Raw genomic sequence first — 57,034 nt, forward strand, 5'->3', positions numbered from 1 at the left:
GCCCGACCTGCTGGATGACGTAACCGATCCGGCGGCGCAGCGCGACCGGGTCGACCCCGGAGATGTCCCGGCCCTCGACGAAGATCCGCCCCGAGGTCGGCTCGATCAGCCGGTTCACCATCATCATCGTGGTCGTCTTGCCGCACCCCGAGGGCCCCACCAGCGTCACCAGCTCGCCCTCGCGCACCTCGAAGGACAGGCCGTCCACGGCGGCCGTACCGTCCGGGTAGACCTTGCCGACCTGCTCGAACCGGATCATCTCCTCAACGTAGGACCGGCCGGTCCTACGCGCACACCGGGCCGCGACCGTCCGGGGCCGTCCGCTGGCCGTTCCCTGGCCTCCCCGGGCCGTCCCGGGCTGAACACGCCCCGTGTCCGCTCCGTATCCACCGGGGCGGGCCGGGACGCCCGCCGCTCGTGTGCTGAAATGTCCGGCGTGCCTGCCCCCGGCGGTGTGTGACCACCCGCACGGGGGCGATCGAGAACAGGAGCCCCCTTGACCAGCTACCGTCAGCCCGGCGTCGTCCTCACCGACCACCGCTTCACGGTCCCGCTGGACCACGGCGATCCCGGGGGCGAGCGGATCGAACTGTTCGCACGCGAGGCCGTGTCGAGCGCACGGGCCGGTGCGGACCTGCCCTGGCTGCTGTACCTGGAGGGCGGACCCGGCTTCGGCGCCCGCCGGTTCATCGGCAGACAGGCCTGGCTCGGCCGCGCCCTCCAGGAGTTCCGGGTGCTCCTGCTCGACCAGCGCGGCACCGGCCTCTCCACGCCCGTCAACCGGCAGACCCTCCCGCTGCACGGCGGCCCCCGGCAACAGGCCGACCACCTCGCCCACTTCCGCGCCGACTCCATCGTCCGCGACTGCGAGACCATCCGCCCCCTGCTCACCGGCGGCGCGCCCTGGACCGTACTCGGCCAGAGCTTCGGCGGCTTCTGCGCCACGCACTACCTCAGCGCCGCGCCCGAGGGCCTGGACACCGTACTGATCACCGGCGGACTGCCGTCCCTGGACGCCACCGCGGACGAGGTCTACCGCGCCGCGTATCCGCGGATCGCGCGCAAGGTGGAGGCGCACTACGCGCGTTACCCCCAGGACATCGAGCGGGCCCGCGCCGTCGCGCGGTACGTGGCCGAGCACCGGCCCGTCCTGCCCGGCGGCTACACCCTCACGCCCGAGGCGTTCCAGTCCCTCGGCATCGTGCTCGGCGCCGGCGACGGCAGCCATCAGCTCCACTACCTGCTGGAGAACGCCTTCGTCCGTACGCCCAAGGGCCCCGCCCTCTCCGACGCCTTCCAGGAGAACGTGGCCTCCTCCCTCTCCTTCGCGGGACACCCGCTGTACGCCCTGGTCCACGAGGTGATCTACGCGCAGGGCGGCCGGGCCACCGACTGGGCCGCCGAACGGGTACGGGGCGAGTTCGCCCGGTTCGACGCCGCCAAGACCCTCGCCGGGGAGGGCCCGCTCTACTTCACCGGCGAGTCCATCCACCCCTGGCACTTCGACAACGACCCGGCGCTGCGCCCCCTGCGGGAGACCGCGGAGCTGTTCGCCGCCCGCACCGGCTGGCCGGCCCTGTACGACACAGCCCGGCTCGCCGCCAACGAGGTGCCCGTCGCGGCGGCCGTCTACCACGACGACATGTACGTCGACACGGAGCACTCGCTGCGCACGGCGCGCGCGATCCGCGGCCTGCGCACCTGGGTCACCGACGAGTTCGAGCACGACGGGGTGCGCGCGGGCGGGCCCCGGGTCCTGGACCGGCTGCTGGCCCTGGCGCGCGGCGAGGACTGAGCGCGCGGGGCTCGTCGCGCGGGCGCGCCGCACCGGGGGGAGAATGGGCGACAGGGGATCGTGCGAGGCTGCCCGCGCAGCGCGGTCCCGCGGAAGCGGAGGTGGTGGCCATGCTGTTGCCGGACAGACATCTTGTCGCCGATCTGCTGGCCCGCTACCGGGCCTGGGAACGGCTGGTGCTCGCCGATCCGCTGGACGAGACCACCCGCAGACGGTTCGAGGACGTGGCGTACACGCTCTGCGTCCTGATGGGGCAGCGCACCGCCCGCGAGGCGATCTGGCAGGCGGAGGCCTATCTGCGCAGGATCCGGCCCGTCCCCCTCTTCCCGGAGCGGACGGAGAGCGCCGCGCCGGGCCTCCGTGACGGCGCGCCGGGCTTCCGCGAGGAGGCGAGCCGCCCCGGACGCGCGGTGCCGGATTGACAAACCGCTGTGCTGTTTCTGCAATGTACGGATGGACGAAGACTCCTCGCTCGACGACGTACTGGACCAGGTGGGACCCCGGCTGCGCCGGATCAGGCGCGAGCGCGGGGCCACCCTGGGCGCTCTCTCCGCCGCCACCGGCATCTCCGTGAGCACGCTGTCCCGGCTGGAGTCGGGTCGGCGCAGGCCCAGTCTCGAACTGCTGCTGCCCATCGCCCGCGCCCATCGCGTACCGCTGGACGAACTGGTCGGCGCGCCGGAGGTGGGGGACCCCCGGATCCGCTCCAAGCCGATCGTGCGCGGCGGCCGTACGATGCTGCCGCTCACCCGCCGGCCCGGTGGCCTCCAGGCGTACAAGATGGTGGCGGAGAGTTCGCCCGACCACTGCGACGACGAGCAGCGGACCCACGAGGGGTACGAGTGGCTGTACGTCCTCTCCGGGCGGCTGCGGCTGCGGCTCGGCGAGCACGACATGGTGATGGGCCCGGGAGAGGCTGCCGAGTTCGACACGCGTGTCCCGCACTGGTTCGGCCCGGCCGGGGACGCGCCGGTGGAGTTCCTGAGCCTCTTCGGTCCGCAGGGTGAGCGTATGCATGTACGGGCACGGCCCAAGACGTCCTGAGCGGGTGTTCCCAGCGCCACAAGCGACCGCTTAGTATGCCCAGGGACGTGGTACTGACCCCGTGTGTGGAGGCCCGAATGCTGGCATGGCGCGTGCACAGGAACGGCGAGCCCGCGGAGGTGATGCGGCTGGAGGAGACGGAGCAGCCGGTCCCCGGCGCCGGGCAGGTCAGGCTGCGGGTCAGGGCGGCGAACATCAACTTCCCGGACGCCCTGCTCTGCCGGGGCCAGTACCAGGTACGGCCGCCGCTGCCCTTCACCCCCGGCGTGGAGATCTGCGGCGAGACCGAGGACGGCCGCCGCGTCATCGCCACGCCCGAGCTGCCCCACGGCGGTCTGGCCGAGTACGTCGTGGCCGCCGAGGACGCGCTGCTGCCCGCCCCGGAAACCCTCGACGACGCCGAGGCCGCCGCTCTGCACATCGGCTACCAGACGGGCTGGTTCGCCCTGCACCGGCGGGCCGCGATCCGGCCGGGGGAGACCCTGCTCGTGCACGCCGCGGCCGGCGGCGTCGGCAGCGCCGCCGTCCAGCTCGGCAAGGCCGCCGGGGCCACCGTCATCGGGGTCGCCGGGGGACGCAACAAGACCGCGGTGGCCCGGGAGATGGGGTGCGACGTGGTGATCGACCGCCGTACCGACGACATCGTCGCGGCGGTCAAGGAGGCCACCGGCGGCCGGGGCGCGGACGTCGTCTACGACCCGGTGGGCGGCGACGCGTACACCGCGTCCGCGAGGAGCGTCGCCTTCGAGGGCCGGATCGTCGTGGTGGGCTTCGCGAGTGGCACGATCCCGAGCCCCGCACTCAACCACGCGCTGGTGAAGAACTACACGATCATGGGGCTGCATTGGGGGCTCTACCACTCCAAGGACCCCGGGTCGGTGACACGCTGCCACGAGGAGCTGACGGCGCTCGCGGCCCGCGGCGCGATCAGGCCGCTCATCAGCGAGCGCGTCGCGATGAAGGGCGGCGCCGACGCCGTGCAGCGCGTGGCCGACGGCACCACCACCGGCCGGATCGTCGTCCTGCCCGAGGGCGTGTCCTGATGACCGAAGCCGCCGAACTCCGCGCCCGTACCCGGAAACTGCTCGCCGACCACCCGCCGGCCACCACCGGACGCACCGACTTCCTCACCGCGCGCTTCGACGCCGGACTCGCCTGGGTGCACTACCCGGCCGGGCTCGGCGGACTCGACGCGCCCCGTTCCCTCCAGGCCGTCGTGGACGCCGAACTCGCCGCCGCCGACGCGCCCGACAACGATCCGCGGCGCATCGGCATCGGCCTCGGCATGGCCGCGCCGACCATCCTGCGATACGGCACGCGGGAACAGCAGGAGCGCTTCCTGCGGCCCCTGTGGGTCGGCGAGGAGGTGTGGTGCCAGCTCTTCAGCGAACCCGGCGCGGGCTCCGACCTGGCGGCGCTCGGTACCCGGGCGGTGCGCGAGAACGGGGCTGCCACCGCCGCGGACACCACACCGGAATCCGGCGACTGGATCGTCAACGGCCAGAAGGTGTGGACGTCCAGCGCCCATCTCGCCCGCTGGGCCATCCTCCTCGCCCGCACCGACCCCGACCTGCCCAAACACCAGGGCATCAGCTACTTCCTGTGCGACATGACCGCCCCCGGTGTCGAGGTGCGGCCGCTGCGCCAGATCACCGGCGAGGCGGAGTTCAACGAGGTCTTCCTCACCGACGTCCGTATCCCCGACGCCCACCGGCTCGGCGCGATCGGCGAGGGCTGGAAGGTCGCGCAGACCACCCTGATGAACGAACGGGTCTCCATCGGCGGCGCCCGCCTCCCCCGCGAGGGCGGCATGATCGGCCCGGTCGCGGCCACCTGGCGCGAGCGGCCGGAGCTGCGCACCCACGATCTGCACCAGCGGCTGCTCACCCTCTGGGTCGAGGCCGAGGTCGCCCGGCTCACCGGGGAGCGGCTGCGCCAGCAGCTCGTCGCGGGCCAACCGGGGCCCGAGGGCAGCGGGATGAAGCTCGCCTTCGCCCGGCTCAACCAGGAGATCAGCGGCCTGGAGGTGGAACTCCTCGGTGAAGACGGCCTGTTGTACTCCGACTGGACCCTGCGCAGGCCCGAACTGGTCGACTTCACCGGGCGCGACGCCGGATACCGCTATCTGCGCTCGAAGGGCAACTCCATCGAGGGCGGCACGAGCGAGATCCTGCTGAACATCGTCGCCGAACGCGTCCTGGGCCTGCCCTCGGAGCCGCGCAACGACAAGGACGTCCCCTGGAAGGACCTGACCCGGTGACCCCGCGCCCCGTACCGCCCGAAACCTCCCCCGACCTGCTCTACTCGGACACCGAGGACGATCTGCGCGCCGCCGTACGGTCGTTGCTCACCGACCGGGCCGACCTTCCGGCCACCCTGGCCCGCGCCGAGTCCGGCGACCCCTACGACCCGGGCCTGTGGACCTCGCTCACCGCCGGAATCGGCGCGGCGGGCCTGCTCGTCCCGGAGAAGCTGGGCGGCCAGGGCGCGAGCCACCGCGAGGCCGCCGTCGTCCTGGAGGAACTGGGCCGCGCCGTCACGCCCGCGCCCTACCTCACCAGTGCGGTGGTGGCGACCGAGACCCTGCTCGGCTGCGACGGGGAGAGCACCGAGTCCACGGATGTCGCGGGACTCCTCACCGCGCTGGCGAGCGGTCACCGTACCGCCGTCCTCGCACTGCCCCTCACCACCGCCCCCGACGCCCCGCTCCCCTTCGCGGGGGACCCGGCCCTCGCCGGGCACCCGGCGGAGGCGGCGGCCACGGTGAGCGCCGTCGCCGACGCCGTACGCGCCGATGTGCTCCTCGTCCCGCGCGCGGAGGGCCTGTACGCCGTCGAGACCGCGTCGCCCGCCGTCACCGTCGAGCCGCTGACACCGCTCGACCTGACCCGCCCGCTCGCCACCGTCACGGTCGCGGCCGGCAGCGGCGTCCGCATCGCCGACGCGGCCACGGGGGAGAGCGCCGTACGGCGCGGACTGCTGGCCGGGGCCGGGCTGCTCGCCTCCGAACAGCTCGGCCTCGCCGCATGGTGCCTGGAGGAGACCGTCCGGCACACCCGCGAACGCCACCAGTTCAACCGCCCCGTCGGCTCCTTCCAGGCGCTCAAGCACCGTATGGCACAGCTCTGGCTGGAGGTCGTCTCGGCCCGCGCCGCCGCCCGTAACGCCGCCGACGCCCTGGCCACCGGCGACCCCGGGGCACCGCTCGCCGTGGCCGTCGCCCAGGCGTACTGCGGGCGCGTCGCCGTCCACGCGGCCGAGGAGTGCGTCCAGCTCCACGGCGGGATCGGGATGACCTGGGAGCACCCCGCGCACCTGTACCTCAAGCGCGCCAAGTCCGACGAGAGCGCGCTCGGTTCACCCGGCCGGCACCGCGAGCGCCTGGCCGCACTGGCCGAGCTGCCAGGGCCGAGGTGACTTCGGCGGAGGCCCCGGCAGTGGCTGAATCGCGGATGGCGGGTGGACGAACACTGCGCGGCACAGCCCTGATTCACCCCTGACGGGGCGATACTCGCCAGGACCGTGTCCGTCGCGTCCAGTCCCGGAGACATCATGGCCCTCACCACCCGCCGCAGAGCCGTCGCCACGCTCACCGCCGCGCTCGCGGGGGTCGTCGCGGCCCCCGCGTACGCGGGGGCCGCTTCCCGGACCGGGGGCGGCCACGCACCCCGTCCGCTGCGCCACGCCCACGCGCACAACGACTACCTGCACCCGCGCCCGCTGTTCGACGCGCTGGCGCACGGCTTCACCAGCGTCGAGGCCGACATCTTCCTGGTCGACGGCGAACTGCTGGTCGCCCACGAGGCCACGGAGCTGGACCCGGCCCGTACCCTCGCCTCGCTCTACCTCGACCCGCTGTTCGCCCGGGTGCGCGCCCACCACGGCTCCGTGTACCGCGGACACCACCACCCGGTGCAACTGCTCATCGACATCAAGACGGACGGCGCCGCCACCTACGCCGAACTCCACCGCCAACTCACCCGCTACCGCCCGATGCTGACGACCTGCGCCCACGGCTCGGTACGCACCGGCGCGATCACCCCGGTCATCTCCGGCGACCGCGCGGCCCGTGAACCGATGGAGGCGCAGCGCGTGCGGTACGCCTTCTACGACGGGCGGCTCGACGACCTCGGGACCGCCGCGCCCGCCTCCTTCGTACCGCTCATCAGCGCCAACTGGACCCAGAGCTTCACCTGGCAGGGCGTGGGCCCGTTCCCCGCGGCCGAACGCGCCGAGCTGCGCCGGATCGCGGACACCACGCACGCACACGGGCAGCGGCTGCGTTTCTGGGCCACCCCGGACACCCCGGGACCGGCGCGGGACGCCGTCTGGACCGAACTCCTCGCCGCCGGGGTGGACCACCTCAACACGGACGACCTCGCCGGACTCGAACGCTTTCTGCGCGCCGCCCGTCCGTAACCCCGCGTCAACCACCCGTACGGCGGACACGCCAGTCGGCCGAACCGGCCCCCTCCTCCGCCACACTGGCGGCCGAAAGCCGCGATTCCCGTGCGGCGGAGGAGGTTTGGCGATGGCCATTTCGATTTCAGTGGTGCTGCTTCTGACGATCCTCGCGGTGGTCTTCCTGCGCAGCGGCGGGCTGAAGTTCTCGCATGCGCTGGTCTGCGCCCTGCTCGGATTCTTCCTCGCGGGTACGAGCATGGCGCCGACCATCGCCAACGGGATCTCCACCACCGCCGGCGTGGTCAGCAGCCTCAACCCGTAACCGGGCGGCGCCGCGCGCTCACGCCCCGGCCAGCCGCGAGCGGATCAGGAAGCGCACCCCCTCGGGGGCCTCCAGCGAGAAACCGCTGCCGCGCCCCTCCACCACGTCGACGATGAGCCGGGTGTGGCGCCACGCCTCGTACTGGCTCACCGACATCCAGAACGGGACGGGTTCGGCGACGCCCTCGACCTCCAGCGACTGGAGCAGCACGTCGGAGCCGCCCGTACGGAACTCGCCGTCCAGGTAGCACATGGGCGCGCTGCCGTCACAACAGCCGCCCGACTGATGGAACATCAACGGCCCGTGGTCCACCCGCAGCCGCCGGATCAACTCGGCCGCCGCGGGGGTCACCTCGACCCGGGGCGTTTCGGTGGAACCCGCTTCGTCCGTCATCACGCGCCGCCGCTTCTGCAGAGGGTGGAACCGGTCGTAGGAAGAACCAGTCAACGCGCGCGGAGGTTGCGCCGGGGTTGCACCGCGGCGCGCGCCCCCTCGGTCATCCTCCGGTCACCCGTTCCCGCCGAGCCTGAGCATCACCTTGCTGCTGCCGCTCGCGGGATCCGCGGCGACGGCCAGCGCCTCCCCGGCCCGGTCGAGGCCGAAGCGGTGACTGATCACGGGGGAGACGTCCAGACCGTCCCGCATCGCCAGCAGCGCGTCGTCGATCTCCTCCACGAAGCGGTACGAACCGACCCAGTTGATCTCCCGGGTCACCAGGTCGCCGAGGGCCGCGGAGACGGCGGCGCCGGGCAGGTTCCCGACCTGGACGAGCGTGCCGCCGCGCGCCGTGGCCCGCAGGACGGGGCCGAGCGCCGCCGGGGCGCCGGACGCCTCGAAGGCGATCTCGACGTCGTCGGGGAGCGTGGCGCCGGAGCCGAGGTCGCGGGTCTCGTCGGCGCCCATGGCGCGGGCGACGGCGAGCGAGCTCGCGGCGAGGTCCGAGGCGATCACCGCGGCGGCGCCCCGGTGCTTCGCCGCGGCGACGACCAGCGCCCCGATCGGGCCGCAGCCGTTGACCAGCACGGTCCTGCCCCGGATGTCCCCGGCGCGGTGCACGGCGTGCAGCGCCACGGCGAGCGGTTCGGCAAGGGCGCCGTGCTCGGTGTCCACGCCGTCGGGCAGCGGCCTTGTCTGGGTGGCGCGCACCACCCGGTACTCGCTGAACCCGCCGTCGGTGTGCGGGTCGAAGGCCGCGGAGCCGAAGTACCGGATCCGCGGGTGGAGGTTGGTGCGCCCGGCGATCCGGTCGGGCAGCGGACCGTTGCCGACCGGCTCGGCCGGGTGCACGGTGACCGCCTGGCCCACCCGCGGCCCGTCCACCCCGGGGCCGGTCGCGGCGATCCGGCCGGCGACCTCGTGGCCGAGCACCAGAGGGTGTGCGAGCGCCGCGGTCCCGGACGCCCCGTGCTTCCAGTAGGCGACGTCGGAGCCGCAGATCCCGCCCCACTCCAGGGCGAGCAGGACCTCCCCTTCGCCCGGTACGGGATCGGGGCGCTCGTCGATCCGCAGATCACCCGCGCCGTGGACGACAACGGCCCTCATGCGGCGTCCTCCAGCCGGACCAGGTCGCGCCCACGGGTCTCGGGGGCGAGGTAGGCGGACACCAGGGTGATCAGCGAGTAGACGACGAGCATCGCGGCGATCGGCCACCAGCTCCCGGTGACGGCGGTGAGGGTCGCCGCGACGACCGGACCGATGGCGGTGGCGAGGATGCCGCCGATCTCCTTGGACAGGGCGAGCTGGGTGAAGCGGGTCCGGGAGCCGAACAGCTCGGCCATCGTGACGCTCTCCAGCGAGAACAGACCGAGGACACCGACGTTGAGCCCGACGACCATGCCGAGCATCAGCGCCGAGGTGGTGCCCGAGGTGATGAGCAGCATCATCGGGAACGCGAAGGCCATGGTCAGCAGGGTGAGCGCGAGGTACATCGGGCGGCGCCCGAAGCGGTCACCGAGCAGCCCGACCAGCGGCACGGTCAGGAAGCCCAGCAGCGAGCCGTACACGATCGCGTCGGTGGGTACCGAGCGTTCGGCGTGCAGCGTCGTGGCGATGTAGCCGACGAGGAAGGTCTGGATCAGCCCCGAGTTGCCGGCCTGGCCGAAGCGCAGACCGAGGGCGAGGAAGAACGCCTTGCCCTTGCGCTGGCGGATCCCGGCCTCCAGGACGCTTTCCTGCTTCTGGTCCAGGGAGGAGTCGACCAGGGCGGACTCGACCTCGGTACGGGTCATGGCGACGCCGTCCACCACGTCGGGCCGCTCCTCGAACACCGGGCTTTCCTTGAGGTTGCCGCGCAGCCACACCGCGAAGATCATCAGCAGGAAGCTCAGCAGGAAGGGGAGGCGCCAGCCCCACGAGAGAAGCTGCTCCTCGCTGAGCACGCCGAGCAGGATCGCCCACAGCCCGGAAGCGGCCAGGGTCCCGGAGTTGGTGCCGAGCGACACCAGGGAGGACACCAGGCCCCGGCGCTTGGCGGGGGCGTACTCGGCGAGCATGACGGTGGCCCCGGCGATCTCGGCGCCGGCCCCGAAGCCCTGGACGAGCCGCAGCACGACCAGCAGGATCGGAGCGAGGATGCCGATCTGCGCGTAGGTCGGCAGGGCGCCGATCAGCGTGGTCGAGGCGCCCATCAGCAGGATGGTCAGGAACAGGACCTTCTTGCGCCCGATCCGGTCGCCCATCCGCCCGAAGTAGACGGCCCCGGCGAGCCGGGCGACGTAGCCGACGCCGTAGGTCGCCATGGCGGCGATCAGGCCGATCGCCGGGCTGACGTCGGGGAAGAAGATCTTGTTGAAGACGATGGCCGCCGCCAGCGAGTAGAGCTGGAAGTCCATGAACTCCATCGCCGTACCCAGCCAGCCTGATACGGCGGCCTTGGTGAGATCGCGCGTCGTTCTCGTCGCGGGGCCCGTGGGCTCCGTCCGAGCGGTGTCCGTCATGGGAACTCCGTTGTTCGGGGAAGTGCTGTCGGGGGAGGGGCGGCGGGAGTCCGGGGACTCCCGCAGGCGGCTACAGGAGAGGGTGGGCGGAGGTGGGACCAGCGTCAGGCGCGCGAGCCCGGCAAGATCCGAACGAGAGGCCCTGGGCCTGTCGCCGCGACGCGCGGGGTGGCCGGGATCCGTCGTGGGGAGGCGTCGTACACCCCGGCGTATCGGGTCGTGCTCACAGTCCTGCTCCTTCGAAGGTCCGTACGCGGCCGGCCAACCGGTTCACACCCCGGACAACTGGCCGACACGGCTGGTATACAAGCACTGGTCGGCCAGCGATGCAATACTCGTGCCACATCGGATGACACCATCGTGGGGCGCAGAGCCATCGACCGGGCACAGGCCGTGTCAGCGCCCGATACGATGAGCGCATGGCCCGATCGAACCGGCAGCGGACCAGTCGCCGCGCTGTCTACGAGACGCTGCGACGCAAGGTTCTGACCCTTGAGCTTCCCCCGGGCGCAGCCCTGTCCGAGAACGAGCTCGCGGCATCCCTCGGGGTCAGCCGCACGCCCGTCAGGGAGAGTCTGATCCTGCTCTCCCACGAGGGTCTGGTCCAGGTCTTCCCGCAGGTGGGGTCCTTCGTCTCGCGTGTCGACCCGGCCAAGGTGGCCGACGCCCAGTTCCTCAGGGAGGCCGTCGAGCTGGCCTCCCTGGACGACCTCCCCGCGGAACTCGACCCGGAACTCGTCGACGTCCTGCGCGGCAACCTGGCCGAGCAGCAGCGCCCCGGCCTCGCCCTGGAGGAGTTCTTCGAACTGGACGAGGCGTTCCACCAGGCCATCCTGCGCCTGAGCGGGCACGGCAGCGCCTGGGCGACGGTGGTCGCGGCCAAGGGCCACCTCGACCGCGCGCGCCGCCTGGGCCTCTACGACACCGCCTCGCCGGCCGGTTTCGCCACCCAGCACGTCGAGATCTTCGAAGCGGTGCTCGCCGGGGACGTCTCCCTGGCCCGTACGGCCATGCGCACCCACCTGCGAGCCGTCTTCGACGACGTCGAACGCATCCGGGCCCGCTCGCCCGAACTCTTCGCCACGGACTCGGGCGCGATCCCGGTACGGCGCAACATCGCGGTCTGGGAATGACCTCCGGGCGCACCCCGGAGGTCTTCGCACCGGACCGGCTCCGGCGGCCGGCACGGCGTTCCGGCGAAGGGCCGGGTCAGGACCGGGTGTTCGCGGCGCGTTCCAGGCGGGTGCGCAAGGTGGCGGCGAACTCCTCGGCGCGGCCCAGTTGTCCGCGCAGGTCGGCGACGCGCTCGGCGGCGGCCTGCTCGAAGGCGCGGACCCGCTCGACCAGTTCCCGGTGTTCGGCCCCGGGCAGCTCGCCGTCGGCGTCCAGGCGGTCGGTGGCGTCCAGCAGATCGCGCATCTGCTCCAGGGTGAATCCGAGCGGCTTCATCCGGCGGATCACCATCAGACGGGCGACATCCGTCTCGGTGTAGAGCCGGAAGCCGCCCTGGGAGCGGGCGGAGGGGACGACCAGGCCGGTCTCCTCGTAGTGCCGGATCGTGCGCAGGGAGAGCTCGGTCCGCGCCGCGACCTCGCCGATCTGCATGTGCTTGCCTTCCACGCCTGTGATCCTCCGGCCCTTCGTCTTCCCGGTGGATCCGCGCTCGCGCGACACCCGCCGATCTCTACCCTAACGTTAGGGTAGAGTTGCTGACGGCGAAGGCCCTTCACGGATCTCCCGCCGCTGCCGTGTCGGGGCCACCACGCCCCTGGCGAAGATCCGATTCTTGCAGGAGAACCGCGTGCGCGAGCCCATGACGCCCGGCGCCGCCCCCTGCCCGCCGTGACGGCCCCGCCCTTGTACATGAACCCCGGGCGCGGCGCAGCGCCTCCTCCCTGAGACTTCCGGCCCGTTCCCCGGGCCGCCCGCGGGGCGCCGACCCGGCTGCTCCGCGTCCTCCCGTACGCCCCCGGCCCGCCGCGGGGGGTGCCCGAGACGACAGGTTCCCTTTCCCTTGTCCTCCGCTCCCGCTCTCTCCCCGGCCGCGCGCCCGCGCGGTCCGAAGCCCGACTGGCTGACCGATCCGAAGGTATGGCGTACGGAGGTGCTGGCCGGCCTGGTGGTCGCGCTGGCGCTGATCCCCGAGGCGATCTCGTTCTCGATCATCGCCGGGGTCGATCCGGTGCTCGGTCTGTCCGCCTCGTTCACGATGGCCGTGGTCATCTCGGTCGTCGGCGGCCGGCGAGCGATGATCTCCGCGGCGACCGGGGCCGTGGCCCTGGTGATCGCACCGCTCAACCGTGAGCACGGCCTCGGTCACCTGATCGCCGCCGTCATCCTCGCCGGTGTCTTCCAGGTGATCCTGGGCGCGCTGGGGGTGGCCAGGCTGATGCGGTTCGTCCCCCGCTCGGTCATGGTCGGCTTCGTCAACTCCCTCGCCGTCCTGATCTTCATGGCGCAGGTGCCCGAGATGCGGAACGTGCCGTGGGCCGTGTACCCGCTGATCATCGGCGGCCTCGCCCTCATGGTGTTCTTCCCGAAGGTCACCACCGTGGTCCCGGCGCCGCTCGTCTCCATCGTGGTCCTCACCGTGATCACCCTGGCGGCCGGGATCGCCGTACCCACCGTCGGCGACAAGGGGGCCCTGCCCTCCGCGCTGCCCGTGCCGGGCCTCCCCGATGTGCCGTTCACCCTCGACGCCCTGGCCACCATCGCCCCGTACGCCCTCGCCATGGCGCTCGTCGGCCTGATGGAATCGCTGATGACCGCGAAACTGGTCGACGACATCACCGACACCCGCTCCAACAAGACCCGCGAGTCCGTCGGCCAGGGCATCGCCAACATCGTCACGGGATTCTTCGGCGGCATGGGCGGCTGCGCCATGATCGGCCAGACGATGATCAACGTGAAGGTCTCCGGTGCCCGTACCCGGCTGTCGACCTTCCTGGCCGGAGCGTTCCTCATGGTGCTGTGCATCGTCTTCGGCCCGGTCGTCTCCGACATCCCCATGGCCGCCCTGGTCGCCGTCATGGTCATGGTGTCGTTCGCGACCTTCGACTGGCACTCGATCGCCCCCCGGACGCTGCGGCGGATGCCGGCCGGTGAGATCGCCGTCATGGCCGTCACCGTCGCCTGTGTGGTCAGCACCCACAACCTCGCCGTCGGTGTTGTCGTCGGATCCGTCACCGCCCTGGCCGTCTTCGCCCGGCGCGTCGCCCACCGGACCACGGTCACCGCCATCACCGGTCCCGACGGCGCAGCCGTCTACCGGGTGACCGGAGAGCTGTTCTTCGCCTCCTCCGACGACCTGGCCGGCCGGTTCGACTACGCCGGCGACCCCGACCGGATCGTCATCGACCTCTCCGCCGCCCGTATCTGGGACGCCTCCTCGGTCGCCGCTCTCGACGTCGTCGAGAGCAAGTACGCCCAGCGCGGCAAGAGCGTCGAGATCACCGGACTCGACCAGGCAGGCACTCATCTCCACCGCAGGCTCAGCGGCGAACTGACCGGGGGCCACTGACCGGCCAGGTGCCGTACGACGGCCGCCCCGGAAGCGTCTGCTCCGGGGCGGCCGTCATGATCGAGGGGCGTGGTCAGCCGGCGACCACCGGGCGGCCCCAACTCCGTACCGGCCCCCGCTCCGTACCGACGTACGGTCGTACGGCGAAACGGTCACGGCGGTGCGGCTACGGCGGTGCTGCGCTCACCCCGGCGTCCCGTTCACCGCGCCTCGCCGGTCGCCACCGGCCGCTCGGCCGGCGCCGTTTCGCCGGCCGGGGCCTCCGGGCGTGCGGGCCGGCGCATGAAGCCGACGCCCAGGGCCGCCAGTACGGACGCCACCGCGAGCGCGTACAGACCGCCGTGCGTACTGCCGGTGGTGTCCTTCAGGTAGCCGAAGAGCGTGGGGGAGACGAAACCGCCCAGGTTGCCCAGCGAGTTGACCACCGCGAGACCGGCCGCGGCGATCTTCAGATCGAGCCCGGACTGCGCCATCGGCCAGAACAGGGTGGCCGCGCACTTCCCGCCGACCGCGGCCAGGGTGATGGCGACCAGTCCGAACCACGGGGAGCCCAGGGTGGCGAGGAAGGCGCCGGCCGCCGAGAGGATCAGCGCGATCGCGAGATAGGGCCGGCGGTCCGGGGCGCGGTCGGTGAAGTGGCTCATCGTGTACATGGCGATCACCGCGCAGATCCACGGGATGGCGGAGAGCAGTCCGATCTGGAAGGGCGAGAGCCCGCCGATCTCCGCCACCAGGCTCGGCAGCCAGAAGGTGATCGCGTAGCCGGTGAGGGCCATCGCGAAGAAGACCGCGGTCAGCAGGGCGACCTGGGGGTGGATCAGCAGCCGGAGCCGCGAGACCTTGGGCGCCCGGCTGCGGGTCTCCTGGTCCCGCGCGACCGCCGCGCTCAGCGCGTCCTTCTCCTCCTGCGTGAGCCAGCGCGCCTCGGAGATACGGGAGACGAGGAAGAACCCGGCGACGATGCCCACCAGGATGGAGAAGGTCCCTTCGAGCGCGAACATCCAGCGCCAGCCGGCGAAACCGCCCACGCCGTGCATCTCCAGCAGCGCGCCGGTGATCGGACCGGTCACGATGTAGGCCGTGGCGGAGCCGCCCAGGAAGATCGCGCTGGCCCGGCCCCGGCTGGAGTCCGGCAGCCACTGGGTGAAGTACAGGAGCACCCCGGGAAAGAAGCCCGCCTCCGCGACACCCAGGACGAACCGCAGGATGTAGAAGGTCGTCACATTGTGGATGAGACACATCGCCAGGATCACCAGACCCCAGGTGATCATGATGCGGGTCAGCCAGACACGGGCGCCGAAGCGCTCCATCAACATGTTGCTCGGTACTTCGAAGAGGGCGTACCCGATGAAGAACAGGCCCGCGCCGAGGCCGTAGGCGGTGGCGCTCACCCCGACGTCGGCCCTCAGTTCGTCCTGGACGAAGCCGACGTTCGTCCGGTCCATCTGGTTGACCAGGAGCATCAGAACCAGAATGGGCAGCATGCGGCGCAGGAATTTGCCGACCGCACGGCTTTCGGCGTCGGGCTCGCTCGCGGAACTCTTCGCAAGGGGCTGCGGGACCATCATTGTCTCCCACTTCGATAGGCGTGACGGCACGACAGAGGTCTCCGGGATCAGGGCCGTTGCCCGCGCGGGCCGGGCTCCGCTCACGAATGTGGGGGGTCGCACCGCGCCCCGATCGGGGGTGGCATCCGGCTCAGCCGTATATGTATGTGAATCTCTGTCATGCGTGTGGACACGTTACGTACGCCCCCCCATCCGGTCAATGACTTCGCCGCGGAATCTCGCGAGTCCGCGTCGAGTGCCCTGTTGGTGGCGGTTGCCCAGGTCGGAAGCGGAAGGCGGCGGTGTGAGCGCTTGACGGCCACCGCGGGCCGTCCTAAGTTCACCTACGTAGACATGTACCGGGACCACGGTCATATATCTGAACGGAGTCTTATGCTTGACGGAGTGCTGTTCTTTCCGGTCACGCCCTTCGCACCCGACGGCGCTCTCGACCCGCAGGCCCTTGAGACCCATGTACGGGCCGGTGTGGCCGCCGGTGCGGGCGGGGTCTTCCCCGCCTGCGGCACCGGGGAGTTCCACGCCCTGTCGCCGCAGGAGCACACCGACGTCGTCCGCACCGCGGTCAAGGCGGTGGACGGCGCGGTCCCCGTCTACGCGGGCACCGGCGGCGCCCTCCCGACCGCGATCGCCCTTGCCGAGGCGGCCCGCGAGAACGGCGCCGACGGGCTGCTCCTGCTGCCCCCGTACCTGGTCAGCGGTGATCAGGACGGGCTGGTGCGGTACGTGAGAACGGTCGCGGAGGCCTCCGGGCTCCCCCTCATCGTCTACAACCGGGCCAACGCCCGGTTCAGCCCGCGCGCCGCCGTGGAGGTCGCCGCGCTCGACCAGGTCGTCGGCTTCAAGGACGGCGCGGGCGACATCGAGACCCTGGCACGCACCGTCGTCGCCATCCGTGAATCGCTGCGCGACAGCGGCAAGCCCTTCCAGTTCTTCAACGGCCTCCCCACCGCCGAGGCGACCGTCCCCGCCTACCGGGCCATCGGTGTTCCGCTGTACTCGTCCGCCGCCTTCTGCTTCGCCCCCGAGGTCTCCCTCGCCTTCCACCGCGCGGTGACCACCGGCGACCAGAAGCGGGCCGACGCCCTCCTCTCCGGTTTCTTCCACCCCCTGGTCGCCCTGCGTGACAAGGTGCCGGGGTACGCGGTCTCCTTGGTCAAGGCCGGCGTACGCCTGCGCGGCCTGGAGGTCGGATCGGTCCGCGCACCGCTGACCGACCCCACGCGGGAAGACCTCGACGCACTCTCCTCACTCCTGGAGCGGGGACTCGAACTGGTAAGGAACGCCGCCTGATGAGCGCAGAGAAGCTGCGGATCTCCGCCGTCACCATCACCCCCGTCGCCTTCCGCGACCCGCCGCTGCTCAACTCGGTCGGCGTCCACGAGCCGTACGCCCTGCGCGCGATCGTCGAGGTGCGCACCGACGGCGGGCTCACCGGACTCGGTGAGACCTACGCCGACGCCAGGCATCTGGAACGGCTCGAAGCCGTGGCGGAGCGGATCACCGGACTCGACGTCTACGCCACCGAGGAACTGCACCGGCGCGTGGCCGAGGTCATCGCCCGGACCGGCGGCGTCGGCGGCTCCGGGCTGACCGGGATGGTCACCACCAGCAGCACCGTCGACCGGGTGTACTCCCCGTTCGAGGTCGCGCTGCTCGACATCCAGGGACAGGCGTGCGGCCGGCCCGTCTCCGACCTCCTCGGCGGCGCCGTCCGCGCGGCCGTGCCCTTCAGTGCCTACCTGTTCTACAAGTGGGCGCGGCACCCGGGCGCCGAGCCGGACGAGTGGGGCGCGGCGCTGGACCCCGAGGGCGTGGTGGCCCAGGCCCGGCGCATGGTCGACGCGTACGGGTTCACCGCGATCAAGCTCAAGGGCGGGGTCCTGCCGCCGGAGGAGGAGATCGAGGCCGTACACGCGCTGCGCGCCGAGTTCCCCGACCACCCCCTGCGGCTCGACCCCAACGCCGCCTGGACGGTGCCCACGTCCGTCAAGGTCGGCCAGGCGCTCGACGGAGTGCTGGAGTACCTGGAGGACCCCACGCCGGGCATCGAGGGTATGGCCGCCGTCGCCCGCGAGGTGTCGATGCCGCTGGCGACCAACATGTGCGTCGTCGCCTTCGACGAACTCCACCCCTCGGTGGCGGTGGACGCCGTACAGGTCATCCTCTCCGACCACCACTACTGGGGCGGACTGCGCCGTTCCAAGCTCCTCTCCGGGATCTGCGACACCTTCGGCATGGGGCTGTCCATGCACTCGAACTCGCATCTGGGCATCAGTCTCGCCGCGATGACCCATCTCGCGGCGGCCACCCCGAACCTCACCTACGCCTGCGACACCCACTGGCCGTGGAAGACGGAGGACGTCATCGAGCCCGGTGTCCTGGCGTTCAAGGACGGCTCGGTGGAGGTGCCCACCACCCCCGGCCTCGGTGTCACGCTCGACCGCGACGCCCTGGGGGTCCTGCACGAGCAGTACCTGACCTGCGGTCTGCGCAACCGGGACGACACCGGCTACATGCGCACCATCCACCCGACCTACCGGTCCACCATCCCGCGCTGGTAGGGGAGAAGGGCAGGGGAGAGCGAGAAACGGCGAGGAGCGGCCCGTCGGCGGACCATCCGCCGCCCGGGCCGCTTCGGCGCCGGGCGGGGCGGGCCGGCGCGCTTTCAGGGCGTACGGTACGGCCGGCCGTGGCGGGATCGTTGACGCGTCGACGTCCCGAACCTATCTTCTGATCGGAACTCGGAACGATGTTCGGCATGTCGAACGAACGGTTGCCCCCCATCGGTCCGTGACCGGGCTTCCGGGAGCCGCTTCGTACCGGTGTCGAACGCTCATGGCCGCATCTCACCGTCGCAGAGACGAGGAAACCATGGCACCCCACCTCTCCAGACGAGGCCTTCTCCGGACCGCGGTGGCCACCGCCGCGGCCTCGGGACTCTCCTGCGCCTCCGTGTCCCCGTCCGCCGCCGCGGCCCTCCCGCCCACGTCCTCCTGGACCGTGCGCCCCTTCGACCTCAAGGACGTCACCCTCGGCCGGGGTGTCTTCGCCACGAAACGCCAGTTCATGCTCGACCACGGCCGGGGGTACGACGTGGACCGGCTGCTCCAGGTCTTCCGTGCCAACGCCGGGCTCCCGACACGCGGCGCGGTCGCCCCCGGCGGATGGGAGGGGCTCGACGGCGAGGCCAACGGCAACCTGCGCGGCCACTACACCGGCCACTTCCTCACCATGCTCGCCCAGTCCTACGGCAGCACCGGTGACCAGGTGTTCGCCGACAGGATCAGCTATCTGACCAGCGCCCTCACCGAGGTCAGGTCGGCGCTGCGCACCCCCCCGGCCGTCCTCGCCGTGCCCGGCAGATTCGGCACCGCCGCCGAGAACGGCCGCGGCTCGTACCAGTACGTCGATCTGCCCGCCGCCGTCCTCGGCGAGGCCCGGGCCGTCACCCTGTCGGCCTGGGTGAGGCCCACCCACCCCGCGGCCTGGGCCCGGGTCCTCGACTTCGGCGACGACACCACCCGCTACCTCTACCTCGCCGCCCGCAACGCGAACGGAGTACCGCGCTTCGCCCTCACGACCACGGGCGCCGGCGGCGAACAGGGCCTCGACGGCAGGGAACCGCTCCCCCTGAACCGGTGGACCCATCTGGCCGTCACGATCGGTGACGGCACCGGCGTGCTCTACGTGGACGGGACCGCCGTCGCACGCCACGAGGGGATGACCCTCGATCCGGCGGCGTTCGGCGCGTTGCGCCACCACTGGCTCGGACGCTCGAACTACCCGGCCGACCCGGTGTTCGCCGGGGCGTTCGACGAGTTCAACGTCTGGGGGCGCGCCCTCACCGCCGGCGAGATCGCGGCGCTGCGCGAGAACCGGGCCGCCGACACCCCGGCGGGCAGGGGCGATCTGGTCGCGTACGCCTTCGACGAGACCACCGGCGGCACCTTCGCCGACGGCTCGGGCCGGGGCCTGGACGCCACCCTGCGCCGCACCTGGGGCGCGCCCAGCCACCCCGGGTTCCTCGCGGCCTACCCGGAGACCCAGTTCATCACGCTGGAGTCCATGGCCAGCAGCGACTACAGCGTCGTCTGGGCGCCGTACTACACCGCGCACAAGATCCTCAGGGGCCTGCTCGACGCCCACCTGTACACCGACGACGCACGGGCGCTCGACCTCGCCTCGGGGCTCTGCGACTGGATGTACTCCCGGCTGTCCCGGCTGCCCGGCAGCACCCTGCAACGTATGTGGTCCCTGTTCTCCAGCGGCGAGTTCGGCGGCCTGGTCGAGGCCGTCTGCGACCTCCACGCCCTGACCGGGAAGCCCGAACACCTCGCCCTCGCGAAGCTGTTCGACCTCGACTCCCTCATCGACGCCTGCGCCGCCAACCGGGACGTCCTGGACGGCCTCCACGCCAACCAGCACATCCCCATCTTCACCGGACTCCTCCGGCTCCACGACGCGACGGGCGAGGCCCGCTACCTCGCCGCCGCGAAGAACTTCTGGGACATGGTCGTCCCCACCCGGATGTACGGCATCGGCGGCACCAGCACCGGAGAGTTCTGGCGGGCCCGCGGCTCCGTGGCCGGCACGATCAGCGCCACCACCGCCGAGAGCTGCTGCGCGTACAACATGCTCAAGCTGAGCCGCATGCTCTTCTTCCACGACCAGGACCCGAAGTACATGGACTACTACGAACGGGCCCTCTACAACCAGGTCCTCGGCTCCAAACAGGACACCGCGGACGCCGAGAAGCCACTGGTCACGTACTTCATCGGGCTGACACCCGGCCATGTACGCGACTACACGCCGAAGGCGGGCACCACCTGCTGCGAGGGCACCGGGATGGAGAGCGCCACCAAGTACCAGGACTCGGTCTACTTCAGAACGGCCGACGACAGCGCCCTGTACGTCAATCTGTACAGCGCCTCCACCCTGACCTGGGCCGAGCGCGGGATCACCCTCACCCAGACCACCGACTATCCCCGGGAACAGGGCTCCACCCTGACCGTCGGGGGCGGCAGCGCCACCTTCGAGCTGCGTCTGCGCGTGCCCTCCTGGGCAGACGCCGGTTTCCAGGTGACGGTCAACGGCAGCCCGGTCAAGGGCGCGGCGCGGCCCGGCAGTTACTTCGGCGTCTCCCGTACCTGGCGCGCCGGTGACACGGTACGGGTCCGGGTGCCCTTCCGGCTCAGGGCCGAGCCGACGCCCGACGAACCGGCCCTCCAGTCTCTTTTCCACGGCCCGGTCAACCTGGTCGCCCGCGACGCCTCGACGAGCCGTCTGCGGTTCGGTCTCCTGCGCAACGCCGCCCTCTCCGGGGACCTGCTGCCCACCCTCACCCCGGTGCCGGGCAAGCCGCTGCACCACACCCTCGACGGTGTCGAGTTCGCCCCCTTCTTCGAAGGGACCGAGGATCCGACCCACGCCTACTTCCTGCGGGAGGAACCCCGAATCGCGTTCGGGAACACCGAGTCGGGCGTCGCCAACCCGTCGAGGCCCGACGGCACGACATTCCTCGACGAGGTGTGGGCCGGGGCCCCGTTCCACGACAAGGGGGCGCTCGTCGCACGGGTACGGAGCACCGTGGACGCGTGGGTCTCCGCGGGCCTGCTCGGTCCGAACGACGGCCGGACGGTGGTGCGGACGGCGCAGAACGCCTCGTACGTGGTCTGACCCCGGAGCCGTCCCTCCGCGAGGGCGATGAGATGGTCCGCGTACCGGGCGGCGAGGCTGAGGGCGTGCGGAACGATCACGATGCTCGTGCCGCGAGCCTGGTTCAGGTCGGTCAGCAGATCGAGGACCTCGATCTGGTGCGGATGGCGCCCCCGGCCGACCCGACCCTGACCGTGCGGGCCCTCTCCCCGTGCCGACCGTACACGTACGGTGACGGAGCGACCCCACAGCGAGGGCGGCTCTTCTGCCGTCCGGGACCAGTGATGCGGGGTCGGCCCGGAGCTGCGAGGCTTGCGGTGAGGGCGATGACGATCACGACCGGCGTCTCGGACGAGTACGTCCGGCGGCCGACCCGGCCGCCGGCGGCCCCGCCGCCCGCCGGCCGTCCTGTCCAGGAGGTCTCCGATGACCGGAAAGCCGGCGACCATGACACACGGCGAGCCGTGGCGCTCCCCCCGGCAGCGTGCCGCTCTGGGCAAGGCGGCGCGGACCCGGGTGCCCCGGTCCGCCCATGGCGAGTTCGAACCGTCCCCGCACCGGACGGACCCCGTGAGCGTCATCGAGGCGCAGTCGGCCGCGCGCGTGCCGGAACTCGTACCGATCCGCTACGGCCGGATGACGGAGTCCCCGTTCCGCTTCTACCGCGGTGCCGCCTCGATCATGGCGGCCGACCTGTCCACGACGCCCGCGTCCGGTCTCAGGGCACAACTGTGCGGCGACGCGCACATGCTGAACTTCCGGCTGCTGGCGTCGCCGGAGCGCAATCTCCTTTTCGACATCAATGATTTCGACGAGACGCTGCCCGGCCCGTGGGAGTGGGACCTGAAGCGGCTGGCGACCAGCCTCGTGATCGCGGGACGCGAGAACGGCTACACGGACGCGGAGCGCGGCGCGATCGTCCGGGCCACCGTCCGCTCGTACCGTGAACAGATGCGCGGCCTCGCCGCGATGTCCCATCTGGCCGTCTGGTACGCGAAGGCCGACGCGGCGCGGCTGGAGGCCCTGGCGTCCGGCCGCTTGCGGCAGCGCGGCCGCAAGGAGGTGTCCAGGACGCTGGCCAAGGCGCGCACCCGGGACAGTCTCCAGGCGTTCGAGAAGCTCACGCGGGTGATCGACGGCCGTCGCCGGATCGTCCCCGCACCGCCCGTCGTCATGCCGATAGCCGACCTGCTGCCGGAGCTGGAGCGTGCCGAACTGGAGGAGATGATCCGGGACCTTGTCGCAGGGTACGGACGGAGCCTGCAGACGGACCGGCGGCGTCTGCTCCAGCAGTTCACCCTGGTCGACATGGCGCGCAAGGTGGTCGGGGTCGGGAGCGTCGGGACCCGCTGCTGGGTCATCCTGCTGGTGGGCAGGGACAGCGGGGATCCGTTGTTCCTCCAGGCGAAGGAGGCCGGCGAGTCGGTCCTCGCGGCGTACGCCGGTGCCAGTGAGTTCGCCACGCAGGGCGAGCGGGTCGTCGCCGGCCAGCGTCTGATGCAGGCGGCCAGTGACATCTTCCTCGGCTGGGAGCATGTACATGCCCCCGACGGTCTGGAACGGGACTTCTACATACGCCAGTTGCGTGACTGGAAGGGCATCGTGGAGCCCTCGATGATGGTGCCGCGGGGCATGGGCGTCTTCGGAGAACTGTGCGGCGCCACGCTCGCCCGCGCCCATGCGCGTTCCGGCGACCGGATCGCCATCGCCGCCTACCTGGGCCGCGGCGACGTCTTCGACCAGGCACTCGTCCGCTTCGCCGAGAGCTACGCCGACCAGAACGAGCGCGACCACCAGGCGCTCGTCGACGCCGTCAGGAGGGGGCGGGTCGAGGCCCGGGCCGCGTGACCCCGACGCGGGGAGCACCGGCCTCGAAGCGCGCCGGGCCGGTGGGGACCGGTTGCGGAAGGCGGTCGGGCGTGGGGATGATCCGTCTGAAGCCGGTCCGGTCCGCCGGTGTCCGATACCGGGCCGCCGCCCCTGAGAAAGGAACACCCGATGGACGAGCTGGACGAGCGCTTCGACGTCGTCGTACTCGGTGCGGGCCCCGGCGGCTACGTCGCCGCCGTCCGCGCTGCCCAGCTCGGCAAACGCGTCGCGGTGGTGGAGGAGAAGTACTGGGGCGGCGTCTGTCTGAACGTGGGCTGCATCCCGTCCAAGGCGCTCCTGCGCAACGCCGAACTGGCGCACATCTTCACCCGTGAGGCGAAGACCTTCGGTATCAAGGCCGCCGGCGAGGTCTCCTTCGACTACGGGGAGGCGTTCCGCCGGAGCCGGCGTGTCGCGGACGGCCGGGTCAAGGGCGTCCACTACCTGATGAAGAAGAACAAGATCACGGAGATCGACGGCCGCGGCACCTTCCTCGACCCGCACACGCTCCAGGTGGCCGGCTACGACGGCGAGACCCGCACCATCGGTTTCGAGCACTGCGTCATCGCCACGGGGGCCACCCCGAGGCTGCTGCCCGGCACCCGCCGCACCTCGCGCGTGGTCACGTACGAGGAGCAGATCCTCGCCGAGGACCTCCCGCGCTCCGTGGTCATCGCGGGGGCCGGCGCCATCGGCGTCGAGTTCGCCTATGTGCTGCACAACTACGGCGTGAAGGTCACGGTCGTCGAGTTCCTCGACCGCGTCGCGCCGCTGGAGGACGCCGAGGTCTCCGCGGAACTCGCGCGGCAGTACCGAAAGTTGGGCATCGACGTGCTCACCTCCACCAGGGTCGAGTCGCTCGACGAGTCCGGTGACCAGGTCCGCGTCACGGTCACCGGCAAGGACGGCGCCCAGCAGGTCCTTGAGGCCGACAAGGTCCTCCAAGCGATCGGGTTCGCCCCGAACGTCACCGGTTTCGGCCTGGAGAACACCGGTGTACGGGTGACCGAGCGCGGTGCCATCGACATCGACGGCCGCTGCCGCACCTCGGTCCCGCACCTCTACGCCATCGGCGACGTCACCGCGAAGCTGATGCTCGCGCACGCCGCCGAGGCGATGGGCGTGATCGCCGCCGAGACGATCGCGGACGCGGAGACGATGGAGCTGGACTATGTGATGATCCCGCGCGCCACGTTCTGCCAACCCCAGATCGCCAGCTTCGGCTACACCGAGGCCCAGGCGCGCGAACTGGGCCATGACGTCAAGGTGGCGAAGTTCCCGTTCACCGCCAACGGCAAGTCGCACGGGCTCGGGGACACCACCGGCTTCGTGAAGCTGATCAGCGACGCGAAGTACGGCGAACTGCTCGGCGGCCATCTCATCGGCCCCGAGGTCACCGAACTGCTGCCCGAGCTGACCCTGGCCCAGCAGTGGGACCTGACCGTGCACGAGGTCGCCCGCAATGTGCACGCCCACCCGACCCTGGGCGAGGCGGTGAAGGAAGCGGTGCACGGCTTGGCCGGACACATGATCAACATGTGACGGCCCCTGGCGCGCACCGGGGCCGGGCGGCACCACGACGGCCCGCCCCTCGCCGTCGGCCCGCGCGGCTACGGCAGCTCGACCGGGCCGTACGGGGCCGCCGTCCGCCCGGTCCGCAACGCCCAGTAGCGGTCGCCGAAACTCCAGTGCCACCACTTCCCTGATGATTGAATGTGTTCAAGTATCAGCGAAGGGGCGAGTGTGAGTGAGTGACATCTGGTGTGGGTGCCCGACCCGGGCCGGTGGGGGACGCTTCCTGAAGCGGGAGGGCTGGGGGTCGAGGACCTGCCGAGGGCGGTCGAGCGGATCGGCTTGATGCCGGGTGATCCTGTCTTCATCGCTCCAGATTTCACCATTGAATCCGACCTGCTGGAGTTCGTTCTCTCGAAGCACTTCCGCTTCCTTGCACGGGAGACGAAGCGGAACTACGCCACGGACATTCGGATCCTCCTGACCTTCCTGTCTTCGCGCGGGATCGACTGGCGCCGGGCCTCCGAACAGGACCTGCTGAACTACAGGGCCTGGCGCTGTGATGCTCCACAGAATCCCGAGCGAATCGGCGGGTCGAAATGGAACCGTGAGGCCGCCGCCTTCACCCGCCTGTTCAAGTGGGCGCGGGTGAGCCCGCGGCCGGTGGACGCGTCCCGGCGGGAGGACCGCGCGGCTGACTCGGTCAGTGCCCGGGTGTCGTGGCTGACACCGCGTACGTGGAGCTTGTGGTCGGACGTCGGGCTGCGCGGTCACGGCCGCGATGGGGTGCCGAGTTGGGGATGGGATGCGCGGACCGAGGCCCGCAACACCTCGTTTGTGCAGTTCATCTTGAGTTCGGGGCTTCGGCGGCAGGAGGGCGGGTCGCTGTTGACGTTCGAGCTGCCCGCTCAGCGGCTGCAGCACGGGCGCTACCAGCATGGCCAGCTCGCCGGGGCGGTGACCCGGTCGAAGAACGGCCGTACTTTCTACACCTCGCTGGACGCCCTGGGGCAGGTCGAGACCTACGTGCAGTCGGAGCGGGCTTGGGCGGTGAAGCGCGCTCAGCAGATGGGCCGCTACGAGCGGGTTGAGCAGATGCGCCTGGTCACGAAGGTGACCCGCGGCCGGGCACCGAGAGTCTTCTGGGTGGGCCGAGACGGTGTCGAAGGCCATCAGTACTTGACTCATCTGGGCTGGCGGGAAAGGCAGTGGCTGTTCATCGAGGGCCCGGAGGGCCCGGAGCCTGCGTGGCTGTGGCTGACCGAGCAGGGCTTGCCGATGCTTCCCGACCGTTGGAACACGGTGTTCACCACGGCGAACCTGCGCTGCGAGGAGGTTTTGTTGACCCCCGCCGAGCGGGAAGTGGGCCGGAACCTCCGAGCCGCAGAAGTCCGGGGCCGGACGCCGTACGCGACTCCTCATTCCACCCGTCACTCCTTCGCGCTCTACATGCTCATCGTGCTGAACCAGCTGATGGAGGCCCGCTTCGGATTGACCGCGCAGGACCGCCGGGATTTCGCGATGCTGTTCGGTGATCCCTGGTGGCTGGTCAAGACCCTCCTCGGGCACGCGGACGTCGAGACGACCAAGCGTCACTACCTGGCTCCCGTTGCGCATCTGCAACTCGAGTCGATCCTGGCGACGGCCGAGGCCGACGAACCCGACCGCAAGGTCGAGGACATCGACAGCCTGTTCGCGCGGCTCGCGAAGGAGTCGGCTGGGATCCAGGACATCGACGTCATCGTCGACCGGCTGCCGGTGGCCGGCCGATGAGCCGCCGCGGGCGTCGGGCGGTCCTGCCGCCGACCGATTTCACGACGGAGTCACCGCTTGCCGCAAACGGACTGGTGGTCACCATCGTCAACAAGGCTGGTCACGGGAAGGACTTCGCCTTCTCCGACCTGCCAGTCCCGGAGGCGATGCAGCGCTCCCTGGCAACGGTGTTCGCTGCCCAGCAGGCGAAGTGGACCAGCCATTACAGCGCTACAGCCGCCTGGAACAGGCTGAAGGTGTTCGCCAACTTCGTCTCCAGTCTCGAGACCCTTCCCGACGATTTGACCGGACTGGACGCGGCGGCGCTCAAGCGCTGGCGGCTTCAGAACATCAGCACCAACACCGGCCGCACCACGCTGCGGGTGGTCCATCGGATGCTCCGCGACGATCCGCGGTTGAGCGAGGGGCCAGTCGCGGAGGAGCTGGCCCGCCGCGTTCCCTCACCGAAGCCCGTCAGGAAGTCCTACGACGAGGAGGAACGCGAGCACGTGCTGCTGGCAGCAGGCCGTCAGTTCCGGGCTGCCTGGCTCAGGATCCGGGAGAACAGTGAACTGCTGGAGAGGTGGCGGGCGGGAGCCCTGGATGAGGGCAGCCGTGACTGGCGGCTCGGGGAGGCGCTGGACCATGTGGCTCGTGTCGGGGACGTGCCCCGTACGCAGTTGCCGAGTGGTCGGCAGGCCATCACCAACCGCGGATTGCTGGGCGGCCGCGACAGCGAGCACACGTGGGGCCGACTGTTCCTGACCCCGTCGGAGCTGACAGCCCTGGCCGTGCTGCTGACCGATCGCTTCGGCTGGAACCTCTCCGTCTACGACCGTATACCGGCCCCGACCAGGGATCCGTCGGTCGCGGAGACCACGAACGTGACCTACCAAGTGCAGGTCGAGAAGCGTCGGGCTGGGAACGGCCGCTGGTTCTCCACGGAGAACATCACCGACTCCGGGGCCGACTCGCCAGGGCGATTGATCACGCAGGCACTGCAGGCCACGCTCCACGGTCGACTCCTCGCCGGCCCCGGCGGCTCTGCGGCCGTTGCGGACAGCTCAAGCGCATCGCCCGGAACGCGCGCGACGGGCAGCCGGACCTCTGCGACGGCTGCTACCAGGGCCCCGAGGCGACCTGCTCAATCTGCAGCCGGGTCCGCCCCTGCACCAGCCGCGATCAGCAGGGCCAGCCGATTTGCGCCACCTGCTACCAGCGACACCGCGCCGGTGAGCCGTGCGCCCGCTGCGGCCGGACCAAGCCCGTCAACACCCGATGGCCGATCGGGCCGGTCTGCGGGACCTGCTACACAGCCGTGCTCCGGTCACCAGCCGAGTGCCCTCGCTGCGGCATGGTCCAGCCACTGATCGCGCGGAGTGACGACGGCGCCGAGGTCTGCGGACCCTGCGTCGGCTTCGCAGCCGACTACACCTGCCATCAGTGCGGCCGGGCGGGCAATCCCCATAGCCGCGGCCGATGCGCTCACTGCGTCCTCGCCGAGCGGGTCAAAGCCCTGCTGGCCGGGCCCGACGGCACGGTCACCCCGCAGATGGAACCGCTCGCGGCCGCGCTGACGGACGCCCCCTCACCGTTCCGTGCCATCCAGTGGATCAAGGACAGCCCGAACACCGGGCTACTCGCCCGGCTCGCGGCCGACGGCCACACGCTCAGTCACGAGCTCCTGGATGAGCTTCCGCCCAGTCGGAACCAGCGCTACATCCGTCAACTCCTCGTCCACACAGGCATCTTGGAGGAACGCCACGAGGACCTCGAACGCATCCCGGGCTGGCTGGAGCACGAGCTCGCGGACAAGCCGGCCGCGCACGCCAACCTCGCCCGCCCGTTCCTGCACTGGTTCCTTCTTCACTGCGCACGCCAACGAGCCGCCCACCGCCACCATCCCGCCTCTGCCGACCGCGACCTGCGGCGCCGCGTCAGCGTCGCCCTGGACTTCCTGGCCTGGATGGACCAACGCGACCTGGCTCTCGCCGACCTCGCCCAGGAGCACATCGACGACTGGATCACCGGAGCCACCAGCCAACGACGCTACCTGATCCGGTACTTCCTGAAATGGACCACGAGCCGTCGGCTTACCCGCGAACTGACAGTCCCCTCCCTCCCGAGGCAGGAGCCCCAGGACCTGCTCGACGAGGACGATCGATGGCCGCTCCTCCAACGCTGTCTGACCGACGATGCCCTGCCCACGGACGTCCGAGCTGCCGGTGCGATCACACTGCTGTTCGGTCCGTCCGCCGAACGTCTCTGCCATCTGACGCCCGAGCACCTCACGTTCGACGACAAGCACGCTCACCTGGTCCTGGGCCGCCACCCCGTCCTGCTGCCGCCACGGCTCGCCGAGCTCCTTCGGCGACTTGCCGAAAGCCCCGGCTGCGGCCGCAGCTCTCGCGAGTCCGCCCAGGGCCTCGGTGGCTCTTCCCGGGCATGGTCCCGGGCAAGCCGATCTCGACGCACGGCATGACCCAGAAGCTGGGCCGCCACGGCATCCCGGTTCGCACCGCCCGCAACGCGGCGCTGGCTGCCCTCGCTGCTGATCTCCCCAGCCCAATCCTCGCCGACGTGACCGGGATGCACCGCCACACCGCGCTCCGCTGGGTCGCCTACGCCCGACGCGACTGGGCCGAATACCTCGCTGCACAGATCGAAGACCAACAGGAGGACAAACGATGACCGACACAACCGGCGACAACGGTGGGCACACAGTGCAAGAAGTGCGCGATTACCTACTCGCGCAGTTGAACGCTGCGATGCGTCGGCCAGGGATGTATGGCGGCGAGACGGCAATCAGGATCTACCTCGACGCGGTGGCGTTCGCCCACGCCGCTGAGCAGGTATGGCAGGGGGAACTGGAGGAGCTCCAAAGGAGAATGTTCTTCTCCACTGGAGTGCGCGGAGCCTTCCAAAATCTCTGGGGCGACACACATGAGGGCGCTGTGGCGTCGGTATATGCCGAGAGCGCGCACCGCCTCGGATGGCTGAGACTCGACAGGACTCTTACCTCAAGCGAGTACGACGAGATCCGTCACACGAACAAGACCTGGTGCCGAAAGGACCGGTTCCTTAGCGACGTCACCACGGCATTTGGCCCGCCTTCGGTGATCTTCGGAGGGAATAACCCCAATTATCCCAAGACGCTCGTCTACGCGACGGGCCGACGAGACGACACCCTTCTCTGCTTCCACCTCTGGAACAGTTTTGCCGCGGGTGAAGGCCCGTCGTCGGCCGGCGTCCACGCCGAGCCCATCCTCTGGGCGTTCCGCGTCGGCGACCCCATGTTCGAAGATGGCTTCACCTTCACACCTGCGGGAACGGCCCGCCACTCACTGAGCCGCACGGAACCTGGGACCAGTCGAGGGAATAGTGCACGGTCGGAATAACACCCACCGCCCAACCTGCCGAGGACCTGTCGTGACCGAGCAATCCACCGACGAGCGGACGCGCATCCGTGCCGCCATGGACCGGCTACTCACCGGCCAGCCCACAGCCTCCGACGGCTCACTGACCGTTGTCGCTCTCGCGGCCGAAGCCGGTGTTCACCGCATGGCCCTCCAGAAGCGCCATGCGGACCTGAAGGCAGAGTTCTACGAGCGCGTCCGCACCGAGACGAAGCAACCCCCGGAATCGGAAAAGCGGCTCCGCAAGGCTGTGTCCGACCTGAAGGAAACCGTTGCCGCGCAGAAGGCCGAAATCACGGCACTCCGGCACCAAGTCACTCAGCTCGCGCTCGCGAACGCCGTCCTCACCCGCCAGGGACACAACCTGAACGAGAGCTCGGAGGAAGCACCGAACAATGTCGTCCGCCTGCAGCCGAAGGAAGGATGACCGCCAGACGTCCCCGCCGACCACAGGTCCAGGACATCTCTTTACCGGTATTCCCTGGCCAGGAACTTGATGACGGTCTGGACGAAGTCGTCCGGACCGTCCACCCACGGGCTGTGCGCGGCACCCGCCTGGACGATGTGCTCACCGCGCGGGAAGATCCCAGCCACCTCGGCGGCGGAGTCCGGACGCGGGGAACCGTCCAGCTCACCGGAGACGACCAGGACGGGCACATCCAGTTCAGCCAATACGGCGCGGGCGGCGTCCGCGCCGTCGAAGGCACTCGGGGCCAGGTAGGCGTTCGCCGCCTCCTCCTCGAACCACTCCTCACACGCGGCGGCGTGCGCCTGCGCGGTGGCATCCCAACGCCCGTAGGACAGGCGGTCGAGCAGCACGAAGTCCGCGTTGCTCGCCTCTCCGGACACGGCCCGCTCGAAGGCCGGCTGGACCTCCTCGTACCAGGGTTCCTCCCGGCGTAGCTCCAGCGCCTCGCGACGCCGCTCGACGGGGAAGTCGATCCCGGCAGTCCGCGCCCGCGCGCAGACCAGGATGAGCGAGCGCACCCGCTCCGGGTAGCGGGCCGCGTAGGCCAGCACGAGGTCACCAGCGGCCGAGTGGCCGAGAAGGTCCAATTGCTGCAGTCCAAGGGCGACGCGCAACGCCTCGATGTCATCGGCCTGCCGGTCCACCCGGGAGCCCGCGAGGTCTGCGGGCTTGGCCGAGTCTCCCGTGCCGCGCAGGTCCAGGAGCACCAGCTCCCGGTGCGCGGTCAGCCCACCGAGGTCTCCGAAGTAGGCGGAGCGCATCATCGGCCCGCCGGGGATGCAGACGAGCGGTTGGTCACCCCCCGAGCCTTTTCGGTGGTAGGCGAGGCGGGTCCCGTCGGGCACGTTGAAGGTCAGCATGAGCGGGATGCTTGCAGGTGGCGCGATAACCCGCCAGGGAATAAGCGACCTGGTGCACCAATCCTGCGAGCCCTTCGAAGGGCCTACCGCTTCTGAACAGAAGAACTTGACTGGGAACACCACTCGGTCGCGTAGTTGACCAGCCCGGCACCGGACAGCGCGGCGATGAGGATGGCCCGGTTCACCCTGGCCCGGTCGCCGATGCCGGGTGCTTCGGTGTAGCAGGCGCCGCCCGACTCCTCGGGTCGGCGTTCATCCGCGTACCCATGTCCAGCTCGTCGCCCCCGTCACCGACGAGCGTGACGTCGACGGCGGCTCCGGCGGAGTGCGGCGCGATCTCCGGGGGCGAGACATAACGGCTGGCCGCCTCGCGTATCCGGGCGGCTCGCCAGTCGGGATGCGCGTGGGCCAGCCCCTCGGAGTACTCCTGGAAATACCTTCTCTGCAGGGCCGGCGGCCGGTACCCCTCCACGAACAGCAGGCGGGTCCCGGCAGGGAGCAGCGACTCGGCGTGCAGCAGCCGAGTGAGAACCCCTTGCCGCACATGGGCGAAGGCCCCGGCCGCGTCGTGCTTGCGCGGGTCGGTCAGGATGCCGTGCGTACGGATGTCGACCAGGTCCTCGCCGCACTTGCGGAGCGCGATCGCGGCCACCCTCGGGTCGGACATCAACACGATGCTGCTCACTCGTTCTCCCCGTCTCGGGTGCCGAAGGAAGCGACCGTACGCGACAGCGGGAACCGCGCATCGTCGCGGGTACCCCGCGGGGCCGGGTGGCCGGCGTGTCACGAGGCGTCCTCCGGGACGGGCCGGGGCGGGCGGCGGGTCGCGGGCACCGGCGTGCCGGGCGCGGTGAGTCCGTACGGGGCGGCCTGGACGGTGAACATGCCCCGGTACAGCCCGCACTGAAGGAACATCAGTTCCTGGTGGGTTCCCTCTTCGGCCACCAGGCCCTGGTCGAGGACGTAGATGCGGTCCGCCTTCGCGGTCGCCGCCGGGCGGTGCGTGACCCACCGCCCGGTCCTCCCCGGCGAGCGACCACAGCCCCTCGAACGCGGCGATCTCCGCGTGCGGATCGAGCGCGGAGGCCTGCTCGTCGACGAGCAGGAACGGCGCGTCCCGGTACAGGCTTCGCGCGATGCCCAGCTTCTGCCACCGCCCGCCCGAGGGCTGGACGCCGCGTTCGTAGCCCTTGAACACGATCGAGTCCCAGCCGTGCGGCAGTGGTTCCAGATGGAAGTGAACAATGGCGCCGGATCTTGAACACGGACTGAACAGTCCCTGGGCATGCATCACTGCGCGGTCCCGGTCGGGAACGCGCAGTCGCCCGGGGCAGCGGCGGCGCCGCTCAGGAGGGGCGGCAGCCAATGGTTGATGTAGCGGTAGCCGATCACCGGTTTGGGGCTTTTGTGCTGGTCGGTGGTGGCGAGCTTGTTGTCCATCGCCCGGCGGTGGTCGAAGGTCCGGTGTCCGCCGCCGACGGAAATGTTGCCGAGTTTCTTGATGTCGACAGGGATGGATCCGCCTGGCCGGGCCGTTCGTAGCGGCGGGCGGGCTTCTCCGGTCGGTCCAGCCAGGCCAGGCGGTTGAGACCGTGACGGGCAGGGACCGGGTACACGGTTCAGGTTGCCAGGCCCGGAATCGGGCCGATGCGCACGGGCCGCAGCTTCCACGTCTGCTGTAGCCGACTGACGCGGGCCTCCTTCTGCGGTGCTGCGCGGGGTCGTGTGCGGTCGGCTGGAGCGGTCGCGCAGACCCGCTTCGCCCTTCGCCCGCCACCGGCGCAACCATGGGTGAGCGGTGGGGGCGCGAGATTCCCGTCTCCGCGGCCACGTGAGCGACCCGGACGCCCGCAGCGGACACGATTGACCAGCAAGCCGCCTGCCGAAAGACAGTGACGGGGGAACGCCGTGCCGGGTGGGTGCCGACGACGACCTGGATGTCATGTAGCGGTCGGGGAGGTGCCGGGGACGGCCGGTCCACGGCGGTCGGAGCAGGAACTCGGTTGCTCGCCTTCGAATGTGGTGGATGCAATTGGTCGGCATGGTGACTGAGGCGGCCGGAGCGCCGGGAGCGGCGGCGTGGACACCGCCGGGCGCGACGGCCATGGCCCGCAGATTGTTGCCACACGTCATGGTCCGCTGACCAGTACGGCTGAAGGGGTTGGACTATCCGTTGTGTGCTTCGAGCTCGGTCGCCAGCGTCTGTTGGGTGGCCGCCCACGACGCCAGGAGCGCTAGATTGTCAGCGGTCGGTGTGCCCGCAGGCGCGGTGTAGACGTTGAGGTGCAGGCCGGGTTCGGTGGGCAATTCCAGGGTCTCGGTGTCCAAGTCGAGCCGGCCCACGATCGGATGGCGCACACGCTTGCGGCCGGACCGGTGCAGCCGCACGTCCTGAGATGCCCACCGCTGCCGAAATAGCTCACTGCACGTTGACAGTTCGCCGACTAGGGCGATCAGCTCCTCGTCGTGCGGATTGCGGCCGGCTTCCATGCGTAGCTTCGCGGCCACGTCACCGGCAATTCGGTCGTAGTCGACAAAGAAATCTCTGGCCGCCGCGGGGCTCAGATAGACGAACCGCGCTGCGTTCGCGGGCCGTCGCGGGTCGGCCAGCACCGGTGAATACAGCGCGCGAGCGAGTTGATTCATGGCGAGCACGTCATGACGGCCGCTACTGATCCAGGCCGGCGCATCGGAGATCGCGTCGAGCACCTGCTGCAGCGTCGAGCGCACCGTCATGGCAGTCCTACGCCGGCGTGGGCCGCGGGGCACCTTGGACTGGCGCGCGAGGTGGAACAGGTGGTCGCGCTCGGCCTCGTCGAGTTGCAAGGCAGAGGCCAACGCGTCGAGCACGCCATCGGAGGCACCGGCGAGGCTGCCGCGCTCCATGCGCACGTAGTAGTCGACCGATACCCCCGCCAGTAGCGCTACCTCCTCGCGGCGCAGGCCTTTGACTCGACGGTTGCCGCCGTAAGCGGGCAGGCCCGCCTGCTCGGGTGCGATGCGGGCGCGACGCGATCTGAGAAACTCCCGGATCTCGGTGCGTAGATCCACCATGGTCATCCCCTCACCGTACATCCGTTCCGCAGTCACACCGTTGGGATACCCGTTGCGGTCGTCGCGATGCCGCCGTCCACCGGGATGATGGCGCCCGTGAGGTAGGACCCAGCCCGGCTGGCGAGAAACACGGCGATACCCGCCATGTCGTCGTCGCGGCCGAGCCGGCGCAGAGGGGCAGCCGCCGTGATCGCGTCGCCCATGGCATCGAGGGAGGATGCCACCATCTGTGACGGGAACACTCCCGGTGCTACCGCGTTCACCGTGACGTGCTGTGGGCCCAGCTCCCTGGCAAGCACCCTGGTGAGTTGATGGAGTGCCGCCTTGCTGCTGGCGTACGAGTAGTTGGGCGCCGGGGCGACGTGGATGGCGGCGATACTGCCGAGGTTGATGATCCGCGCGGGATCATCGGCGGTGCCCGCCCTGCGAAGTGCGGGGAGCAGCGCCTGCACGAGCCAGAACGGCGACTTGAGGTTGAGGTCGATCACTGCGTCCCAGCCCTCGTCCGGGAACGTCGCCAGCGGCTCGCGCCACATCGCTCCCGCGTTGTTGACAAGGATGTCCAGGCATTCCGAGTCGACCTTGACAAGATCAGCGAGGCGCTGACACTCGTCGCGCCTGGACAGGTCGGCGGGAATTGCTCGAACGTCGCCGAATTCGGACAATAGATGCTGTGCCTCCGCGCACGCGTCTGCCTTCCGTGAGCTGATAACGACGCGGGCGCCCGCCTGGAGAAGGCCGCGCGCTATCATCATCCCAATGCCCCTGGTGCCGCCAGTGACAAGGGCGTACTTCCCACTCAGATCGAAAAGTTCTGTGTGAGTGGTGAATTGGTTGTCCGCCATTGGTCTCCGTCCCTTCTGTCGCGGAAGAATGCGCCGACACGGTCGCACATTCGGGGCAGCTGAATTGAACTGATGAGGGTAAAGCCGCAGTGCGTGTCCATGGAGTGTTGTCGGCGCTTTCGACTCGACCAGGTTGACAGGCGTTTTGGACGTCTGGGAGACCCTGGTGATACGGGTACTGTGAGAGCCCCCCTTGCCTGGTGCGCTGACGAGCTTCGGCGGGAGCACGAAAGGGTGCTGGTTAACCGCCAGGTAGGTGTGCTCCGGGTCGCGGCTGATGTGGTCCTCGGTGAGCTCGACAATGCGGGTCGGAGGAAGGGCGTAAAGACGGACGAGAGCAGCCGCCACGCGGACGTCCAAGGGCAACGCGGTGTCGTTGGAGCAACGCAACAGCTCGCTTCGGGCCTCGTCCTCCGCTTGAAAGTGGCCGGGGAGTTGCGAGGCTGGGTGCTCGATGCTCAGACCGGGCGGGCAGAGGCGTCGTGCGGTGCTCCAGCGAAGGAAGGGGATGGAACGGGAACGCAGTGTTGGCCTGTCGGTCGCCCAGGTGTCCTGATGTGGCTGCTGGAGTCGACGGAGGCTCAGGTGCTGAGAGTCGAGCCACTTCAGGAAGTCGATGGCGGCGAGCACGTTGCCGCAGTCGCCTTTGTGTGCGGCGTAGGTGTAACGGCCCCGGGCTGAGCGTCGGCGGGCGTCGCGGATGATGTGCCACTCGGCAAACGGACGAACGAGATGGGCATGCCGCGCTGGAAGTTCGGCCACGGTCCGCGCGACCCAGTTGGTGAGCAGGGCGAGATTCTCATCGCGTGGCAGCAGGATGCCAGCGGTGACGAGCAACCCGCGCACGTAGGCGGTGGCAGCCCGTTGGGGCAGCGTGTCGAGGGATACTTTGTTGGTGCTGGCTCGTTGAGTTGGTGTGCCAAGGCCCGGACAGGTGAAGGTTGTTGAGGGTGATCGGTTTTCGGATCGCATCGCCCTGGGAGTTCTCACGCGTGCGTTTCCGCCGGGGCTGGTGGATGAGGTGGTGGCGGAGTGCGGACGTACCGAGGAACGCAGGCGTCTGCTCCCGGCTCGGGTGGTGATGTATTTCGTGCTGGCGATGTGCCTGTTCTCGGGGCAGGGATACGAGGAGGTCGGACGTCTCCTCACCCAGGGGCTGGAACGGGAACGCCGCTGGTCGAAGACGTGGCGGGTGCCTACCAGCGGGGCGATCGGACGGGCCCGGCTGCGGCTGGGGGCGGAGCCGTTGAAGGCGTTGTTCGCCCGGGTCTGCCGACCTGTGGCCCTCCCGGCGACGCCGGGAGCCTGGTATCGGGGGCTGCGGCTGGTATCGGCAGACCCAGTTCGGCCGTGATCTCGGCGACGGTGTTCTGCGACACCTGCCAGCCTTCCTCCCACACATCGAGCGTGATCCTCGGCGAGCCGTACGTCCGGCCGGAGCAGTCGAAGAAGTAACGGATCCGCTCGGCCAGCTCTGTGCGTCTGATCTCGCGCTTTTAGTGCTCAAAGCCGTGGTGGCGTTCAGCGCCACGTGGCCCCTACACCCTTGTCCCGCAAGGGCGCTCGGTGCTGGGTGGTCGGCCGAGACGCGATGGCGCCCGCGCCCGGCGAGTCATCGGGGACATCGGGGCATGGGGACATCGGGAGGACGGCTTCGTGAGCCAGCCGCAGGGCGGCGCCGCCGCCCATCTGGCCAGGTCCCTCGGCCGACCCGGGCACACAGATGGGGGGCGGCCCGCTCCCAGGCCACCCCCCCCCATTTCCGGTCCGGCGTCGTCACCCCGTCATGAGCCGCCGGAGCGCGGGGTCAGCCGTACGACCGTGCCCTCGCCGTTGGCCGAGAGGAGCAGGGCGCCGTCCGGCGTGACGGCGAGGCCCGCGAACATGCGGGGGACGCCGGGCATGCCCTCGACGTGCAGGGCGGGTTCGGTACGACGGGTCACCCCGGGCGGCGGCCCCACCGCCAGACCGGTGGCGTCGATCCGGGTCTCTCCCGTGGTGAGGGAGACGGCCCGCAGCCGCCGGTGCGCCGTTTCCACCGTGAACAGTTCGGCGCCCAGCACCGCCAGCCCCTGGGGTGCGCCGAGGCCGTCCGCGACGGTCACCGTCCGGCCGTCCTCGATCCGGAGCACCGCGCCGAGCCGGTCGTCACTGACGTAGCAGCGCCCCTCGGCGTCGAGGGCGACGTCCACCGGGTGTTCGAGCCCTTCCGCCAGTACGGTGACGGTGTCCGCCCCGTCGATGGCCAGGACCCGGCCGGCCCCCGCCTCGGCGACGACGAGGGTGCCGTCCGCCCCGGCGGCGATGCCCAGCGGCTGGTCCAGCCCGGTGGCCCGTACCCGGGTCGTCCCGCGCTCCGGATCGTGGGTCTGCACCTGCCCGTACTGCGAGGTGAGGTGCAGGAGCCCCCGGTCGGCGGTGACACCGTGGCAGAAGAGCAGCAGACCGTGCGTGGTCACGCCGCCCGGCCGCTCGTCGCCCGGGCCCCCGGCGGGTTCATCGTCGCCGGAGGTCTCCGGGCTCGCGAGACGGTAGTGGTCGGCCGCGTACACCGTGCCGCCGAGGTCGACGGTCACCCCGAACGGGCCGTCGAGACCCCCGCGTACGATCTCCCGGGTCCGGCCGTCGGGGTGCATCTCCGTGACTCCGCCGCTGGCGAAGCTGGAGACGAACATCCGGTTCTCCGCGTCGAACGCCGCGTTGTCCAGCCCGACGACACCGCTGGTGACGATCGAGCGGGCGCCGGTCCCGTGCGGGTCGAGACGGGTCACGATGCCGGCCGCGCCGCGCGAGAGGACGTGCAGGGTGCCGCCCCGGTCGAAGCGGACGGCGACCGGTTCGTGCACGTTCTCCGCGACGACCTCCGGCGCGCCGCCGTCGACCGGGACACGCCACACCTGGTCGGTCATCATGTGCGGGTAGTACAGACAGCCGTCCGGGCCGATCTGCATCGCGTTGCCGAGGGCCAGCCCCTCGGCCAGCACCACCGGGTCCCGGCCGTCCGGGAACAGCTCCAGGAGGCGGCCGTTCATCTTCATCTCGTTGACGAACAGCCGGTCGCCGACGCAGGTGATGCCGTTGGGCACCTTCACCTCCTCGGAGACGAGGCTGTACGCGCCCTCGGGGGTACGGCGCCACACCCGGCCGGGCACCAGGTCGGCGATGTACATCGACCCGTCCGCCCCGAAGGCCAGATCGTCCGGGGACTGGACGGGGCCGTCCATCGGCACCACCACCTCCACCTCCCCGGTGGCGGTGTCGACGGCGCTGATCTGACCGGCCAGGAACTGGGCCGCGTACAGCCGTCCGTCGGGTCCGAAGGAGATCCCGTTCGAACCCCACAGCGGATTGGGCAGGTTGAGCCTGCGGGCATCCCACCGGCTGCTCGTGGCCGCCTCACGACGGCCGCTCCGGTCGTACCGATGGGGCCGCGCGGTCTCCGTCCCGCCCCTCTCTCCCACCCCGCCGCTCACTTGGCACCGACAACGACATCGCTCATGCCGCCGTCCTCGCGCCAGCGCTTGAGCAGCGCGTGGAAGGCGACGGGCCCCTCGCCGTACGACTCGCTCCGCTCCCTGGGCCTGCCCTCGTTGTTGTAGTAGCCAGGGGTGCACTCGGCCTGGAACGCGTACAGGTCGGGCGCGTGTGCCCGGATCGTGGCCACCCAGTCCGCCTCGGCCCGCTCGGTCGGCTCCACGTAGCGGGCGTCACGCCTGCGGGCCTCCGCGACGACCTCGGCCACATGGACCGCCTGTTCGTCGAGGATGTGCACATAGTTGACGGCGCTGGCGTTCTGGAGCGGGCCGAGCTGGTAGAAGTTCGGGAAGCCGTGGCTGTAGAAGCCGTGGAGCGTCCTGGGGCCGTTCCGCCAGGACTCGGTCAGGGCCACGCCGCCCCGGCCGTACACCGGGAGCTTGCCGGACAGCGCCCCCGAGACGCCGACCTCGAAACCGGTGGCGAAGATGACGCAGTCGACCTCGTACTCCGTCCCGCCGACCACGACGGAGCTCTCCGTGATCCGCTCGACGCCATGGCTGTCGGCCGTGTCGACGAGGGTCACATTGGGCCGGTTGAACGTCTGGAGGTACGTGTCGCTGAACGTGGGCCGCTTGCACATGTAGCGGTACCAGGGCTTGAGCTTCTCGGCCGTCGCCGGGTCCTCGACGACCGCGTCCACCCGGGCCCGGATCTCGTTCATCTTCTGGAAGTCGGCGATCTCGTAGAGGCGTTCACGCTCCTTCGCCGGGACCTCGTCGTAGGCACTGGTGGGGATGAGCTTCTGCTGGAGCCGGGCGCTGCTGGTCCAGCCGTCGGACACCAGGTCCTCGTCCACCCGGCCGCCGGTGACGAGCGCGAGGAAGTTGTCCCTGCGCCGCCGCTGCCACCCGGGAGTCAGCGACCCTGCCAGCTCCGGATCCGTCGGGCGGTTGTTCCGTACGTCGACGGAGGACGGTGTGCGCTGGAACACGTACAGGTGCTCGGCGGCGGCGCCGAGGTGGGACACGCACTGGATGGCGGTCGCGCCGGTGCCGATGACCGCCACGCGCTTGTCCGCGAGCTTGTGCAGGTTCCCGTCCGCGTCACCGCCGGTGTAGGCGTAGTCCCAGCGGCTGGTGTGGAACGTGTGCCCCTTGAAGGTCTCGATCCCGGGGATGCCGGGGAGTTTCGCCTGGCTGAGGGTGCCGCTGGAGATCACCACATGGCGGGCCCGTATGCGGTCCTCGCGGTCCGTGCCGACGATCCACTCCAACGCTGCGTCGTCCCAGCGCAGTTCGGTCACCTGGGTCTGGAAACAGGCGTCGCGGTAGAGGTCGAAGTGGTGTCCGATCGCCCGCGCGTGCTGCCGGATCTCCTCTCCCGGGGCGTACTTCCACTTCGGGAGGTAGCCGACCTCTTCGAGCAGGGGCAGATAGACGTACGACTCGATGTCGCAGTGGATGCCCGGATACCGGTTCCAGTACCACGTACCGCCGAAGTCCCCGGCCTTCTCGACCACCCGGATCGACTCGACGCCGGCCTGGCGCAGACGGGCTCCGGCGAGCAGACCGCCGAAACCTCCGCCGATGACCAGCACATCGACCCGGTCGGTCAGCGGCGCGCGCTCGACCGTCCGCTCCGTGTAGGGGTCGTCGGCGTAGTAGCCGAACTCGCCGTCGACACGCCGGTACTGGCCGCTGCCCTCGGGGCGGATCCTGCGGTCGCGTTCGGCGCGGTAGCGGGCGCGCAGGGCGTCCGGCTCGAAGTCCGCCTCCGGCCGGTCCTCGGGGGCGGGGTCGGGCGAGGTGCCGGACGGGATGTGGGGGGTGGACATACGATCTGCTTCCTCTCCGGGGAAATGAAGAACGTTCCGCCGCACCGGGTCGGCACGGCGCGGCCGTTCACGCCTCGACGGCGGCGGCCTTGCGCGACTCGGGGGCGGAGGGGGCCGAGGGGGCCTTGTCCGGGTCGCCGGTGAGCCGGCGGACGGCCGGGATGACGGCCGCGATCGCGGCGGAGACCAGGGCGACGCCGCAGCCGATCAGCAGGGCCGTGCGGAAGCCGCTCTCCGAGGTGAGGGTGTGACCGCCGGCGCCGATCGTCATCTGCGAGAGGACCAGGCCGATCACGGCGGCGCCGACCGAGGTGCCGAGCGAGCGCATGAGGGTGTTGAAGCTGTTCGCGGCGGCGGTCTCCGAGAGCGGTACGGAGCTCATGATGAGGGCCGGCATGGAGCCGTAGGCCAGGCCCACACCGCTGTTGATCACCATGATGGCCACCATGATCCCCCACGCGGACCCCATGAGCAGGAGGGAAAGACCGTACCCCGCGGCGATGACCAGGACGCCGCTGACCAGGGTGACCTTCGGTCCGCAGGCGTTGGTCAGCTTGCCGCCGAGCGGGGAGACGACCATCATCACCAGGCCACCGGGCGCCATCCAGAGACCGGACGCGAGGATCGACTGGCCCAGGCCGTAACCGGTGGCCTCCGGGAACTGGAGCAGTTGCGGCATCACCAGCATGCTGGCGTACATCGCGCAGCCGACGAAGACCGAGGCGACGTTGGTGAGCAGTACCCGCGGCCGGGCCGTGGTGCGCAGGTCGACCAGCGGGTCGGTGGTACGCACCTCCCACCAGCCCCAGGCGACCAGGAGTACGACCGCGGCGGCGAACAGGCCGAGCGTGGTCCCCGAACCCCAGCCCCAGTCGGCGCCCTTGGAGATGGCGAGCAGCAGACAGACGAGGCCGGCGCCGAGGCCGAGCGCGCCGGGCGCGTCGAAACGCTGCCCCTTGGCGGCGGCCGGCACGCCCGGGATCAGGAACCAGATCAGTACGGCGATCGCGGCGGCCAGCACGGCGGCGCCCCAGAAGAGCACCCGCCAGTTCGCGTACTGGGCGACCGCGGCGGCGATCGGCAGGCCGAGACCGCCGCCGATCCCCATCGAGGCGCTCACCAGCGCGATGGACGAGCTGAGCTTCTCCGTCGGCACGACATCGCGCAGCAGGGCGATGCCCAGCGGCACCATGCCCATGCCCATGCCCTGGAGACCGCGCCCGATGATCATTGGGACGACGGACGACGAGAGCGCGCACACCACCGAGCCCACGATCAGCGGCACCGAGCACGCGAGGAGCATGCGGCGCTTGCCGAGCAGGTCGCCCAGACGGCCGACGACCGGCACGCACACGGCGGCCACGAGCAGGGTGGTGGTGATCACCCAGGTGGCGTTCGACGCCGTGGTGTGCAGGATCCGCGGCAGTTCCGCGATGAGCGGGGTGACCAGCGTCTGCATGATCGCCGCCGTGGTACCGGCGAGCGCCAGTGTGGCGACCACGCCGCCCGAGCGGGATACGGGCTGTGGGGCGTCCATCAGGGGACTCCTCTGACTGTGCAACTGATGAAGGTGCGACGGGCGAGCACGGGAGAGACAAGCTTTTGCATCATACATATGATGTGCATTCAGCATATCGTGTGCACGGTGCATGGAGTGCGGGACGCTGGAGCACGGCCGGCCGCGGGCGGTGCGACAATGACCCGGCAGAAAGGCAGGAGGCGACATACGCATGGTCGGGGCCACGCACGAGATCGAGTACGAGCAGATGCTGCTCAGCCGCCACACGTTCCTGAACCAGAGAGGCGGACGACGCCAAGGCGCCGTACTGGAGCGCAGCGCCTACATCCTGCTCAGCCGGATCCGTATGCAGGGGCCGATGTCCATCGGTGAACTCAGCGACGCCTTCGGGCTCGACGCCTCCACCCTGAACCGGCAGACGGCCGCGACCATGCGCACCGGGCTGGTGGAGCGCATCCCGGATCCCGACGGCGGCATGGCCCGCAAGTTCCGCATCACGCCGGAGGGCGCGCGCGTACTCGACGAGGAGCGGGAAGGCATCGTCAGCTCCCTGGCCCAGGTCATGGCGGACTGGCCGGAGGAGGACATCGCCGCCTTCGCCGCCTACCTCAAACGCTTCAACACCGACATCGAACGCCTCGCCGGCCGGCCCTGGCCCCGCCCCTGACGGCACTGGACCGGCGCGATTCAGCGAGTACGCCCGGGTGCTTTCCCCGCAGAGCCGGCTGATCACCTTCGGCCGGCTTTCCAGCCTCAACCCCGGCTGTTTCCGCCAGTTCGACCTGGACGCCGTCGTGCAGTCCGGGGACTACGAGTGCGGAGTCGCGCACCATGTCAACAGCCTCGCGGAATCCGGTCCCGAAATCGCCCCTGTGGCCGGATTACCCGGCGTCGCGGTACGGCACGGCGAGAACTGGCTCGAACCCGGCGGCCACGGCGACCGGCTCGCTCCCGAGGAGTGGACCCTGCCCGATGTCGACGAAATTCCCTACCAGGACTACGACCGCTTCTACGCCAAGGAGGAGCATAAATTCTGCGGCATACCCTTCCGGCGTGAACTCGTCGTACCGGCGGCCCGGGGATGCCCGGTCGGCTGCGAGTTCTGCGAAGTCCCGGAGATCTTCGGTCTCCGCGAACGGCGTATGAGCGTCGACGCTGTCATCGATTACGTCCGGGACAGTTACGCCCGCCACCCCTTCGAATACGTCGCCTTCTACGCGCCCACCTTCACGCTCGACCGGCGCTGGGTCCGTGAACTGTGCGAGCGGTTCATCGAGGGCCCGGTCTCCCGCGGTGGATCGCCGACGGCAACTACGCGGGCAGCGCCGAACCGCGCGCCCGCCCCGCCGACCACATCGCGGCCGGACACACCCGGCTGCCCGACCTGGCCGAGGCGGCCGGCGCCGCCCCCCAGGCCCTCGCCCGGCTGCTGCGCTTCCTCACCTGCCGGGACATCTTCACCGAGCCGGAACCCGGCAGGTACGCGCTCACCGAACTGGCCGGGGAACTCCTCTCCGGCCACCCGGCCAATCCGCGGCAGTGGCTGGACGCCGACGAGGTGGCCGGCCGGCTCGACACCACCTTCCCGTACCTGGTGGACGAGGTCCGCTCCGGAACCCCCGTCCACGAGAAGGTCCACGGCGCCCCGTTCTGGGCGGACCCGGGCGCGTCCCCCGCCAGGACCGAGTCCTTCGCCCGGCTGATGGCCCGGGTCTCCCAGTCCACCCGGGGTATCGGCACCGGGTACGACTGGTCGGGCGTCCGGCATGTGGTCCCGCCGAGGACCTGGCCGAGACCCGCCGGCTGACCTCGCACCATCTGCGCATGATGGCCCTGCTGGGCGGCCGGAAGCGCTCGGTGGCGGAGTACGCCCGGCTCGCCGGACGGGCCGGGCTCACCCTGAACGCGTTTTACCGGCTGCCGGGAGGCGCCACCGTGATGGAACCGCTCCGGCCCGATCCCTTCACCCGTACAGGTCTCCTAGGTCTTCTCCGGGGTGACGCGGACGGCCGTGCCCCCGAGCCGGGGCGTGGCCGTCCGCGTCAATCCCGCCACCAGCGCCGCAGCACCTGCTCGGCGGGTTTGCCGTGCGGGGTGTAGGCCAGCCGCCGTTCCGTCTCGCCGCTGTCCGGCCAGTCGTCCCACATCCACCAGCACACCCCGGCCCACCACGGCTCGTCGTCGAACGCCGTCAGCAGGGCCTCGTAGGCCGCCGCCTGCTCGTCGTTGTCGGCGCGCTCGCTGACGGTCCAGGAGTACGGCTCCGCGGCGGCCCCGTGCTGGCTGACATAACCGGCCTCGGTGAAAAGGATCTTCCTGTCCTGCCGTGCGGCGAACGCGGCGAGTTCGGTGACCACGGGGCGCCAGCCCTTCGCCAGCCGGGCGGGATCGGCCGTGGCGGACTTCGCCAGCGGCCAGTAGGCGTCGATGCCGATCAGGTCCAGGGAGGTCCAGAACCGGATGGCGGCGTACTCGTCGTAGTTGGCCGCATAGGTCAGTGTGCCGTCATAGGTCTCGCGCACCGCGGCGATCACGGCGCGCCAGCGCCGCCGCTCGCCGGAGGTGCCCGCCAGCTCCGTACCGACCGCGAACTGCTCCACGTCCAACTCGGCGGCCAGCCGCGCGTAATGGGTGATGAAGCGTTCGTACGCGGTGAACCAGGCGTCCTTGTCGGCGGGCCGGATACCCGCCCGGTCCTCGCCGTTCACCAGGTCCACATGCGGCTTGAGCATCACCTTCAGCCCGGCGGCGTGCGCCAGGCCGACGATCCGCCGCACTCCGGCGTCGTCCGCCGTCTCCTCGGTGGGGCGCATCGCGGCCCGGCCGGTTCCGTCCTGGTACCAGGTAGGGGTGAACACCACCCACCGGGCCCCGGTGCCGGCGATCTGCCGCAGATAGGCCGGGGCCTCGGGCCGGCCGTAGTCGCCGGTGTCCCAGGCGGGCAGTGTGATGCCCCGTATCCGCTGCCCGGGAGAGTCCCCGCCCGCCGAGCAACCCGTCAGTACGGCGACGGCGGCGGTCGCCGTCGCCGCCAGGGTCGCGGTCGTCCGCCTCAGTGCTCTCATCGGAACACGCCTTCCTCGGGCAGGGCCCGGACAGCCGTGCCGCTCCCGGCCCGCTCGGTGCGGGCCGGGAACGGCACGGGGTGTGAACGGTGCTACGTGGTACGTGGGGCAGGAGCGGCCCCGGTCAGATCAGGCTCTCCGGGCTGACGAAGGTGTAGCCCAGCGCCAGAATGCCCTCGACGGTCTCCCGTAGCGGCTCCACCGGCTGGTACGGGTGGTAGTAGAAGCTGGCGAAGCCGTCCCGCACGGCGAGATTGGCCTTGGCGTTCTTGACCAGGTCGGCCGCGAGCCGGGGCGGGTTGTTGTTGTGGGCGTCCGGCTCGTAGCTGCCCAGGTTCTCCGGGAGCACCTTCGAGCCGTAGACATCGGTGACGGGGTACGGGAAGAACTGCCCGAGGTAACGGCTGGAATCGGACGGCTGGCCGGACAGCGTGCCCGCGAAGTACAGCGGACGCTCCATCCTCGCCTCGAAGTTCTGCGCGAACACCCGGTAGTCGGTGGCCGAGGCCGCGTAGTGCGGGGTGACCCACAGCCTGGGCCGCGGGAGCCCGACCCGCGCGAACTCGGCGAGTGCGGCGGTGACCCGGCCCTGCGCCCACTCCGCGGAGTCCTCCGTCGCGGGACCGTCGTAGATCACCGTGTCGGTGGCGTCCACATGGGCCCGGAAGAACTCGAAGTCGTCGGCGCTCAGCCCGTTGTACGGGTTGTCCGCGTTGCCGTACTGATGCGTGTAGCCGTGATCCATCAGCACCGCGCCGTTGGCCAGCATGTACTTGAGGGTGTTCACCAGCGCCGGACGCTGGGAGAGCCGGACCGTACGCGTCACACCGTTGTTCTGTACGCCCTTGGGGTCGCTGTACACCGGAATGACATTGATGCCGTACGGGATGTTCTTCGACTTCAGGTAGTCGGCGATCGCCCGCATGCTGGTGGCGTCCGACAGCGGAGTGATGTCCTCCAGACGCACCATCGCGCGGTGCTGCTCAGCCGTCTGGGGCGCCAGCGCGTCGAACAGCATGTCCTGGAAGGCGAGAACGCGGTCCGTCTCGGAGACATAGGTGAAGGGGATCTCACCGACGTACGTCAGATTGCCCGAACGGATCGCCCACGGGGAGGACTTCGTCGTACCCCCGGCCGTGTCCACCGCCTGCGCCACCTCGGTCACCTGCGGATCGCCCGCGGCGGCCGTGATGTGAGGGTGCAGCACCCCGGCGTCCTGGCCCACCGGGATCTTCCGCGTGAGCTGCTGGCCCTTGTAGTCGACCCGGCTGATCTCGCCGACGCTGCCGTCCGTCTCGTAGAAGGAGGACGTCGGGTCCCAGCCGTACCGGTACTGGAACTCCTGGAGGCTGATGGAGTTCGCCATGTTCCAGATGTTCTCGCCGATCCAGATCACCGGCCGCTCGGACAGCAGCGTGTCGAGGTAGAAGTCCTCCGGCACGGCGTCCGGGATCTCCTCGCCGTAGTACGTGGAGCCGATGTACACGGTGGCGTCGAACGCCTCCATCAGCTGCGGGGTGTACTCCTGGACCGGCTTGGCGGTCACAGTGCCGAAGTGGCCGCCGAGGTTCGCCACGCCCATCGCGTACAACTCACCGAGGTGCCCGAACGGGCCCGCGGTGTCGTACAGGACCAGTGTCTTCGCCTCGCCGGGCTCGGCGGCGCGCGGTGCGGTGCGGGCCTGCCGGCCGGTGGCCGACGCCAGGCGCTTCGGCAGCTTCGCTGTCCGGTTCTCGGCGGTGGGACGCGCGCTCTTGGCGGCCCTCCGCTCCGCGTCGGCGGCCCGCTGCGCCGCCGCCCAGCCCTTCAGTTCGCCGGCGCGCACACCGGTGGACGAACCGTGTGACGCCGACCGGTCGGCGTCCCCACGGCCGTCCCGGTCGGCCGCGGTCGCCGGTGCCAGCAGGCCGCCGCCGACCAAGGCGGCGATCGCGAGAGCGAGCACGGCCAGCCAGGCCGACCGTGCTCTTCTCCAGGGTTCACTCATGCTTTGTACCCCCCTCGATTTGGACCCCGCATTACGTGGAACAAGGAGCTGAGGCATCGGCGGATCATGGCCGACAATCGATGCGATGATCCTGTCCGGCCCGTCGTGCAATTCCACAGGCGGGATTAATGAGCTCGACAGGCCGGTGATTCTTCTGACCATTCCGGCCGACTGTCAATGGGGCCTCTGGGGAGAAAATCCAGACATGTGATTTCCGCCGACGAGTCCTCCCCCGGGGGTGCTGCCGGGGTGATGCGTCTGGTACTTTCCGTAAGCGCGCAGAGGCGGTTCCGTTGGGGAGCGCCCGCCACTCCTGCGCCCAGTTGAATGTGGGGGACCGATGTATGGTAGGTCAGTTCTGGGCTCAGCCCTGCCCTTGGTGGGCCTGGCGGCCGCACCCGAGGCGATGCCTGGAATTCCGCTGGCCAGGGCTTTGCAGGCGGCCGCTGGGGCGGGTTTCCTGTTGTACTGCCTGATTGTTTTCGGCCTGTTGGTGGCTCGTTTGCGTTTACGCGCCGGGCTTCCCGCGGCTGATCGCGGTGTTCCGGTGGCACGCGACCGGACAGCGGTGGACCGGTCGTGATCGGGGAGGTCCTGATATGGGCCAGCATCGCCCTCATCGCGATGGCGGGCACGTACAACTTCGCGCTCTTCCTGCTTTCCCGCCGTCAGGTGCCGTACCGCCCCGACTCCGGTGAGCAGCGCTTCTACGTCTTTCTGCTCGCCTGTCTCAACGAGGAGATGGTGCTGGCGGAAAGCCTCGCGCGAATAACCGCACTGCCCGACGGGAACTGCGTCGCCCTGGTCATCGACGACGCCTCCGACGACCGGACACCCGAGATAGCACGCGCCGCGGACCCGGAACGCGTCTGGCTCCACCAGCGCCGGCTGCCGAACGCCCGGCTCGGCAAGGGCGCGGCGCTCAACGACGGGGTACGTCTGCTGCGCGCCTCGGGCCTCCTCGGCGACCGGGACCCGGGCGATGTCATCGTCTGCGTGGTCGATGCGGACGGCCGACTGGACCAGCATGTCATCGACGCGGTCGACCCGTTCTTCAACGACCCGATGACCGGGGCCACCCAGATCGGCGTACGGATGTACAACCGGCGGGAGGGCCTGCTCGCCCGGCTCCAGGACATGGAGTTCGTCGTGTACGGCGACATCTTCCAGAGCGCCCGCCGCTTCATCGGCAGTGTCGGGATGGGCGGCAACGGACAGTTCATGCGGCTGTCCGCGCTCGACACACTGGGCGAGGCCCCGTGGAGCGACAGCCTCACCGAGGACCTGGACCTCGGTGTGCGGCTGATCGCCCGCGGCTGGACCAACCAGCACTGCACCACGGCGGCCGTCTCCCAGCAGGCCGTACTGAACCTGCGGCGGCTGATCCGCCAGCGCTCCCGCTGGTTCCAGGGACACCTCCAGTCGGCCAACCTGGTGCCGCTGATCCTGCGTGAGGTGCCCGGCCGGGCGGCGATGGACCTGATCTACCACCTGTCCAGCCCGGTGCTGATCCTGCTCACCTCGCTGCTGCCGCTCTCCTTCCTGGTCGCCGTGTTCGGTACGGTCGCGGGGTCCCTCATGACCGGCCACGCGCAGGTCTCCACGATGTGGTTCCTCGGCCCGTATCTGCTGTCGTTCACCGCGGCCTGGATCTACGGCTTCGTGTACCGGCGGCGCGAGCGGTCGCTCGGCGCGCTCCACGCGGCGCTGCTCGGACATGTCTTCGTGATCTACGGCTACATATGGTTCGCGTCCGGCTGGTGGGGGCTGTGGCGGACCGTCACCGGCAAACGGACCTGGCTCAAGACCGCCCGCAGCTGAACCGCGTGCCGCACCGCGCCTGACCGAGCACCGTACGCCCGTGCCACCAGCGCCTCCCGTGCCACCAGCGACACCAGTGTGCCTCTCGTACCACCGCCGCCTCTCGTGCCACCAGAAACACGAGTAACACCGCTGTGCCTCTTGTCCCGTTCGTGCTCCTTCCGCTCGCCCAGCCAAGGGAGACCCATGTCCAGATCAGGCAGGCCCCTGTCCTCCTCCGCGGCCGTCACGGCGGCGACGGCCGTCACCGCCTCCACGGCTGCCACGACCGCCACCGCTGCCACCACCGCCCCGGACATCGGACCCGGCACGCCCGGGACCGTACGCACCATGCTCGTCCTCGGCACCCGGCCGGAAGCGATCAAACTGGCCCCGGTGATCCGGGCCATGGCCGCCTCCACCCTCTTCGAGCCGATGGTGGTGACCACCGGTCAGCACCGCGAGATGCTCCAGCAGATGCTCGGCCTGCTCGGGGTCGGGGTGAAGACCGACCTGGCGGTGATGCGTGAGAGGCAGCGGCTCTCGGAGCTGACCGCCCGGCTCGTGGACGGGCTCGCCACCGTGATCAGGACCGAGCGCCCCGAACTGGTGGTGGTCCAGGGCGACACCACCACGGCGCTGTGCGGCGCGCTGGCCGCCTTCTACGAGCGCACCCCCGTGGCCCATGTCGAGGCGGGCCTGCGCACCGGGGTGCTCGACAACCCGTTCCCCGAGGAGCTGAACCGCCGGCTGATCGGACGGATGGCCCGCTGGCACTTCGCCCCCACCACCCGGTCCGCCGGCCACCTGCGGGCCGAGGGCGTCCCCGACGAGCAGGTGATGACCACGGGCAACACCGTGGTCGACAATCTGCTGTGGGTGCTGGCGGAAGGCGCGGGGCGCAGCGCGTTCCGCACCGACGACCGGCGGGTGCTCCTGACCCTGCACCGCCGGGAGAACCAGGGGGACCGGATGCGCGCGATGGGCGCCGCGCTGCGCCGCCTGGCCGACCGGGGCGATGTGGAGATCGTCCTGCCGCTGCACCGCAGCCCGGCGGTGCGCGAGGCCCTCTTACCCGCGCTGGCCGGCCATCCGGGGGTGCGGGTGGTCGATCCGCTCGACTATCTGGACTTCGCCGCCACCCTGGCCGCCTGCGACCTGGTCCTGACCGATTCCGGCGGGCTCCAGGAGGAGGCCCCGAGCCTGGGCAAGCCGACCCTGGTGCTGCGGACCACCACCGAACGCCCGGAGGCGGTGGAGGTGGGGGCCGCCCGGCTGGTGGGCACCGATCCGGACGCGATCCTCGCCGCCGCGGGCCGTCTGCTCGACGACCCGGAGGAGTACCGGCGGATGGCGGGGGCGGGCAACCCGTTCGGCGACGGCCGGGCGGCCGACCGTATCGTCGCCCGCCTCACCGAGGACTTCGGCGGCGGTACGGCGCCGGGGCGCTCCGCCCTGGCCGGCACGTACGATCCGGCGGCATGAGGACCGTGCGGTGGAGCGACCGGAGTCCGGGCAACCGGCAGTGGCGTGACTGGCGTTGGGCCGGAGGCCTGGTACTGGCCTTCGCCGTCCTGGCGACCGGCGGGGTGGTGCTGGCGGGCCTGTGGGACGAGGAGCGGCGCGCCCCCTCCGTCGAGTCCTGGCAGGACGGCACGGTGCACGGCCCCTGGCGCTCGGTGTTCCATGGTTACGGGGGCAACAGCGGCGGGGTGGACGAACTCACGCTCACCCCGCGCGCGGCCCGTGAGCGCGACCGTACCCACGCCTGCCTGGTGGTCTCCACCGCACGGTACGAGCGACTGGACTACCGGGCGCGGATGCGTACCGTCGAGCAACTGCGCACACCGGAACCCAACCCCTGGGAAGTGGCCTGGCTGGTCTGGGCCTACACCGACCCGGAGCACTTCTACTATCTGGCGCTCAAGCCCAACGGCTGGGAGCTGGGCAAACGGGACCCCGAATACCGGGGCGGGCAGCGGTTCCTGGCCACCGGTACGCCGCCGTTCCCCGTCGGCGACTGGTCGGACATCCGGGTGCGGCAGCGCGGCCCGCGGATGACGGTGCTGGTGGACGGACGTGAGGTGGTCGCGTTCACCGACACCGAACGCGCTTACACGGAGGGGAGTGTGGGCGGCTACACCGAGGACGCGCGGGTGGAGTTCCGGGACATCACGATCGCCGAACCGGAGGGATGACCGCCCGGACAGACTCCGGCGATCCGCGAGGCCCGGGTGTTCCCGGTCAACTGAGGCCGCCTCTCTATCACTTCGAGTTGACCGGCGGACGACGATTCGTTGTCCGAGCCTTCCCTCAACTGATCACTGAGGGAAAACTGTGCCGAGCACAGTGGGACCGCGCAGGTCGGAAGACCGTGCGACAACGTTGTCAGGCGCGATATGGACCCGGGTGCGCCCGCGGTCACGGATCACCGTCCGGCACGAACCGAGAGGAACACCGCCATGCGGGACTCGACCCGGGCCGCCCGCGGCCCATCGGTGCGGGGGCATCGGCCGCCGTCCGGAGCCGGCCGCCTGCGCACCGCCGCGCTGGCCGCGCTGCTGTCCGGCGCGCTCGTCGCCGGACTCGCCCCGGCCACCGCCGTCGCCCGGACCGCCACCGAGTCCCGGGGCTCCGGCGGCTCCGGCCGTGAGGTGAGCGCCTACGACGCGGTCGACCAGTTCATCGGCACGGAGCTGGACACGGGGCAGAACAAGGGCAACAGCGCGTACGGCAACACCTGGCCGGGTGCCACCGTGCCGTTCGGCATGGTCCAGTCGAGCCCGACGACGTACCGGTCGAGCGACGGCGACCAGAAGGGCGGGTACGAGTACACCGCCGACAAGATCCGCGGCTTCGGGATGACCCGGCTCTCCGGCACCGGCTGCGAAGGCCGGTTCAGCGCCTTCGACTTCCCCGTGCTGCCCTACACCGGATCGCTCAAGGACGGCGCACTCCCGACGAGCCCGGCGTCCGGGATCGGCTCGTACCACCTGGACTTCGACCACGGCGACGAGACGGCGACGCCCGGTTACTACAAGGTCGGTCTCGGCAACGGCGTGGACACCGAGCTCACCGCGACGACCCGCACGGCGGTCAGCCGTTTCGGCTTCCCGGCCGGGGACAGCGGGAGTTCGACCCTGATCCTGGACGTGGCCGGCTCGAACAACCGGGTCTTCGACAGCGAGGTCACCGTCCGGGGCCGTACGGTCAGCGGCTGGGTGGAGACGGCCTCGGTGTGCGACGAAGGGGGCCGTTACCGCGCCTACTTCTCGACGACCTACGACCGACCGTTCACGTCGTACGGCACCTGGCAGGGCGGCCAGGTGACCGCCGGCGCGACCGGAGCGCGCGGCGGCGAGGGCAGGCACGGCGCCGGCGCGTATCTGGTCTTCCCCCGGGGCTCCGAGGTCACCGCGAGGACCGGTCTGAGCTATGTCAGCGTGGCGAACGCCGCCGAGAACGCGGCCGAGGAGACCGGCCGCCGCTCCTTCGACACCGTGCGGGCAGGGGCCGCGCGGGTGTGGAAGGACGCGCTGGGCACGGTCGACGCCCGTGGCGGTACGAAGTCCGAGCGGGTGAAGTTCTACACCGCGCTCTACCACGCGCTGCTGCATCCGAACACCGCCGACGACAGCAACGGCCAGTACCTGGGCCACGACGGCACCGTACGCAGGGTCGCACGCGGCCGGCACCACTACGTCACCTACGCGGGCTGGGACATGTACCGCGGCCAGTCGCAACTCGTCGCCCTGCTCTTCCCGAAGGTCGGCGACGACATCAACCAGTCCATCGTGGACATGGTGCGACAGACCGGCACCTGGCCCAACTGGCCCCATCTGAACCAGTCCCAGCAGAAGATGAGCGGCGACTCGCTCCAGGTGATCCTGTCCTCCGTCGACGCCTTCGGCAGCACGCGCTACGACCGCCGGGCCGCTCTCGACTCGATGGTGAGAACGCAGTCGCTGCCCGCCGACACCACCCGGCGCGCACACGCCCAGCAGTACTTCAGCGCCGGTTTCGTCGAGAACCGCAAGGGGGACTCCGCCACCTCCAAAACTCTTGAGTACGCCATCGACGACTTCGCCATCGCCCAGCTCGCCCGGCGGCTCGGTGACAGCGGGACGCGTGAGCGGTTCATGGCGCGCGCCCAGAACTGGCAGAACGTCCTCGACCCGGAGAGCGGGCGGATACGGCCCCGGGACCGTGGCGGCTTCGACCGCGCCTTCAACCTCGGTGAGCGGGGAAACCAGTTCGAGCAGGCGACCGGCTACCAGTACGGCTGGATGGTGCCGCACAACATCGGCACTCTGATCGAGAAGCGCGGTGGCATCGAGGCCGTCACCAGGGACCTGGACGAGCACACCGCCTCCCTGGACGCGGGCGTGTACAACACGAAGGGCGCCTACCTCAGCAACCAGCCCAGCTTCTCCATGCCGTACGTGTACAACTGGCTGCGGCAGCCGCACCGGACCACCGACGTGCTGCGCCGCGCGGTCGACGAGATGTACGACACGACGCCCTCGGGCCTGCCGGGCAACGACGACCTGGGCGCGCTGAGCGCCTGGTACGTCTGGGCCGGCCTCGGCATGTCGCCGTCGGTCTACGGCACCGCCCATCTCGTGCTGAGTTCCCCGATGTTCGACCGGATCACCATCGACAGCGCGGGCACCGGACGCGAGATCACCGTCAGGGCGCCGGGAGCCACCACCGGCAAGCCGTACATCACCGGCCTGAAGGTCAACGGCCGGGCGACCACCAAGTCCTGGCTGGACGAGGAGTTCACCCGGCGCGGCGGCGACCTCTCCTTCACCATGGGCGGCACCCCGAAGACCTGGGGCACCGGGGCCGGGGACGTGCCCCCGTCGTACACCGAGGGCGGTGACAGCCGTAACGACGTCGGTGTCTCCCCCGACGGCCAGGGCAAGCTGGCCTCGCTCGACCTCGGCGGCAACTCCCTCTCCCGCGAGAAGCTGGCGGCGGCCGGCGCCGCCCCCGGCGCGAAGCTTCCCCTCGGGGACACCGGCGTGGAGTTCACCTGGCCGAGGACCGAGCCCGGCGAGCCCGACAACTGGATCCCGCACGGCCAGCGCGTCGACCTGGCGGGCCGCGACGGCAAGGGCACGGCGGCAACCGGGATCTCCTTCCTCGGCCTCGCCACGAACGGCCCCGCCCAGGGCACGGCGGTCGTCGAGTACACCGACGGTTCGACGCAGAACGTCACGGTCGGCCTGACCGACTGGACACCCGGCACCAGCTATCAGTTCGGCAACGTACCGCTGGTCGTCACCGGGGGCCGCAACCAGGTGAGCGGTACGGCGGACACGGTGCGCACCGTCGTCCTCGGCACCGTGCCGCAGGTGCTCGACCCCGCCAGGCGCGTGAGGTCCGTCGTCCTGCCCCAGGGCACCGACCGCGGCATCATGCACATCTTCGACGTCGCGCTCACCGCCGACCCCGAGCTGGACGTGCCCGGCGCGAGCCCGGAACGCGTCGTGCTCACCCCGACCCCCACCCCGGCGACCTCCCAGGCCGTGACCTGGCGCACCGGCAGCGCGATCTCCACGGGCGAGGCCCTGGTCCGCGAGGCGGGCACCACCTCGTCCTGGCGGAAGGCCGCGGCGGTGACCAACGAGGAGTTGATCAGCGGTGGGCTTCCCACCCGTACCCATGCGGCGGTCCTGACCGGTCTGAGGGCCGGCACGCGTTACGAGTACCGCGTCGGGACGGGCGAGCGGCTCAGCCCCGTGCACACCTTCACCACGGCCCGTGAACCCGGCGAGGAGTTCACCTTCCTCTACTTCGGGGACGCGCAGAACGAGCTGACGGAGAAGTGGGCACCGGTCGTCGACCAGGCCTACGAACGCTTCCCCGACGCCGTCGGCAGTGTCAACGCCGGCGATCTCGTCAACTCCGGTGGCAACGACGCCGAATGGGAGGAGTGGTTCGGTGCCATGGACGGGTACCGCCAGACCACCAATGTGATCGCCGCGCCCGGCAACCACGAGTACAACGCGGACCGGTTCCTGAAGACCTGGAAGTCGACGTTCGCGTACCCGGCCAACGGGCCCACGGCCACCCCGGCGAAGAACGACACCCCCGCCGAGCGCCAACGCGCCGCCTACGAGGCGCACATGGCCGAGGCGCTGACGGAGACGGCGTACTACACCGACTACCAGGGCGTCCGCTTCATCACCCTGAACGCCAGCACCGGCGACGCCAGGGACCTGATGACACCGGCGAACCTGCCGTCCTGCTCGGAGAACTGCCCCGACCCGGAGAAACTCTGGCTCGGTCTGCAGTCGCGGTGGCTCGACATGATCCTGAAGGACAACCCCAACAAGTGGGCCGTCGCCGTCTTCCACCAGCCGGTCTTCTCGGCCGCCGAAGGACGCGACGAGAAGCCGGTCCGTGACGCGTGGCTCCCGGTCTTCGAACGCCAGGACATCGACCTGGTCCTCATGGGCCACGACCATGTCTACGCCCGCGGCCATATGAACACCAGGGCGACCGGCACACCCGGTGTGACCACGGGCCCGGTCTACACCGTCGCCGTATCGGGCCCGAAGTACTACGAACTGGCGCCCGCCGACGACAACGTATGGACCCGCAACGGGGCCACCCAGGTCACTCGCGCCGGCCACACCTCGACCTTCCAGGGCATCACGGTCTCCGCGAACCAGCTCCGTTACGAGGCGGTGGTGGCCGCCACCTGGGACAACCGGCCGACGACCGACAAGAAGGCCGGGGAAACCCTGGACGCGTTCACGATCACCAAGAACGACGACGGGACGAAACACGTCACGGAGGACGCCCCGGCCACCACGTCCCCCTGACCGAGCCGCTCCACGGCCGGGGGCCCCACACTCCGGCCCCCGCACCGGACACGCCGGGCACGCCCTAGACTCGGGCCATGGACAGGACCGACCGTGTCCGACGGGTGATCGCGGCGCCTCCGGAGGCCGTCTACGGCGCTCTCCTCGACCGGGCGTCCGTGGAGGTCTGGTTGCCGCCGGACGGGATGCGCGGGCGGATCGAGCGGTGGGACCCGTCGCCCGGGGGCGGGTTCCGGATGGTGCTCACCTATCTCGATCCCACCGGCGGCCCGGGCAAGACCTCGGATGCGACGGATGTCGTCGACGTCGGGTTCGCCGATCTGGTGCCGTCGGAGCGTGTGGTGCAGCGGGCGGTGTTCGAGGCCGACGACCCGGCGTACGCGGGCACCATGACGATGACCTGGCACCTCGCCCCCGCCGGTGACGGGACCGAGGTGACCGTCACCGCCACGGATGTGCCGCCCGGCATCGACCAGGGGGCGCACGAGGCAGGCATCGCCTCCTCGCTGGCCCATCTCGCGTCGTACGTCGAAGGCTCCGGCTGACGTCCCGCTCCCGTGGTACCGGCGAAGGCGACCGGTGACGAACAGCCGAGGCCGTCCGGTGACGGCCTCGGCCTTGGGCTGCGCCGGGGATCAGCTCACGGTGAGCGTGTGCAGCAGGTTGTTGTAGCCGGTGGACGCCTCCCATGTGCCCTGGTTGGCAAGCCTGATGGAGTACTCGGGCCGCTGCGACAACTGGGGGTCGGGGAGGTTGAGCAGCAGGCTGTAGCTGCCCGCCGGCAGGTTGGCGGGCAGGGTCACGGTCCTGTCGACCGTGGTGGTGGTGCCGGCCGCCCAGCTCCGCGGGTCACCGCTCATCGGGAGCCGGTACACCTGGGATGTCGAGGTGTTGCGCAGGACCAGTTCGAGACCGCGCGGATTGAACGGCGCGGCGAACCCGTCGTTCTTGACGGTGAAGCTCACCGGCAGGGATCCGCCCTTGGTCGCCGTGCTCGGGAAGGTGCCGTTCTGCAGGGCGAAGCGGTAGCCCAGGTTCCGGGTGATCTCGGGCAGGCAGCCGCCGCTTCGCCAGCCGCTGATGACGTTGGGTTCGTAGTCGGTGTTGAGATACGACCAGTGGAACATCTTCAGCTCGGAGAGCGTGGTGGGACAGCTCGTCCGAGGTGTGTTGACTCCACAGGTCTCGCCGCCCATCGCGAGATAGGAGGTCTCGGCCGCCAGGTAAGGGTATTCGACGGCGGGGTTCTCGTAGGTGCCGTAGTCGTCGGCGCTGGCGAGGAAGCAGTCGTTGTGGTGGCCGAGCCGGGCGAGCGACGAGCCGTTGTACGCCTGGCCGGCCGGCAGCGGGGTGGTGCCGTACATCGTCCGCTTGTACTTGGGCGTGCGCAGTTGCACCATGCGGTTCGACGGCAGTGCGCCGAGCGTCTTGTCGACGACGGCCTTGCGGTTGGCCCAGTCGGCGGTGGTCACCTGGCCCGCGTCACCGAAGTTCT

At 70.4% G+C, this 57,034-nt stretch carries 47 protein-coding genes and 5 pseudogenes (2 of these 52 only partly in view); 29 read left to right on the top strand and 23 right to left on the bottom strand.

The features are described from left to right. A protein-coding gene (locus ACIQ7D_RS04525; RefSeq protein WP_403933462.1) for an ABC transporter ATP-binding protein crosses the window boundary here: on the bottom strand, positions 1–259 show its 5' portion. 917 nt of this gene lie to the left of the window's left edge; the window shows 259 of its 1,176 coding nt (coding positions 1–259); its start codon is at positions 257–259; its stop codon lies off the left edge, out of view. Between the two features lie 237 nt (positions 260–496). Here ACIQ7D_RS04525 and ACIQ7D_RS04530 point away from each other — a divergent pair, with 237 nt between their 5' ends. The 8 genes from ACIQ7D_RS04530 (at position 497) to ACIQ7D_RS04565 (ending at position 7,565) form a co-directional block, all read left to right on the top strand. Further along, the gene (locus ACIQ7D_RS04530) at positions 497–1,795 is read left to right on the top strand and encodes an alpha/beta fold hydrolase (protein WP_403933463.1); all 1,299 of its coding nucleotides are present in this window, start codon (positions 497–499) and stop codon (positions 1,793–1,795) included. A 110-nt stretch (positions 1,796–1,905) separates the two neighbouring features. Next, positions 1,906–2,217, top strand: a complete 312-nt coding sequence (locus ACIQ7D_RS04535) for a DUF5133 domain-containing protein (RefSeq protein WP_403933465.1) — start codon at positions 1,906–1,908, stop codon at positions 2,215–2,217. 31 nt (positions 2,218–2,248) lie between these two features. Then, positions 2,249–2,839 carry a helix-turn-helix domain-containing protein gene (locus ACIQ7D_RS04540; RefSeq protein WP_403933467.1) on the top strand — a complete coding sequence of 197 codons (591 nt, stop codon included), beginning with the start codon at positions 2,249–2,251 and terminating at the stop codon, positions 2,837–2,839. A 77-nt stretch (positions 2,840–2,916) separates the two neighbouring features. Then, entirely contained in the window at positions 2,917–3,882 is a 966-nt protein-coding gene (locus ACIQ7D_RS04545; RefSeq protein ID WP_403933469.1) for an NADPH:quinone oxidoreductase family protein, read from the top strand. Then, complete coding sequence (locus ACIQ7D_RS04550; RefSeq protein WP_403933470.1) at positions 3,882–5,099, top strand: acyl-CoA dehydrogenase family protein; 1,218 nt, start codon at positions 3,882–3,884, stop codon at positions 5,097–5,099. The genes ACIQ7D_RS04545 and ACIQ7D_RS04550 overlap by 1 nt, the downstream gene beginning before the upstream one ends. Beyond that, entirely contained in the window at positions 5,096–6,256 is a 1,161-nt protein-coding gene (locus tag ACIQ7D_RS04555; protein WP_403933472.1) for an acyl-CoA dehydrogenase family protein, read from the top strand. The genes ACIQ7D_RS04550 and ACIQ7D_RS04555 overlap by 4 nt, the downstream gene beginning before the upstream one ends. A gap of 135 nt (positions 6,257–6,391) precedes the next feature. Further along, positions 6,392–7,258, top strand: a complete 867-nt coding sequence (locus ACIQ7D_RS04560; protein WP_403933474.1) for a phosphatidylinositol-specific phospholipase C/glycerophosphodiester phosphodiesterase family protein — start codon at positions 6,392–6,394, stop codon at positions 7,256–7,258. Between the two features lie 112 nt (positions 7,259–7,370). Beyond that, the gene (locus tag ACIQ7D_RS04565; RefSeq protein WP_384922370.1) at positions 7,371–7,565 is read left to right on the top strand and encodes a hypothetical protein; all 195 of its coding nucleotides are present in this window, start codon (positions 7,371–7,373) and stop codon (positions 7,563–7,565) included. Between the two features lie 18 nt (positions 7,566–7,583). Here the strand turns inward: ACIQ7D_RS04565 and ACIQ7D_RS04570 are convergent, their stop codons facing one another. The 3 genes from ACIQ7D_RS04570 to ACIQ7D_RS04580 all read right to left on the bottom strand — a co-directional run bounded on the left by ACIQ7D_RS04570 (position 7,584) and on the right by ACIQ7D_RS04580 (position 10,501). Next, positions 7,584–7,958 carry a DUF779 domain-containing protein gene (locus ACIQ7D_RS04570; RefSeq protein ID WP_403933476.1) on the bottom strand — a complete coding sequence of 125 codons (375 nt, stop codon included), beginning with the start codon at positions 7,956–7,958 and terminating at the stop codon, positions 7,584–7,586. Positions 7,959–8,072: 114 nt separating this feature from the next. After that, positions 8,073–9,107 carry an L-idonate 5-dehydrogenase gene (locus ACIQ7D_RS04575; protein ID WP_403933478.1) on the bottom strand — a complete coding sequence of 345 codons (1,035 nt, stop codon included), beginning with the start codon at positions 9,105–9,107 and terminating at the stop codon, positions 8,073–8,075. Beyond that, the gene (locus ACIQ7D_RS04580; RefSeq protein ID WP_403933480.1) at positions 9,104–10,501 is read right to left on the bottom strand and encodes an MFS transporter; all 1,398 of its coding nucleotides are present in this window, start codon (positions 10,499–10,501) and stop codon (positions 9,104–9,106) included. The genes ACIQ7D_RS04575 and ACIQ7D_RS04580 overlap by 4 nt, the downstream gene beginning before the upstream one ends. A gap of 419 nt (positions 10,502–10,920) precedes the next feature. Between ACIQ7D_RS04580 and ACIQ7D_RS04585 the strand changes: the two genes are divergently transcribed. Continuing rightward, positions 10,921–11,634 carry a GntR family transcriptional regulator gene (locus ACIQ7D_RS04585; protein WP_403933482.1) on the top strand — a complete coding sequence of 238 codons (714 nt, stop codon included), beginning with the start codon at positions 10,921–10,923 and terminating at the stop codon, positions 11,632–11,634. A 76-nt stretch (positions 11,635–11,710) separates the two neighbouring features. On the opposite strand, the gene ACIQ7D_RS04590 is transcribed toward ACIQ7D_RS04585, so the two are convergent. Next, positions 11,711–12,121 carry a MerR family transcriptional regulator gene (locus tag ACIQ7D_RS04590; RefSeq protein WP_403933483.1) on the bottom strand — a complete coding sequence of 137 codons (411 nt, stop codon included), beginning with the start codon at positions 12,119–12,121 and terminating at the stop codon, positions 11,711–11,713. A gap of 394 nt (positions 12,122–12,515) precedes the next feature. Here ACIQ7D_RS04590 and ACIQ7D_RS04595 point away from each other — a divergent pair, with 394 nt between their 5' ends. Then, positions 12,516–14,021: a SulP family inorganic anion transporter gene (locus ACIQ7D_RS04595; protein WP_403933485.1), complete on the top strand. Its 1,506-nt coding sequence runs from the start codon at positions 12,516–12,518 to the stop codon at positions 14,019–14,021. Positions 14,022–14,221: 200 nt separating this feature from the next. On the opposite strand, the gene ACIQ7D_RS04600 is transcribed toward ACIQ7D_RS04595, so the two are convergent. Next, positions 14,222–15,505 carry an MFS transporter gene (locus ACIQ7D_RS04600; protein WP_403933487.1) on the bottom strand — a complete coding sequence of 428 codons (1,284 nt, stop codon included), beginning with the start codon at positions 15,503–15,505 and terminating at the stop codon, positions 14,222–14,224. Positions 15,506–15,961: 456 nt separating this feature from the next. On the opposite strand from ACIQ7D_RS04600, the gene ACIQ7D_RS04605 reads away from it, so the two are divergent. The 3 genes from ACIQ7D_RS04605 (at position 15,962) to ACIQ7D_RS04615 (ending at position 21,265) form a co-directional block, all read left to right on the top strand. Further along, on the top strand, positions 15,962–16,879 hold the full coding sequence (locus tag ACIQ7D_RS04605) for a 5-dehydro-4-deoxyglucarate dehydratase (protein ID WP_403933489.1): 918 nt from the start codon (positions 15,962–15,964) through the stop codon (positions 16,877–16,879). Next, the gene (locus ACIQ7D_RS04610) at positions 16,879–18,150 is read left to right on the top strand and encodes a glucarate dehydratase family protein (RefSeq protein ID WP_403933491.1); all 1,272 of its coding nucleotides are present in this window, start codon (positions 16,879–16,881) and stop codon (positions 18,148–18,150) included. The genes ACIQ7D_RS04605 and ACIQ7D_RS04610 overlap by 1 nt, the downstream gene beginning before the upstream one ends. Before the next feature lie 310 nt (positions 18,151–18,460). Then, on the top strand, positions 18,461–21,265 hold the full coding sequence (locus ACIQ7D_RS04615) for a beta-L-arabinofuranosidase domain-containing protein (protein ID WP_403933492.1): 2,805 nt from the start codon (positions 18,461–18,463) through the stop codon (positions 21,263–21,265). Here the strand turns inward: ACIQ7D_RS04615 and ACIQ7D_RS04620 are convergent. Continuing rightward, positions 21,208–21,405, bottom strand: a pseudogene (locus tag ACIQ7D_RS04620) (ABC transporter ATP-binding protein); the annotation flags it as partial. The gene ACIQ7D_RS04615 and the pseudogene ACIQ7D_RS04620 sit on opposite strands and share 58 nt — an antisense overlap. Before the next feature lie 265 nt (positions 21,406–21,670). Here ACIQ7D_RS04620 and ACIQ7D_RS04625 point away from each other — a divergent pair. Further along, on the top strand, positions 21,671–23,092 hold the full coding sequence (locus tag ACIQ7D_RS04625) for a DUF2252 domain-containing protein (RefSeq protein WP_403933493.1): 1,422 nt from the start codon (positions 21,671–21,673) through the stop codon (positions 23,090–23,092). A 150-nt stretch (positions 23,093–23,242) separates the two neighbouring features. Next, positions 23,243–24,655, top strand: coding sequence for a dihydrolipoyl dehydrogenase (gene lpdA / locus ACIQ7D_RS04630; protein WP_403933495.1), 1,413 nt, complete (start codon positions 23,243–23,245; stop codon positions 24,653–24,655). A 68-nt stretch (positions 24,656–24,723) separates the two neighbouring features. On the opposite strand, the pseudogene ACIQ7D_RS04635 reads toward lpdA, so the two are convergent. After that, positions 24,724–24,813 (bottom strand): annotated as a pseudogene (locus ACIQ7D_RS04635) (dipeptidase); the annotation flags it as partial. Between the two features lie 157 nt (positions 24,814–24,970). Here ACIQ7D_RS04635 and ACIQ7D_RS04640 point away from each other — a divergent pair. The 6 genes from ACIQ7D_RS04640 to ACIQ7D_RS04665 are packed head-to-tail and all read left to right on the top strand — an operon-like array spanning position 24,971 to position 30,220. After that, positions 24,971–26,398, top strand: a complete 1,428-nt coding sequence (locus ACIQ7D_RS04640; protein ID WP_403933497.1) for a site-specific integrase — start codon at positions 24,971–24,973, stop codon at positions 26,396–26,398. Continuing rightward, complete coding sequence (locus ACIQ7D_RS04645; RefSeq protein WP_403933499.1) at positions 26,395–27,747, top strand: hypothetical protein; 1,353 nt, start codon at positions 26,395–26,397, stop codon at positions 27,745–27,747. The genes ACIQ7D_RS04640 and ACIQ7D_RS04645 overlap by 4 nt, the downstream gene beginning before the upstream one ends. Further along, the gene (locus ACIQ7D_RS04650) at positions 27,732–28,859 is read left to right on the top strand and encodes a hypothetical protein (RefSeq protein WP_403933500.1); all 1,128 of its coding nucleotides are present in this window, start codon (positions 27,732–27,734) and stop codon (positions 28,857–28,859) included. Before ACIQ7D_RS04645 ends, ACIQ7D_RS04650 begins: the two co-directional genes overlap by 16 nt. Further along, positions 28,856–29,068: a hypothetical protein gene (locus ACIQ7D_RS04655; protein WP_403933502.1), complete on the top strand. Its 213-nt coding sequence runs from the start codon at positions 28,856–28,858 to the stop codon at positions 29,066–29,068. Before ACIQ7D_RS04650 ends, ACIQ7D_RS04655 begins: the two co-directional genes overlap by 4 nt. Then, entirely contained in the window at positions 29,065–29,775 is a 711-nt protein-coding gene (locus ACIQ7D_RS04660; RefSeq protein ID WP_403933503.1) for a hypothetical protein, read from the top strand. Before ACIQ7D_RS04655 ends, ACIQ7D_RS04660 begins: the two co-directional genes overlap by 4 nt. 31 nt (positions 29,776–29,806) lie before the next feature. Continuing rightward, positions 29,807–30,220, top strand: coding sequence for a hypothetical protein (locus tag ACIQ7D_RS04665; protein ID WP_403933505.1), 414 nt, complete (start codon positions 29,807–29,809; stop codon positions 30,218–30,220). 41 nt (positions 30,221–30,261) lie between these two features. Here ACIQ7D_RS04665 and ACIQ7D_RS04670 read toward each other — a convergent pair whose 3' ends face one another. The 7 genes and pseudogenes from ACIQ7D_RS04670 to ACIQ7D_RS04700 form a co-directional block, all read right to left on the bottom strand. After that, positions 30,262–31,122 carry an alpha/beta fold hydrolase gene (locus ACIQ7D_RS04670; protein WP_403933507.1) on the bottom strand — a complete coding sequence of 287 codons (861 nt, stop codon included), beginning with the start codon at positions 31,120–31,122 and terminating at the stop codon, positions 30,262–30,264. A gap of 119 nt (positions 31,123–31,241) precedes the next feature. Further along, positions 31,242–31,789 (bottom strand): annotated as a pseudogene (locus ACIQ7D_RS04675) (M15 family metallopeptidase); the annotation flags it as partial. Between the two features lie 116 nt (positions 31,790–31,905). Then, positions 31,906–32,067 carry a hypothetical protein gene (locus ACIQ7D_RS04680; protein WP_403933509.1) on the bottom strand — a complete coding sequence of 54 codons (162 nt, stop codon included), beginning with the start codon at positions 32,065–32,067 and terminating at the stop codon, positions 31,906–31,908. 345 nt (positions 32,068–32,412) lie between these two features. After that, the gene (locus ACIQ7D_RS04685; protein WP_403933829.1) at positions 32,413–32,562 is read right to left on the bottom strand and encodes a hypothetical protein; all 150 of its coding nucleotides are present in this window, start codon (positions 32,560–32,562) and stop codon (positions 32,413–32,415) included. 21 nt (positions 32,563–32,583) lie between these two features. Continuing rightward, positions 32,584–32,996 (bottom strand): annotated as a pseudogene (locus ACIQ7D_RS04690) (leucine zipper domain-containing protein); the annotation flags it as partial. Positions 32,997–33,288: 292 nt separating this feature from the next. Beyond that, entirely contained in the window at positions 33,289–34,182 is an 894-nt protein-coding gene (locus tag ACIQ7D_RS04695; protein ID WP_403933511.1) for a helix-turn-helix transcriptional regulator, read from the bottom strand. 26 nt (positions 34,183–34,208) lie between these two features. Beyond that, entirely contained in the window at positions 34,209–35,021 is an 813-nt protein-coding gene (locus ACIQ7D_RS04700; RefSeq protein ID WP_403933822.1) for an SDR family oxidoreductase, read from the bottom strand. 934 nt (positions 35,022–35,955) lie between these two features. Here ACIQ7D_RS04700 and ACIQ7D_RS04705 point away from each other — a divergent pair. Next, positions 35,956–36,375: a transposase domain-containing protein gene (locus tag ACIQ7D_RS04705; RefSeq protein WP_403933513.1), complete on the top strand. Its 420-nt coding sequence runs from the start codon at positions 35,956–35,958 to the stop codon at positions 36,373–36,375. A gap of 40 nt (positions 36,376–36,415) precedes the next feature. On the opposite strand, the pseudogene ACIQ7D_RS04710 reads toward ACIQ7D_RS04705, so the two are convergent. The 4 genes and pseudogenes from ACIQ7D_RS04710 to ACIQ7D_RS04725 form a co-directional block, all read right to left on the bottom strand. Beyond that, positions 36,416–36,508, bottom strand: a pseudogene (locus tag ACIQ7D_RS04710) (hypothetical protein); the annotation flags it as partial. Between the two features lie 297 nt (positions 36,509–36,805). Next, positions 36,806–38,482 carry an SMP-30/gluconolactonase/LRE family protein gene (locus tag ACIQ7D_RS04715; protein ID WP_403933514.1) on the bottom strand — a complete coding sequence of 559 codons (1,677 nt, stop codon included), beginning with the start codon at positions 38,480–38,482 and terminating at the stop codon, positions 36,806–36,808. An 8-nt stretch (positions 38,483–38,490) separates the two neighbouring features. After that, positions 38,491–40,332, bottom strand: coding sequence for a flavin-containing monooxygenase (locus ACIQ7D_RS04720; protein ID WP_403933516.1), 1,842 nt, complete (start codon positions 40,330–40,332; stop codon positions 38,491–38,493). Positions 40,333–40,399: 67 nt separating this feature from the next. Then, positions 40,400–41,869, bottom strand: coding sequence for an MFS transporter (locus ACIQ7D_RS04725; RefSeq protein WP_403933518.1), 1,470 nt, complete (start codon positions 41,867–41,869; stop codon positions 40,400–40,402). A 193-nt stretch (positions 41,870–42,062) separates the two neighbouring features. Here ACIQ7D_RS04725 and ACIQ7D_RS04730 point away from each other — a divergent pair, with 193 nt between their 5' ends. Continuing rightward, the gene (locus ACIQ7D_RS04730; RefSeq protein WP_403933520.1) at positions 42,063–42,518 is read left to right on the top strand and encodes a MarR family winged helix-turn-helix transcriptional regulator; all 456 of its coding nucleotides are present in this window, start codon (positions 42,063–42,065) and stop codon (positions 42,516–42,518) included. Between the two features lie 214 nt (positions 42,519–42,732). Here ACIQ7D_RS04730 and ACIQ7D_RS04735 read toward each other — a convergent pair whose 3' ends face one another. Next, positions 42,733–43,044: a hypothetical protein gene (locus ACIQ7D_RS04735; RefSeq protein ID WP_403933521.1), complete on the bottom strand. Its 312-nt coding sequence runs from the start codon at positions 43,042–43,044 to the stop codon at positions 42,733–42,735. Between the two features lie 65 nt (positions 43,045–43,109). On the opposite strand from ACIQ7D_RS04735, the gene ACIQ7D_RS04740 reads away from it, so the two are divergent. Then, the gene (locus ACIQ7D_RS04740; RefSeq protein WP_403933523.1) at positions 43,110–43,658 is read left to right on the top strand and encodes a hypothetical protein; all 549 of its coding nucleotides are present in this window, start codon (positions 43,110–43,112) and stop codon (positions 43,656–43,658) included. 235 nt (positions 43,659–43,893) lie between these two features. Here ACIQ7D_RS04740 and ACIQ7D_RS04745 read toward each other — a convergent pair whose 3' ends face one another. Continuing rightward, complete coding sequence (locus ACIQ7D_RS04745) at positions 43,894–44,916, bottom strand: glycoside hydrolase family 113 (RefSeq protein ID WP_403933525.1); 1,023 nt, start codon at positions 44,914–44,916, stop codon at positions 43,894–43,896. Between the two features lie 124 nt (positions 44,917–45,040). Continuing rightward, a complete protein-coding gene (locus ACIQ7D_RS04750; RefSeq protein WP_403933527.1) occupies positions 45,041–46,903 on the bottom strand; it encodes a DUF2334 domain-containing protein in 1,863 nt (620 codons plus the stop codon). 579 nt (positions 46,904–47,482) lie between these two features. On the opposite strand from ACIQ7D_RS04750, the gene ACIQ7D_RS04755 reads away from it, so the two are divergent. The 5 genes from ACIQ7D_RS04755 to ACIQ7D_RS04775 all read left to right on the top strand — a co-directional run bounded on the left by ACIQ7D_RS04755 (position 47,483) and on the right by ACIQ7D_RS04775 (position 56,084). Next, entirely contained in the window at positions 47,483–48,724 is a 1,242-nt protein-coding gene (locus ACIQ7D_RS04755) for a glycosyltransferase family 2 protein (RefSeq protein WP_403933528.1), read from the top strand. 186 nt (positions 48,725–48,910) lie between these two features. Then, entirely contained in the window at positions 48,911–50,188 is a 1,278-nt protein-coding gene (wecB, locus tag ACIQ7D_RS04760; protein WP_403933530.1) for a non-hydrolyzing UDP-N-acetylglucosamine 2-epimerase, read from the top strand. Beyond that, complete coding sequence (locus tag ACIQ7D_RS04765; RefSeq protein ID WP_403933531.1) at positions 50,185–50,901, top strand: family 16 glycoside hydrolase; 717 nt, start codon at positions 50,185–50,187, stop codon at positions 50,899–50,901. The genes wecB and ACIQ7D_RS04765 overlap by 4 nt, the downstream gene beginning before the upstream one ends. Positions 50,902–51,165: 264 nt before the next feature. Beyond that, the gene (locus ACIQ7D_RS04770) at positions 51,166–55,539 is read left to right on the top strand and encodes a GH92 family glycosyl hydrolase (protein WP_403933533.1); all 4,374 of its coding nucleotides are present in this window, start codon (positions 51,166–51,168) and stop codon (positions 55,537–55,539) included. A gap of 77 nt (positions 55,540–55,616) precedes the next feature. Continuing rightward, entirely contained in the window at positions 55,617–56,084 is a 468-nt protein-coding gene (locus ACIQ7D_RS04775; protein ID WP_403933535.1) for an SRPBCC family protein, read from the top strand. A gap of 90 nt (positions 56,085–56,174) precedes the next feature. Here ACIQ7D_RS04775 and ACIQ7D_RS04780 read toward each other — a convergent pair whose 3' ends face one another. Continuing rightward, positions 56,175–57,034, bottom strand: the 3' portion of a protein-coding gene (locus ACIQ7D_RS04780; protein WP_403933536.1) for a DUF4832 domain-containing protein. Its footprint extends 553 nt past the window's final position; 860 of the gene's 1,413 nt are visible here — the last part of the coding sequence; the start codon falls outside the window, past its right edge — the gene reads right to left on this strand; its stop codon occupies positions 56,175–56,177.

The sequence above is a fragment of the Streptomyces sp. NPDC096310 genome, from assembly GCF_044763125.1.
Taxonomy (GTDB): domain Bacteria; phylum Actinomycetota; class Actinomycetes; order Streptomycetales; family Streptomycetaceae; genus Streptomyces.

Coding starts and splice junctions, on each gene's coding strand:
- ACIQ7D_RS04535 (WP_403933465.1), top strand. CDS start 1,906: ATGCTGTTGCCGGACAGACATCTTGTCGCCGATCTGCTGGCCCGCTAC.
- ACIQ7D_RS04540 (WP_403933467.1), top strand. CDS start 2,249: ATGGACGAAGACTCCTCGCTCGACGACGTACTGGACCAGGTGGGACCC.
- ACIQ7D_RS04545 (WP_403933469.1), top strand. CDS start 2,917: ATGCTGGCATGGCGCGTGCACAGGAACGGCGAGCCCGCGGAGGTGATG.
- ACIQ7D_RS04550 (WP_403933470.1), top strand. CDS start 3,882: ATGACCGAAGCCGCCGAACTCCGCGCCCGTACCCGGAAACTGCTCGCC.
- ACIQ7D_RS04560 (WP_403933474.1), top strand. CDS start 6,392: ATGGCCCTCACCACCCGCCGCAGAGCCGTCGCCACGCTCACCGCCGCG.
- ACIQ7D_RS04565 (WP_384922370.1), top strand. CDS start 7,371: ATGGCCATTTCGATTTCAGTGGTGCTGCTTCTGACGATCCTCGCGGTG.
- ACIQ7D_RS04570 (WP_403933476.1), bottom strand. CDS start 7,958: ATGACGGACGAAGCGGGTTCCACCGAAACGCCCCGGGTCGAGGTGACC.
- ACIQ7D_RS04575 (WP_403933478.1), bottom strand. CDS start 9,107: ATGAGGGCCGTTGTCGTCCACGGCGCGGGTGATCTGCGGATCGACGAG.
- ACIQ7D_RS04580 (WP_403933480.1), bottom strand. CDS start 10,501: ATGACGGACACCGCTCGGACGGAGCCCACGGGCCCCGCGACGAGAACG.
- ACIQ7D_RS04585 (WP_403933482.1), top strand. CDS start 10,921: ATGGCCCGATCGAACCGGCAGCGGACCAGTCGCCGCGCTGTCTACGAG.
- ACIQ7D_RS04600 (WP_403933487.1), bottom strand. CDS start 15,505: ATGCTGCCCATTCTGGTTCTGATGCTCCTGGTCAACCAGATGGACCGG.
- ACIQ7D_RS04605 (WP_403933489.1), top strand. CDS start 15,962: ATGCTTGACGGAGTGCTGTTCTTTCCGGTCACGCCCTTCGCACCCGAC.
- ACIQ7D_RS04610 (WP_403933491.1), top strand. CDS start 16,879: ATGAGCGCAGAGAAGCTGCGGATCTCCGCCGTCACCATCACCCCCGTC.
- ACIQ7D_RS04615 (WP_403933492.1), top strand. CDS start 18,461: ATGGCACCCCACCTCTCCAGACGAGGCCTTCTCCGGACCGCGGTGGCC.
- ACIQ7D_RS04625 (WP_403933493.1), top strand. CDS start 21,671: ATGACCGGAAAGCCGGCGACCATGACACACGGCGAGCCGTGGCGCTCC.
- lpdA (WP_403933495.1), top strand. CDS start 23,243: ATGGACGAGCTGGACGAGCGCTTCGACGTCGTCGTACTCGGTGCGGGC.
- ACIQ7D_RS04640 (WP_403933497.1), top strand. CDS start 24,971: ATGCCGGGTGATCCTGTCTTCATCGCTCCAGATTTCACCATTGAATCC.
- ACIQ7D_RS04645 (WP_403933499.1), top strand. CDS start 26,395: ATGAGCCGCCGCGGGCGTCGGGCGGTCCTGCCGCCGACCGATTTCACG.
- ACIQ7D_RS04650 (WP_403933500.1), top strand. CDS start 27,732: ATGGTCCAGCCACTGATCGCGCGGAGTGACGACGGCGCCGAGGTCTGC.
- ACIQ7D_RS04655 (WP_403933502.1), top strand. CDS start 28,856: ATGACCCAGAAGCTGGGCCGCCACGGCATCCCGGTTCGCACCGCCCGC.
- ACIQ7D_RS04660 (WP_403933503.1), top strand. CDS start 29,065: ATGACCGACACAACCGGCGACAACGGTGGGCACACAGTGCAAGAAGTG.
- ACIQ7D_RS04670 (WP_403933507.1), bottom strand. CDS start 31,122: ATGCTGACCTTCAACGTGCCCGACGGGACCCGCCTCGCCTACCACCGA.
- ACIQ7D_RS04685 (WP_403933829.1), bottom strand. CDS start 32,562: ATGGACAACAAGCTCGCCACCACCGACCAGCACAAAAGCCCCAAACCG.
- ACIQ7D_RS04695 (WP_403933511.1), bottom strand. CDS start 34,182: ATGACCATGGTGGATCTACGCACCGAGATCCGGGAGTTTCTCAGATCG.
- ACIQ7D_RS04700 (WP_403933822.1), bottom strand. CDS start 35,021: ATGGCGGACAACCAATTCACCACTCACACAGAACTTTTCGATCTGAGT.
- ACIQ7D_RS04720 (WP_403933516.1), bottom strand. CDS start 40,332: ATGTCCACCCCCCACATCCCGTCCGGCACCTCGCCCGACCCCGCCCCC.
- ACIQ7D_RS04725 (WP_403933518.1), bottom strand. CDS start 41,869: ATGGACGCCCCACAGCCCGTATCCCGCTCGGGCGGCGTGGTCGCCACA.
- ACIQ7D_RS04730 (WP_403933520.1), top strand. CDS start 42,063: ATGGTCGGGGCCACGCACGAGATCGAGTACGAGCAGATGCTGCTCAGC.
- ACIQ7D_RS04745 (WP_403933525.1), bottom strand. CDS start 44,916: ATGAGAGCACTGAGGCGGACGACCGCGACCCTGGCGGCGACGGCGACC.
- ACIQ7D_RS04750 (WP_403933527.1), bottom strand. CDS start 46,903: ATGAGTGAACCCTGGAGAAGAGCACGGTCGGCCTGGCTGGCCGTGCTC.
- wecB (WP_403933530.1), top strand. CDS start 48,911: ATGTCCAGATCAGGCAGGCCCCTGTCCTCCTCCGCGGCCGTCACGGCG.
- ACIQ7D_RS04765 (WP_403933531.1), top strand. CDS start 50,185: ATGAGGACCGTGCGGTGGAGCGACCGGAGTCCGGGCAACCGGCAGTGG.
- ACIQ7D_RS04770 (WP_403933533.1), top strand. CDS start 51,166: ATGCGGGACTCGACCCGGGCCGCCCGCGGCCCATCGGTGCGGGGGCAT.
- ACIQ7D_RS04775 (WP_403933535.1), top strand. CDS start 55,617: ATGGACAGGACCGACCGTGTCCGACGGGTGATCGCGGCGCCTCCGGAG.